Annotated in this window: 51 protein-coding genes and 1 riboswitch (1 of these 52 only partly in view); of the genes, 37 read left to right on the top strand and 14 right to left on the bottom strand. The window is 57.7% G+C overall.

Features of this window, described 5'->3' with window-relative positions; translation table 11 throughout:
* On the top strand, positions 1 to 330 hold the 3' portion of the coding sequence (locus DW899_RS06570) for an iron-containing alcohol dehydrogenase (protein ID WP_158566583.1). It extends 195 nt beyond the left edge of the window; 330 of the gene's 525 nt are visible here — the last part of the coding sequence; the start codon falls outside the window, past its left edge; the stop codon is at positions 328 to 330.
* 201 nt (positions 331 to 531) lie between these two features.
* Entirely contained in the window at positions 532 to 2226 is a 1695-nt protein-coding gene (pgi, locus tag DW899_RS06565; RefSeq protein ID WP_117800389.1) for a glucose-6-phosphate isomerase, read from the top strand.
* Between the two features lie 141 nt (positions 2227 to 2367).
* Here pgi and DW899_RS06560 read toward each other — a convergent pair whose 3' ends face one another.
* The 3 genes from DW899_RS06560 to DW899_RS06550 all read right to left on the bottom strand — a co-directional run bounded on the left by DW899_RS06560 (position 2368) and on the right by DW899_RS06550 (position 5236).
* On the bottom strand, positions 2368 to 3672 hold the full coding sequence (locus DW899_RS06560; RefSeq protein ID WP_117800388.1) for a VirD4-like conjugal transfer protein, CD1115 family: 1305 nt from the start codon (positions 3670 to 3672) through the stop codon (positions 2368 to 2370).
* The gene (locus DW899_RS06555; RefSeq protein ID WP_022094432.1) at positions 3665 to 4282 is read right to left on the bottom strand and encodes an ATP-dependent Clp protease proteolytic subunit; all 618 of its coding nucleotides are present in this window, start codon (positions 4280 to 4282) and stop codon (positions 3665 to 3667) included. The genes DW899_RS06560 and DW899_RS06555 overlap by 8 nt, the downstream gene beginning before the upstream one ends.
* A gap of 63 nt (positions 4283 to 4345) precedes the next feature.
* Positions 4346 to 5236, bottom strand: a complete 891-nt coding sequence (locus DW899_RS06550) for a hypothetical protein (protein ID WP_117800387.1) — start codon at positions 5234 to 5236, stop codon at positions 4346 to 4348.
* A 604-nt stretch (positions 5237 to 5840) separates the two neighbouring features.
* Between DW899_RS06550 and DW899_RS06545 the strand changes: the two genes are divergently transcribed.
* The 13 genes from DW899_RS06545 to DW899_RS06485 all read left to right on the top strand — a co-directional run bounded on the left by DW899_RS06545 (position 5841) and on the right by DW899_RS06485 (position 18946).
* A complete protein-coding gene (locus tag DW899_RS06545) occupies positions 5841 to 6683 on the top strand; it encodes a Cof-type HAD-IIB family hydrolase (protein ID WP_199570287.1) in 843 nt (280 codons plus the stop codon).
* A 64-nt stretch (positions 6684 to 6747) separates the two neighbouring features.
* Positions 6748 to 7407 carry an HAD family hydrolase gene (locus DW899_RS06540; RefSeq protein ID WP_369832246.1) on the top strand — a complete coding sequence of 220 codons (660 nt, stop codon included), beginning with the start codon at positions 6748 to 6750 and terminating at the stop codon, positions 7405 to 7407.
* 150 nt (positions 7408 to 7557) lie between these two features.
* Positions 7558 to 8301 (top strand): GntR family transcriptional regulator, encoded by a 744-nt coding sequence (locus tag DW899_RS06535; RefSeq protein ID WP_117800384.1) that lies wholly within the window; start codon positions 7558 to 7560, stop codon positions 8299 to 8301.
* Between the two features lie 326 nt (positions 8302 to 8627).
* Positions 8628 to 9983 carry a YfcC family protein gene (locus DW899_RS06530; RefSeq protein WP_369832247.1) on the top strand — a complete coding sequence of 452 codons (1356 nt, stop codon included), beginning with the start codon at positions 8628 to 8630 and terminating at the stop codon, positions 9981 to 9983.
* 9 nt (positions 9984 to 9992) lie between these two features.
* The gene (locus DW899_RS06525) at positions 9993 to 11576 is read left to right on the top strand and encodes an amidohydrolase (RefSeq protein WP_117800383.1); all 1584 of its coding nucleotides are present in this window, start codon (positions 9993 to 9995) and stop codon (positions 11574 to 11576) included.
* 1 nt (position 11577) lies between these two features.
* A complete protein-coding gene (locus DW899_RS06520) occupies positions 11578 to 12429 on the top strand; it encodes a sugar phosphate isomerase/epimerase (RefSeq protein WP_117629752.1) in 852 nt (283 codons plus the stop codon).
* A gap of 62 nt (positions 12430 to 12491) precedes the next feature.
* Positions 12492 to 13460 carry an SIS domain-containing protein gene (locus DW899_RS06515; protein WP_117800382.1) on the top strand — a complete coding sequence of 323 codons (969 nt, stop codon included), beginning with the start codon at positions 12492 to 12494 and terminating at the stop codon, positions 13458 to 13460.
* Between the two features lie 14 nt (positions 13461 to 13474).
* Positions 13475 to 14338 (top strand): PfkB family carbohydrate kinase, encoded by an 864-nt coding sequence (locus DW899_RS06510; RefSeq protein ID WP_035138847.1) that lies wholly within the window; start codon positions 13475 to 13477, stop codon positions 14336 to 14338.
* Between the two features lie 121 nt (positions 14339 to 14459).
* The gene (gene frlD / locus DW899_RS06505) at positions 14460 to 15260 is read left to right on the top strand and encodes a fructoselysine 6-kinase (protein ID WP_117800381.1); all 801 of its coding nucleotides are present in this window, start codon (positions 14460 to 14462) and stop codon (positions 15258 to 15260) included.
* A 27-nt stretch (positions 15261 to 15287) separates the two neighbouring features.
* Positions 15288 to 16148: an amidohydrolase family protein gene (locus tag DW899_RS06500; protein WP_233539928.1), complete on the top strand. Its 861-nt coding sequence runs from the start codon at positions 15288 to 15290 to the stop codon at positions 16146 to 16148.
* 2 nt (positions 16149 to 16150) lie between these two features.
* Positions 16151 to 16579 carry a secondary thiamine-phosphate synthase enzyme YjbQ gene (locus tag DW899_RS06495; protein WP_117735290.1) on the top strand — a complete coding sequence of 143 codons (429 nt, stop codon included), beginning with the start codon at positions 16151 to 16153 and terminating at the stop codon, positions 16577 to 16579.
* Positions 16580 to 16612: 33 nt separating this feature from the next.
* Positions 16613 to 17422 carry a BtpA/SgcQ family protein gene (locus DW899_RS06490; protein ID WP_117786628.1) on the top strand — a complete coding sequence of 270 codons (810 nt, stop codon included), beginning with the start codon at positions 16613 to 16615 and terminating at the stop codon, positions 17420 to 17422.
* Positions 17423 to 17428: 6 nt separating this feature from the next.
* Entirely contained in the window at positions 17429 to 18946 is a 1518-nt protein-coding gene (locus DW899_RS06485) for an FGGY-family carbohydrate kinase (RefSeq protein ID WP_117800379.1), read from the top strand.
* An 80-nt stretch (positions 18947 to 19026) separates the two neighbouring features.
* Here the strand turns inward: DW899_RS06485 and DW899_RS06480 are convergent, their stop codons facing one another.
* Both DW899_RS06480 and DW899_RS06475 read right to left on the bottom strand, forming a co-directional pair.
* Complete coding sequence (locus DW899_RS06480; protein WP_117800378.1) at positions 19027 to 19809, bottom strand: TatD family hydrolase; 783 nt, start codon at positions 19807 to 19809, stop codon at positions 19027 to 19029.
* Between the two features lie 14 nt (positions 19810 to 19823).
* Entirely contained in the window at positions 19824 to 20615 is a 792-nt protein-coding gene (locus tag DW899_RS06475) for a ThiF family adenylyltransferase (protein WP_369832245.1), read from the bottom strand.
* A 461-nt stretch (positions 20616 to 21076) separates the two neighbouring features.
* Here DW899_RS06475 and DW899_RS06470 point away from each other — a divergent pair, with 461 nt between their 5' ends.
* From DW899_RS06470 to ettA, 3 genes are all read left to right on the top strand, one after another.
* On the top strand, positions 21077 to 21355 hold the full coding sequence (locus DW899_RS06470) for an autorepressor SdpR family transcription factor (RefSeq protein ID WP_117635429.1): 279 nt from the start codon (positions 21077 to 21079) through the stop codon (positions 21353 to 21355).
* Positions 21348 to 22052: an SdpI family protein gene (locus DW899_RS06465; RefSeq protein ID WP_117800376.1), complete on the top strand. Its 705-nt coding sequence runs from the start codon at positions 21348 to 21350 to the stop codon at positions 22050 to 22052. Before DW899_RS06470 ends, DW899_RS06465 begins: the two co-directional genes overlap by 8 nt.
* A gap of 184 nt (positions 22053 to 22236) precedes the next feature.
* Entirely contained in the window at positions 22237 to 23916 is a 1680-nt protein-coding gene (gene ettA / locus DW899_RS06460; RefSeq protein ID WP_117800375.1) for an energy-dependent translational throttle protein EttA, read from the top strand.
* Between the two features lie 237 nt (positions 23917 to 24153).
* Here ettA and DW899_RS06455 read toward each other — a convergent pair whose 3' ends face one another.
* Both DW899_RS06455 and DW899_RS06450 read right to left on the bottom strand, forming a co-directional pair.
* Positions 24154 to 25449, bottom strand: coding sequence for a hypothetical protein (locus tag DW899_RS06455; RefSeq protein ID WP_147349730.1), 1296 nt, complete (start codon positions 25447 to 25449; stop codon positions 24154 to 24156).
* Between the two features lie 136 nt (positions 25450 to 25585).
* A complete protein-coding gene (locus DW899_RS06450) occupies positions 25586 to 26539 on the bottom strand; it encodes a hypothetical protein (protein ID WP_117735775.1) in 954 nt (317 codons plus the stop codon).
* A 493-nt stretch (positions 26540 to 27032) separates the two neighbouring features.
* Here DW899_RS06450 and DW899_RS06440 point away from each other — a divergent pair, with 493 nt between their 5' ends.
* The 8 genes from DW899_RS06440 (at position 27033) to DW899_RS06405 (ending at position 37961) form a co-directional block, all read left to right on the top strand.
* Positions 27033 to 27314, top strand: coding sequence for a DUF2087 domain-containing protein (locus DW899_RS06440; RefSeq protein WP_055251466.1), 282 nt, complete (start codon positions 27033 to 27035; stop codon positions 27312 to 27314).
* A complete protein-coding gene (locus DW899_RS06435) occupies positions 27292 to 28476 on the top strand; it encodes an MFS transporter (RefSeq protein ID WP_082435530.1) in 1185 nt (394 codons plus the stop codon). The genes DW899_RS06440 and DW899_RS06435 overlap by 23 nt, the downstream gene beginning before the upstream one ends.
* A gap of 7 nt (positions 28477 to 28483) precedes the next feature.
* Positions 28484 to 30805: a radical SAM protein gene (locus DW899_RS06430; RefSeq protein ID WP_117735774.1), complete on the top strand. Its 2322-nt coding sequence runs from the start codon at positions 28484 to 28486 to the stop codon at positions 30803 to 30805.
* A gap of 312 nt (positions 30806 to 31117) precedes the next feature.
* Positions 31118 to 33118: an NAD(+) synthase gene (locus tag DW899_RS06425; protein ID WP_117800373.1), complete on the top strand. Its 2001-nt coding sequence runs from the start codon at positions 31118 to 31120 to the stop codon at positions 33116 to 33118.
* 117 nt (positions 33119 to 33235) lie between these two features.
* Positions 33236 to 34399 (top strand): pyridoxal phosphate-dependent aminotransferase, encoded by a 1164-nt coding sequence (locus tag DW899_RS06420; protein WP_117800372.1) that lies wholly within the window; start codon positions 33236 to 33238, stop codon positions 34397 to 34399.
* Positions 34400 to 34600: 201 nt separating this feature from the next.
* On the top strand, positions 34601 to 35551 hold the full coding sequence (locus DW899_RS06415) for an L-lactate dehydrogenase (protein WP_006234343.1): 951 nt from the start codon (positions 34601 to 34603) through the stop codon (positions 35549 to 35551).
* A gap of 133 nt (positions 35552 to 35684) precedes the next feature.
* The gene (locus tag DW899_RS06410) at positions 35685 to 36845 is read left to right on the top strand and encodes an Mbeg1-like protein (protein WP_117583912.1); all 1161 of its coding nucleotides are present in this window, start codon (positions 35685 to 35687) and stop codon (positions 36843 to 36845) included.
* Positions 36846 to 36956: 111 nt separating this feature from the next.
* Entirely contained in the window at positions 36957 to 37961 is a 1005-nt protein-coding gene (locus tag DW899_RS06405) for a nucleoid-associated protein (protein WP_117583913.1), read from the top strand.
* A 244-nt stretch (positions 37962 to 38205) separates the two neighbouring features.
* Here the strand turns inward: DW899_RS06405 and dapD are convergent, their stop codons facing one another.
* The 3 genes from dapD to dapA are packed head-to-tail and all read right to left on the bottom strand — an operon-like array spanning position 38206 to position 42007.
* Positions 38206 to 38925: a 2,3,4,5-tetrahydropyridine-2,6-dicarboxylate N-acetyltransferase gene (gene dapD / locus DW899_RS06400; RefSeq protein ID WP_117800371.1), complete on the bottom strand. Its 720-nt coding sequence runs from the start codon at positions 38923 to 38925 to the stop codon at positions 38206 to 38208.
* Between the two features lie 39 nt (positions 38926 to 38964).
* Complete coding sequence (dapB, locus tag DW899_RS06395; protein WP_199408777.1) at positions 38965 to 39705, bottom strand: 4-hydroxy-tetrahydrodipicolinate reductase; 741 nt, start codon at positions 39703 to 39705, stop codon at positions 38965 to 38967.
* Positions 39698 to 42007, bottom strand: coding sequence for a 4-hydroxy-tetrahydrodipicolinate synthase (gene dapA, locus DW899_RS10765; RefSeq protein ID WP_117800370.1), 2310 nt, complete (start codon positions 42005 to 42007; stop codon positions 39698 to 39700). The genes dapB and dapA overlap by 8 nt, the downstream gene beginning before the upstream one ends.
* A gap of 65 nt (positions 42008 to 42072) precedes the next feature.
* Positions 42073 to 42241: riboswitch (Lysine riboswitch) on the bottom strand.
* Positions 42242 to 42386: 145 nt separating this feature from the next.
* Between dapA and DW899_RS06385 the strand changes: the two genes are divergently transcribed.
* From DW899_RS06385 to DW899_RS06345, 9 genes are all read left to right on the top strand, one after another.
* A complete protein-coding gene (locus DW899_RS06385; protein ID WP_117800369.1) occupies positions 42387 to 43574 on the top strand; it encodes an amidohydrolase in 1188 nt (395 codons plus the stop codon).
* 101 nt (positions 43575 to 43675) lie between these two features.
* On the top strand, positions 43676 to 43957 hold the full coding sequence (locus DW899_RS06380; RefSeq protein WP_117800368.1) for a type II toxin-antitoxin system RelE/ParE family toxin: 282 nt from the start codon (positions 43676 to 43678) through the stop codon (positions 43955 to 43957).
* Positions 43929 to 44270 (top strand): HigA family addiction module antitoxin, encoded by a 342-nt coding sequence (locus DW899_RS06375; protein ID WP_117800367.1) that lies wholly within the window; start codon positions 43929 to 43931, stop codon positions 44268 to 44270. The genes DW899_RS06380 and DW899_RS06375 overlap by 29 nt, the downstream gene beginning before the upstream one ends.
* 83 nt (positions 44271 to 44353) lie before the next feature.
* The gene (locus tag DW899_RS06370) at positions 44354 to 44623 is read left to right on the top strand and encodes a hypothetical protein (protein ID WP_117800366.1); all 270 of its coding nucleotides are present in this window, start codon (positions 44354 to 44356) and stop codon (positions 44621 to 44623) included.
* 483 nt (positions 44624 to 45106) lie between these two features.
* Complete coding sequence (locus tag DW899_RS06365) at positions 45107 to 46030, top strand: GIY-YIG nuclease family protein (protein ID WP_199570285.1); 924 nt, start codon at positions 45107 to 45109, stop codon at positions 46028 to 46030.
* Between the two features lie 9 nt (positions 46031 to 46039).
* Positions 46040 to 47143 (top strand): ADP-ribosylglycohydrolase family protein, encoded by a 1104-nt coding sequence (locus DW899_RS06360; RefSeq protein ID WP_199570284.1) that lies wholly within the window; start codon positions 46040 to 46042, stop codon positions 47141 to 47143.
* Between the two features lie 418 nt (positions 47144 to 47561).
* Entirely contained in the window at positions 47562 to 48104 is a 543-nt protein-coding gene (locus DW899_RS06355) for a DUF4352 domain-containing protein (RefSeq protein ID WP_233539927.1), read from the top strand.
* Positions 48105 to 48142: 38 nt separating this feature from the next.
* Positions 48143 to 48565: an XRE family transcriptional regulator gene (locus DW899_RS06350; RefSeq protein ID WP_117790638.1), complete on the top strand. Its 423-nt coding sequence runs from the start codon at positions 48143 to 48145 to the stop codon at positions 48563 to 48565.
* Positions 48566 to 48664: 99 nt separating this feature from the next.
* Positions 48665 to 50032: a protein kinase gene (locus tag DW899_RS06345; RefSeq protein WP_158566582.1), complete on the top strand. Its 1368-nt coding sequence runs from the start codon at positions 48665 to 48667 to the stop codon at positions 50030 to 50032.
* Positions 50033 to 50086: 54 nt separating this feature from the next.
* Here DW899_RS06345 and DW899_RS06340 read toward each other — a convergent pair whose 3' ends face one another.
* On the bottom strand, positions 50087 to 51220 hold the full coding sequence (locus DW899_RS06340) for a glucosaminidase domain-containing protein (RefSeq protein WP_117635409.1): 1134 nt from the start codon (positions 51218 to 51220) through the stop codon (positions 50087 to 50089).
* A gap of 394 nt (positions 51221 to 51614) precedes the next feature.
* Here DW899_RS06340 and DW899_RS06335 point away from each other — a divergent pair, with 394 nt between their 5' ends.
* On the top strand, positions 51615 to 52871 hold the full coding sequence (locus DW899_RS06335) for an ATP-grasp domain-containing protein (RefSeq protein WP_117800362.1): 1257 nt from the start codon (positions 51615 to 51617) through the stop codon (positions 52869 to 52871).
* An 84-nt stretch (positions 52872 to 52955) separates the two neighbouring features.
* Entirely contained in the window at positions 52956 to 53702 is a 747-nt protein-coding gene (locus DW899_RS06330) for an aspartate/glutamate racemase family protein (protein WP_233539926.1), read from the top strand.
* 125 nt (positions 53703 to 53827) lie between these two features.
* On the opposite strand, the gene DW899_RS06325 is transcribed toward DW899_RS06330, so the two are convergent.
* The 3 genes from DW899_RS06325 to DW899_RS06315 form a co-directional block, all read right to left on the bottom strand.
* Positions 53828 to 54574: an energy-coupling factor transporter transmembrane protein EcfT gene (locus DW899_RS06325; RefSeq protein WP_117800360.1), complete on the bottom strand. Its 747-nt coding sequence runs from the start codon at positions 54572 to 54574 to the stop codon at positions 53828 to 53830.
* Entirely contained in the window at positions 54567 to 56318 is a 1752-nt protein-coding gene (locus DW899_RS06320; protein ID WP_117800359.1) for an ABC transporter ATP-binding protein, read from the bottom strand. The genes DW899_RS06325 and DW899_RS06320 overlap by 8 nt, the downstream gene beginning before the upstream one ends.
* 212 nt (positions 56319 to 56530) lie before the next feature.
* The gene (locus DW899_RS06315) at positions 56531 to 57100 is read right to left on the bottom strand and encodes a hypothetical protein (protein ID WP_117583924.1); all 570 of its coding nucleotides are present in this window, start codon (positions 57098 to 57100) and stop codon (positions 56531 to 56533) included.
* Positions 57101 to 57671 lie beyond the last annotated feature (571 nt).

Raw genomic sequence — 57671 nt, 5'->3', positions numbered from 1 at the left:
TTCCGCTGCGGCTCGGTTGAGGGCGACGGGGGAGACGAGCTGATCGACGAAGCCGTGGCCCTGGCGACCGACGAAGGGGTGGACTTTGTATTGGCGATTGGCGATGCCGATACTGCTGGCTTTGCGCGCGAACTCGCGCGTCGCATGGCGGCGCTCGATGCCGGTGAGGACGGTTTTGTCCCCTATGGATGCATTGTCTCGGAGGGCAAGGTGCCCGCTACGGTGGGAGCCGGCGAGGCTCCCGTTTTTGCCATCATCGCGCCCGAGCTGCTGGAGGGCATCGGGTCTCCTCTGCGTGAGTTGCTCGGCAGTGTGTGCGCTGCGGCCTAATAATTGCCATAAAGGGATGGGTTATTTTTGATTGGTAAAGCGTTTGACCTGCCAAAATAAACCTGTCCCTTTTTGGTCGGTCGCCGTTTGGGGGCCGATTGGCAACGCTCGCTGATTGCAGTCTTGACCTGCGCTAGAATAGAGATATCTGAATATCCGGGCGTGCATGGAGGTGTGCGCCCGTATGCTGAGGAGGACTTTATGGCAACTGTTGCCGCACCTATCGACGCCACGTCGACTGACGCTTGGAAGGCGCTCGAGGCTCATCAGGAGAAGCTCGAGGCCGAGGGTATCGACCTCAAGGCCTGGTTCGCCGCCGATCCCGAGCGTGTGAACAAGCTGAGCTTTGACGCCGGTGACCTGCACTTCGACCTGTCCAAGAACCTGGTGACCGACGAGACCGTCAAGCTGCTGTGCGATCTTGCCCGCGAGGTGAAGCTCGAGGAGCGCCGTGACGCCATGTTCTCCGGCGAGCACATCAACACCACCGAGGACCGTGCCGTCCTGCACACCGCGCTGCGCCGCCCGGCTAGCGAGAAGGGGCAGCTCGTCGTCGACGGCCAGGACGTTGTCGCCGACGTGCACGAGGTCCTCGACCGCATGTACGCCTTCGCCGAGCGTGTGCGCTCCGGTGAGTGGAAGGGCGTTACCGGCAAGAAGATCGAGCACCTGGTGTCTATCGGCATCGGCGGCTCCGATTTGGGCCCGGTCATGGCTTACGAGGCCCTGCGTCCCTATGCCGACGCCGGTATCGACTGCCGCTATATCTCCAACATCGACCCCAACGATCAGGCAGAGAAGCTCAAGGGCCTCGATCCCGAGACCACGCTCGTGATCATCGTGTCCAAGACCTTCACCACGCTCGAGACCCTCACCAACGCCCGCGAGGTCAAGACCTGGATGCTCGAGCAGCTCAAGGCTCAGGGCGCCATCGACGGTTCCGATGAGCAGAACGCCGACGCCGTTGCCAAGCACTTCGTCGCCGTTTCCACCGCACTCGAGAAGGTCGAGGCCTTCGGTATCGACCCCGCCAACGCCTTCGGCTTCTGGAACTGGGTCGGCGGCCGCTACTCCGTCGACTCCGCCGTGGGCCTGTCGCTGATCGTCGTGCTCGGCCCCGAGCGCTTCCAGCAGTTCCTCGAGGGCTTCCATGCTATCGATGAGTACTTCTGCAATACCCCGCTCGAGAACAATGCCGTCGCGCTGATGGGCCTGCTCAACGTCTGGTACGTCAACTTCTTCGGTTCCAAGAGCCATGCCGTGCTTCCGTACTGCCAGTACCTGCACCGTTTCCCGGCCTACCTGCAGCAGCTCACCATGGAGTCCAACGGCAAGCATGTCCGCTGGGACGGCAGCGCCGTGACCTCCGACACCGGTGAGATCTTCTGGGGCGAGCCCGGCACCAACGGTCAGCACGCCTTCTACCAGCTGCTGCACCAGGGCACCGTGGTGGTCCCGGCCGACTTTATCGCTTTCGCCAACACTGCCAACCCCGCAACCGACAGCGGCCAGGATGTCCACGAGCTGTTCCTGGGCAACTTCCTGGCCCAGACCAAGGCACTCGCCTTTGGCAAGACGGCCGACGAGGTTCGTGCCGAGGGCACGCCCGAGCAGATCGTCCCGGCCCGTTGCTTTGAGGGCAACCGCCCGACGACCTCGATCTTTGGCGACACGCTGACCCCGTTTGCGCTCGGCGAGCTCATCGCCCTGTACGAGCACATCACGTTTGTCGAGGGCACGGTCTGGGGCATCGACTCCTACGACCAGTGGGGCGTCGAGCTGGGCAAGCAGCTTGCCAAGCAGATTACCCCGGCCTTCCACGACGACGCCGCCAAGGCCGAGCAGGACGCTTCGACCCAGGCGCTCATCGAGTTCTACCGCGCGCATCGCAAGTAGTCGCTGCTGTTAACGCATCGCGCCTTATAGTCAGGGGCCCGTATCCTATCGGATGCGGGCCCCTTTGCTTTGCCGTGGTCTCGCGGCGCACGGCCTTTGTGGAACATTGCCGGGGCGCCGCGCGCCGCGAGAACCCTGCGCCTAGATCTCGGCCTCCGCATGGCCTCGCTGCGCCTCGGGCAGCTCCCCGTAGAGCGGATGGTCTTCGAGCCTAAAGCGCTCGACCTGTTCGGGAGTGCGACCGCGTACAAAGAGCCACGAGCGATCAATCGGCGTCGCCATGAGCGTGCTGGGCAGCGCGTCGGCGCGGTCGGAAAACACCCGGGCACTCTCGGGATCCTGGAACGCCAGCACCAGATGCGTGTCGCAGTTGCCCATGATGGAGCGTGCGCGTGCCTCGCCATAGAGCGCATCGAGCTGGTTGGTCGACTGCAGCAGCAGCGTTGCCCAGATGTTGCGGCTTCGGATAATCGAGAGCACGTTGTCGATCTGGGGGATCTGCAGATTTGCGAAGTCATCGAGCATAAAGCGCACGGGCACGGGCAGGCTGCCATCGGGCTGCCTATCGGCCTCACGAATGAGGCCCATAAACGCCTGCGAAATAAAGAGGCCGGTCAGCGGATCGAGATTGCGGTCAATATCGCTCACGGTTACAAACAGGGCGCAGGGGGTGTGTCCCATGGACGCGAAGTCCACCTGATGGCACTCACGATAGAGCTGTGCCGCACCGTCGAATCCCAGACACATGACCTTTTCGGCAAGGATGCCGACGATGCTCGCGTGCATGCGCTCGGCATTTTGCGTAATGGCGTAGCGCCGCCATAGCGAGAGGGCATAGCTTTGGGGATCGGTCGTGATCAGGTCGTCAAACAATCGACCCGTGGCACCGTCCTGCAGGTGCTCGATCAGCTTGATGACCGAGCTGATCGTCTGCTCGTCGGCGGGTAGCTGTTCGGTGACGTAGGCGATAAGACACGACAGCAGGTTTGCCGCCGCATGATCCCAAAAAGGCTGGTTGTTGTCCTCGATGGGGCAGATGGCCTTTGCCACCGAGAGGATGTCCTGCTGGTTGGGCCTGCCGTCCGCCTTGCGGCGAATGTGCCTCAGGGGGTTGTAGCCGCAGCGCTCGATGCCGGGCGCAAGGGCCGGGACGGTGTTGAGGTCGGCGAAGTTGAGACATTGCACGCGGTAACCGTGGGCTGCCAGCACGGGTCCCACTTCGCGACAGAGCGTGCCTTTGGTGTCGAGCACGATGTAGCTTGCGTTCATTTGCAGCAGGTTGGGCTTGAGGACGTTTCGGGTCTTGCCGGCTCCCGAGGGGCCGATCACAAGTGCGTTGTTGTTGAGTCCCGTTTGGCGGGTGTTGCAGGAAAGCGTTCGATCCTTGGCGAGGATGGTGGACGATGCGGACTCAGATGCGGCGAGGCGGCTGGCGAGGTTAGACATGGGCGACCTCCTTGGTGGTCGAGAGGATTTCGTGGGCAAAGCCGAGCTCGACGGCGCGCTCGGCCGAAAGGTAGGTGTCTTTTGCAGTGAGGGACTGGATGCGCTTGGGCGTGAGGCCGCTGCGGTCCGAGAGGATTTGCGTGAGGGTCTTGCGGGTCTGCATGAGACGCCGGCTGGTTTCCTGCAGCGCAAGTGCCGAGCCGCCTGCCCCCTGGGGGATCAGCGGGTCGTGAATCATGAGCTCTGCATGGGGCGCCATACGGCGATCGTCGCCGCCCATAAAGATCACGGCGCCCATGGACGCGGCGAATTCCAGGCAGACGGTGCGGATGGGGCACGATGCGAGGCGCATGGCGTCATAGATCGCAAGACCCGATCGCACGCTTCCGCCGGCGCTGGCGACAAATATGGTGATGGGGCGGCTGGGGTCGGTGGCATCGAGCAGGCGGATCTGCTGGCATAGGTCGTGGGCCATCGGGGTTTCGATGTTTCCCATGACGGAGAGCTCGCGACGGGCGAGCATCTCATCGTAAATGCTGGTGAGCGTGATACCTCGGGCGGATTCACGCATGGTGAGGGGGCTGATGATGGGGGAATGATTGGTGTCCATGAGGACTCCTTTCTGTTGGTTGTGTTGTGGAATAGGATTGTTGCCCGCGGAGGGGCTGGCGGGCTACAGGGTTCGTCTGAGCCTCAGATCGAGCTCGGTTGTGGGGCGGGCTGCCTGTCCGTGCGGCTCGCAAGCGCCAAGGGCTCCAAAGCGATGGAGCGTTGCGGCGGGCGTGGTGTAGGCGAGCCGCAGCTGATGCTCGACGGGGGCACATCCGTCATTTTTGTAATGAGCCGCGTAGTACTGCGCGATGCTGGCATTCATCTCGCTGCCATTGCGATGGCGCTCAAACTGGCGTCTGCAGGTCTCGATGATCTTTGCTACCGACTTGGGTGCCGTCGCGGGAACAAGGGCGAGATAGCCCTCAAATAGCTCGTTGATGCTCAGGAGGCACAGCAGGTCGATCAGCGTCCTTATGGCTGCTCCCTCGGCAGAAAAGTGCGCGGTCATGCGGTTATATCGGTTGCGGTCGACGATGGCCGCATGGGGTCTTGGAGTTTTCTGCCCCGTGGCCCCGGGCTTTTGCCGCGCCTGTGTATTGAGCTCGACGTTGCAGCGCTTGAGGCCGTCCAACGGAAGGAACAGTGCGGTGCGCAGGGTGTTCCGCTTGCTTTCGAGTTCATGACGCTCGTCGGGTTCCCATGCGAGCTTGAGTTTCGTGTCGAGCGCCGTAAGCATATGGGCTAGGCAGCCTACGGTAAGAACGTACGAATCGTTGTCGCGTTTTGGGGCATAGGGGTCTGTCAGCTTGCGAATGTCGGGGTCGCCCATGATCTTTGTGCAGCGCTTCAGCAGTTGAGGGTGGTCGGCCAAGATCGTCGCGAGCGGTAGCGACGCGTAGTTCTTGATGGTCGCGGCGGCAAAGGCGGCGTCATATTCGTTTGCATATGCTCGCTCAATGCGGGCATCCAGAATGCTTTTCTTATCGCCGTCTTCAGCGTGGTGGTTTGTCATAGCTTCTCCAATCGGTTGATGTTCGTGCTGTTTGTTGATGTGTTGGTTGTCGTGAGTGATGTGCTTGCCGTGGGTGATGTGCTGACGTTGGGGTGCTATGCGGTTTTCAATGAGCCCGTGAGGCAGTTGCTGCAGGGGCGGGATGGAACGGCCCATGCAAGGCGGAAGGCATCGTGCTCAAAATCGAGACAGCAATGCCCTGGGCGCCTCACATGTGGCAGTTACCTCATTAAGTTGTCATTGCGTTTGGGGTTGTACTTTGCCGATCTTCTTTCTCTTACACGCTGAAAACTGAAACTGAATATGCTCGATCAAACGATGACCACCGGAGCGGTCATCTTTAAAGTACGTTCGTTTTGCTGATTTGACAAGACTAATTTTGAAATTTTTTTCTACGGGGTGAAACGAGGTTCGTGGGACGGTCGCGCTTGGTGTCGCCAGCTATGTATGTGGTGGCTCAGCGTTTGGCTGGAACGATTGAGCCCCGAGATGGCGTCCCGTTCATGTTCGGGACAATATGACTTTTTACCCGTTGCAGACAGAGCCGCCGTGGGTGTTCTGTATGATGGCTCAGACAAGGTTGTTCAATGACAGGGAGGCATATATGGCAATCAAAGCCATCGCAATGGATATCGACGGTACGCTCACCAACGACCAAAAGGTCATCAGCCCGCGTACGCGCGAGAAGCTGCTCGCGGCGCAGGAATCGGGCATTAAGCTCATCTTGGCTTCGGGTCGTCCCGCATGGGGGCTGCACGCCTTGGCGCAGGAGCTCGACCTTCAAAACCATGACGGTCTGCTGGTGGCCTTTAACGGCGCGCATGTGGTCGACGCTCAGACCGACGAGGTGCTGTTCGATCAGGCTATGCCTGCCGACGAATTGCATCGCCTGATTGATCACCTGCGTAATTTTGACGTGATCCCTATGATTTCGCTCGGTCGTGATTTGCATGTCGAGGACTCGTACCATTGCATGATCACGCTGCCTGACGGCTCGCAGAAGAATATCGTCAAGTATGAGCGCGACGCGTGCGATCTTAAGATTCGCGAGGTGGAGAGCCTGCATGAGGTCGCTGATGCTTATCCCGTGGACAAGCTACTCACTGCGGGCGACCCGGCATACCTGCAGGCGCATTACGAGGAGATGTATGCGCCCTTTAAGCAGACGCTTTCGGGCATGTTTACGGCCGACTGGTACTTTGAGTACACGGCGCCCGGTATCGACAAGGCCCGTGCGCTCGAGGGTGCCCTGCCCAAGCTCGGCATCGATGCCAGCGATGTCGTATCGTTTGGCGACGGCCAGAACGATAAGTCCATGATTGAGTGGGCCGGCACGGGTGTAGCCATGGGCAACGCCGTCGATGAGGTTAAGGCTGTGGCTCAGATGGTGACCGCCAATAACAACGAAGATGGTATTGCGGTGGCGCTGGATAAGCTGCTGGGCTAGAATCGCCGATTAATGCATGATTCGGGCGCCTGCTCGCGGGCGTCCTTTTGTTAGGGAGGGTGCCGTGTCCGCATTTCCGTTCGACGCCGTTATCTTTGACATGGACGGCGTCATTGTCGATACCGAGTATTACTACTTGGGCGAGACTGCCGCGTTTGCCAAGGAGCTGGGGCTTAATCTGACTCAAGAGGAGTTGAATGGGCAGGTCGGTACCTCCCATCAGTTCTTCCTGCATATGCTGGTCGATTGGTTTGAGCGCGCCGGTAGGGGGCATTTCACTGGCGAGGAAGCGTTGGCCCGTTGGGACGAGTGGGCGCATAAACGTCCGCGCGACTATCAGGCTTTGATTAACCCAGGCGCCGTGGATACGATTCGAGAGCTGCCGCGCCGTGGCGTTCGCGTGGCGCTTGCTAGCTCGTCTCCCATGGTTAGCATCGAGGAAGTGCTCAACGCATGCGGGCTGTCGGATGCCTTTGAGTATGTGGTGAGCGGCGAGCAGTTTAAGGAGAGCAAGCCCGAGCCCGACATCTACCTGCATGCGCTGGATCTGCTGGGGCTGCCCGCGAATCGCTGCTGCTGCGTTGAGGACTCGGTGCCTGGCATCACTGCCGGCAAGCGAGCCGGCCTGACGGTCATTGCCAAGCGCGAGGAGCGCTTTGGCTTTAGCCAGGATGCCGCGGACAAGATTATCGACCAGCTGCCGGAGCTGCTCACGCTTTCTTAGGAGCGCGGTAGTTGCGCGTTTTTCGGGTCCGATGAGTAAATACCCGACATTTTGGTGCGACACCTAGCATACTTTAAGCTAATGCGGGCTTAAGGGCTTGTTGAATGCCCTTGGGCCCGCTTTAGACTTAATTGTGCTGGGAGAGGGTATATGCCACCGACTGAAGGGCTAACTGACGGTAAAGCAGCGATACCGCTGTACCAACAGGTTATCGATATCATTAAAAACGAAATTAACTCCGGTGCCTACAAGGCGGGCGCGCGGATACCCAATGAATTCGAATTGGCTGAGAGCTATAAAGTTGGCCGCGTTACCGTGCGACGCGCTATTGAGGAGCTCGTCCAGCAGGGCTATCTAACGAAGCGGCAGGGGAAAGGCACGTTTGTCAATGCCCCCAAGCTTAAGCGCAAGATTCGCCAGAAGGATGACGTCCAGAGTTTTTCGGACGCATGCCGCGTTAACGGAATGGAGCCGGGGGCGTGCGTCATTTCGAGAAAGATACTGCCGGCGGATTCCACCGAAGCGCAGTTCTTTGGTGTTCCCGTTGGAACTGATTTGATTTGCGTTGAGCGTGTGCGTACTGCCGATGGAGTCCCCGTCATGCTCGAGAACAACATATACGTTTACGAGGACAACGCTTATCTATCAACGGTACCTCTATCTAACCAATCCATTTTTGAGTTCGTGTGTAACCGGACGGGCCGTACGCCCGCGTTTACCGACCCGTGCACACTCGAGATCGCGTGCGCGTCGCCCGAGGTCGCTCGGCTGTTGGCAGTTCCCGTTGGCGAACCCTTGTTTTATATGGAAGCCTTCTTTTTCGACGAGCAGCGGCGGCCGTTTATCATCGGTCGTCAGCGGATCGTTGGGTCTCGCTACGTTTTTGACATCTAGGACATTGCGAATTGAGACGCCCGGTGGATCATCTCACCGGGCGTCTCCATACCGTTCACGGCGCAAACGCAACCGTTCAACCGCGTTGCGGCAATCAGTTTGAAATTATCTTGATGACGAGAAAAGCTGCTGGTAATCTATGGGACGTCATAGAACGTTTGCCTTGCGCAAACGTTGAAGCGAGATGCGATGCAGTCTCGAGTTCTTTGGAGGTATCTATGTCAGATACGAAGGCGAAGAAGACAAACAGACGTTTTAAGTTCAAATTACCGCATGTCTATACGATCATGTTCTTGCTGATCGTTGTCTTTGCGGTTCTGACTTAGATCGTTCCCTCTGGTCAGTACCAGCGCAAGACGATTTCGACAGCGGCGGGCGAGCGTGAAGTCGCCGTTGCTGGTACCTATGAACAGGTCGATAAGAATTACACCGATTCCGAGACCGGCGAGACCATCAATCTGGGCCAGGATATCTTTGCGGTCCTGCAAGCGCCCACTAAGGGCATCCAGGAGGCTGCCGACGTCGTTGCGTTCGTCTTATTGATTGGCGGATCGTTCGCAGTCATCACCAAGACCAACGCTTTGAATGCCGGCATGAGCCGTGTGATTAAAAAGCTCAAGAACAAGGACATCCTCATCATTCCCATCACGATGACGTTGCTGTCCATTTGCGGCACTACGTTTGGTATGTCTGAGGAAGCCCTGCCGTTCTATGCCATCTTCATTCCCATCATGATGGGTATCGGGTATGACTCGATGACGGCGTTTATCATCTGCTTCCTTGGTCCTAACCTGGGATATTGTGCTTCGACCATCGACCCGTTCAATGTTTTGATCGCCCAAGGCATCATTGGTATCGAGGGCAATCCTCAGCTGTGGCTGCGCGCCGTTTCTTGGGTCATCTTCACTGCCGTCGGTATCGCATGGGCCATGCGCTATGCCATGCGTGTCAAGAAAAACCCCGAGTCGTCCATTACATACGAGGACGACAAGCTCAAGCGTGTTGAGTTTTCCGTGACCGATGCCTCCATCGAGGAAGAGTTCACTACCCGTCAGAAGCTCGTGCTTATCGATTTTGCCTGCGGTATGGGCATTATCGTCTGGGGTCTTGTTACCCAGGGCTGGTACATGAATGAGATTTCCGCCGTGTTCCTTGGTATGGGCTTGCTTGCCGGTATCCTGGGCGGCCTTGACCAGCAGACGATCGCCGAGGAGTTCGTTAAAGGCATTGCCGACTTTGCGTACGCCGCCATCGTTATCGGTATCGCTCGCGGTATTCTGGTCATCGCCGAGGGCGGCATGATCATCGACACCATCCTCCAGGCGCTCGCTACTGCGCTCGCCGGTGCGCCCGCTGCCGTCTACACCACGTTTATGTATATCGTCCTTGGCCTGCTCTCTTTGCTGGTTCCCTCGAGTTCTGGACTTGCGGCGCTCACCATGCCCGTCATGGGTCCGCTGACCGAGCTTATGGGCCTCAATCCCGAAGCTGCCGTTACCGCGCTCCAGTTTGCTAATCAGACCATCAACACCATCAGTCCCGTGGCGGGCATGACGGTCGCCGGCCTTGCCGTGGCTAAGATTTCGTTTGGCCAATGGTGGAAGACCATTTGGAAGTTCTTCATCTTCATGGTCGTCTTTGGCCTGATCGTAACGGCAATCTCTGGCATGCTTCCGGTGTAGGTGGTTGTGATGTCTGATCGTTTGACGGTCCTGACGTCTAAGAGCGTCTTTACCGGTACGGGGGACCTGCCGTTTGAAGGTTTCGTAGCGGTCCGTGGCAATCGAATTGAGGCGGTTGGCACCAAGTGTGAGCTAGCTTCGTATTTGACCCAGGCGGACGAGGTAGTTGACCTGGGCGACCGCACTGTCATGCCTGGCCTGATCGATGTGCATACCTTCTATACAGGTTGGGCGCTGCGGATGTTGGGGTCTGATCTGTCCGGCATCGCTGATGCCAAAGAGGCTGTGTCGCTCTTGCGTGCATGGAAAGAAGATCATCCGGATTGCGCGGCGGCTTTTGGCCACAACCTACCCGAAACGTTGGCATCGGATGCCGAGAACGCAAATACGGCAGCTGTGTTTGACGATTGTTTTGGCGATATCCCCGTCGTCTGCTTTACACCGGGAGCGGAGACCTGCGTTCTCAATGCTGCTGCCAGCGCGCGATACGGCTTTACACCCCAGGCGTGCTATGCCGAGAAGATCTGGCGCATGATGAGCGATTTCCTCGCGCTGCCCGAGGTGCGTGCCGGGTATTCGGACTACATGAGCATGCTTAACGAGCGCGGCGTTACCGCCATCAAGGAGATGGCGTTTGATGACTACTACGGCTTTGCCGACGAAATGGCTCGCCGTGAGGAATCTGGTGAGCTGACGGTTCGCGTCTCTATGATGTCGCAGCCGGTGGGTGCCGGTGCAAATCTGGCATATGCCCGCGAGGCACGAGAGCGCTTCCGGGGACCGTTCGTTCGTTTTTCTGGCTTCAACCGTATGACCGATCGCGGCGTATGGGCGGGGCTTGCCGAGATGATTGACCCCTATGAGGACACGGCCGATGCGGGCGCTGCCGGCAAGACGGTCGTCGAGGAGCCAGAGTGGGATCTGATTGAGAACGAGCTGCGTGCAATTGATGCTGAGGGCTTCCGATACTCCTTGCATTGCCAGGGCGATGGCGCCGTTCGCCGCACCGTGGCGCTCTATGCCTCGCTGCCTCGAGACGAGCATGGACGGATGCTTCGCCGCCATGCGATTACCGATCTCGAGAACTCTGACCCGACCGATCTTGTCGAGTTTGGCAAGTTAGGCGGAATTTGCGAGGTCTATCCGCAGATTCTGACGCTAGACCGGCGCGAGGATTGCTTGTCGATGATGCGTCGACAAATTGGCGAGACGCGACTTTTGCACAGCTGGAATCGCCGCGGCATGGAAGATTCCGGATGCACAGTGTGCTGTGGCACGGATTTGCCGCTGTTGATTCCGAACTTGGGCGAGTCAATCTACAGTGCGTGCGGCGGATACTTCGACGATGGACTGCCCGTGAATGATGCCAACGCGCTGACGCTTGTCGAGCTCTTGCGCGCTTGGACTGCCGGGGGCGCGTACGATCTGATGCGCGAAGACGAGCTGGGTACGCTTGAGGTTGGCAAGCTTGCCGATATCTGCGTGCTCGATCGGGATGTGTTCGACCTCGATTATCGCGACGCACGCGATCTTGCGGTTGATATGACGATGTCGGACGGACAAATCGTGTTCGATCGAAACAAGGAGGCATAAGATGTCTGAATCCAAGCCGACGCTGCGCCGCGAGCAGATTGCGGGCATGAATATCCACTACATCATGTGGTCGCTCGATTACTTCCTTGATGTGCAGCAGCGCTTGGGCTTTGAGTCCATTGAGCTTTGGTGTGCGGAGCCGCATGTGACGCTCGACCACACGGGCTACTTTGAGGCTGAGGTCCTGGCGAAAAAGGCTGCAGACCGTGGGCTTAGGTATCGTACTCTGTGCCCCGAGAATGTTGTCTATCCTTGGCAGTACTGCGCACGCAAACCGCTGCATGAACAGCGCAGCCTGGCGTACTTTAAGCACGGCATTGAGCTTGCCGAGGTACTTGGGTGTGACCGTATGTCCGTCAATTCGGGCTGGGGCGACTGGGACGAGGACCGCGAGGAAGCCTGGAAGCGCAGCCGCGAGCACTTGTCCATTCTGGCGGAGTATGCCGGCGAGCACGGTCTGGTGCTTACGATGGAAAGCCTGCGTCCCGAGGAGAGCAACCTTGTGACGACGGTTTCCGATGCGAAGCGCATGATTGACGAGGTCGCGAGCCCGTACTTACAGCCCATGGTTGATACAACCGCGATGGGCGTTGCAGGCGAGACGCTCGAGGACTGGTTTGCCGCCTTTGGTGATGGGGCAATTCACGAGATGCACTTTATCGACGGTGACCCGTATGGCCATCTGGTGTGGGGCGATGGCAAGCACGATATGGACGCCTTCGTCGCCACGCTCAACGCCCATGGTTTCGACGGCATGCTGGGCCAGGAAATCACGGACGGTCGTTACTACGATGACCCGGCGGCGGCAGATGCCAAGAACATGGCCGCATTCGAGAAATATCTGATTGACTAAAACAACTATCGGCCACGCAACCAATGTCATTGATTGCGGACCAAACAAGAAAGGAACTGGATATGAACGCACATGATCTGATCAAAGAGGCAATTGCCGAGAAGGGCAAGTTCGACAGCGTCTACTGGATTGCTTGCGGTGGCTCCATGATCGATTTGATCCCGGCTCATGAGCTTCTGCAGCGTGAGGCAACCACCTTCACTTCGTATATCTATACGGCTCGCGAGTTTGATATCATGCGTCCGCGTCGTCTGGGCGAGAAGTCCCTGGTCATCGCTTGTAGCCATAGTGGCAATACCCCCGAGGTCGTCGAGGGCTGCGAGATTGCCCTTGCTGCCGGCGCTACGGTGATCGCCCAGACCGACAACGCTGGATCCAAGATTGACACCGGCAAATGGACCACATGGGTCTATCCGTGGGGCGAGGGCGTGCCGCAGGCCGAGGTCCCCGCTGGTATTTCGCTGTCGCTTGCGGCAGAGCTGCTCGATCAGCAGGAGGGCTACGCCGATCTTGCCGATATGTATGCCGGTATTGCCGAGATGGATAAGATTCTTCCCCCGGCACGCGAGAAGGTAAATGCCGAGCTGGGCGATCGCTTTGCCAAGCTTTGCCAGGAGCACGAGTTCTTCTATATTCTGGGCAGCGGTCCCAACTTTAGCCAGACCTACGGTTTCGCTATCTGCTCTCTTATGGAGATGCAGTGGCAGCACTGCAGCTACATCCACTCTGCCGAGTACTTCCATGGCCCCTTCGAGGCTACTCAGGATGGCGTTTTTTACTTCCTGCAGATGGGCTCCAGCGAGTGCCGCGCTATGGACGAGCGCGCCCTGGCGTTCCTTAAGACGCATACCGATACGCTGATGGTGCTCGATGCCAAGGAGTACGGTATGGAAGCCGTGCCGGCGAGCGTCCGTGCCTATCTGGACCCGGTGCTGTTCTACGCCATGAACTGCGAGCTGCGTGCTGCGCGCGGCAAGGTGTTTGATCACGATCCCGATTTCCGTCGCTATATGGGTGTTGTCGAGTACTAGAAGGGGCAAAGGCCATGGCATTTAACGTTAACGCGCTCGGATTTGGCGACAACGTCGTCGATCGCTACGAGCATATCCATACCATGTATCCTGGCGGCAATGCGGTGAACTTCGCCGTTTATGCCAAGAAATGCGGTGCCGCACGCTCCGCATACATGGGCATTTTTGGCAATGACGCCGCTGCCGAGCATGTCATTGCAAGCCTCGAGGATGAGGGTATCGAGCTTGACAAGTGCGAGCAGATGATTGGCGAGAACGGAGCGGCTCGCGTGACCGTCGTTGACGGTGACCGTGTCTTCCTTGGCTCCAACGAGGGCGGTATCCGTGGCGATGCGCGCTATGTCCTCGATCGCTTTGACCTTTCGTACATGAAGCAGTTCGATGTGGTTCATTCGGGCAACTATTGCTTTACCGAGCGCGAGCTGCCCAAACTGAAGGCTGCGGGCGTCACGGTCTCTTTTGACTTTTCGGACGACTCCACCGACGAGTACTACGAGCAGATTGCGCCCTACGTCGATTTCGCTTTCTTTAGTGCGGCGGATGCCGCAAGTGAGGACGAGATTCGCGAGCGTCTGGCATGGGTGAAAGGCTTGGGTCCGCGTTTTGTGTCGGCTACGGCGGGCGCCGAGGGCTGCATTGCTTACGACGGCGAGCGTTATTACCGCCAGCTGGCTAAACCGGTAACGGACATGAAGGACACCATGGGGGCGGGCGACTCGTTCCTCACCTCGTTTTTGATGTGCTATCTCGATTCCGCCAAGCGTGGTGAGGACGGCGCCGAGGCCATCGAGCGCGCGCTCGACTTTGCTGCCGGGTTTGCCTCGACCGTGTGCGGCATGGAAGGATCTTGGGGCCACGGAGCACCAATCGTCGAATAGCTTAAGAAAGCGTACGGCGGTCTGGCTATGAGGCTTTGGACGGCCGATGCAAAACAATAAGCGAAACGCGAAAAGGGGGCTCGCCATGTGGTGGGTCCCCTTTTGAACATTGGAGAAGACCATGGGTATTAAAGCGTGCGCGGCTGGTTTTTGCTGCGCGGACGTCTATCAAAACATCGGCGTGTTCTATCCGACTGGTAATGGCATTGACTGGGGTATCCATCTTGCACGAATGGGCGTTTCGGTATCCGCCGTGTCGGTTGTCGGCAAGGACGAGTACGGGAACAAGATGAGGGAGGCGCTGGCCGCTGAGGGGTTCGATATCTCACACCTGCGGGTGGAGGATGGCGACACCTCGGTGATGCTCATGGCATTGAAAGACGGCGTCGATCGCGTGCATCTCGAGGCAATCGATGGTGTAATGGAGACATATCGACCGAATGAAGACGACCGGACGTTTATCCTAGAACATGACATCATTCATACCGACCTGTTTGGCAATTGTTTGGACCTCCTGCCCGAGTGGCATGATGCGGGCAAGACGGTGGTTATGGACTTCTCGGTGTTCAGCCAGGATCCCGAATATGCCTGCGAGAATCATTTTCCCTACGTTGACTATGCGTTCATGTCGTTTGAGGAGGACACTCCGGAGCTACGAGACTGGGTACGCCACGTGCAGGGATTGGGACCGCGCGTTGCGGTTGCCACGCTTGGCGAGAAGGGAAGCATTGCCTATGACGGTGAGCGCTTCTATGAGTGCGGGATCGTGCCGGCGGAGAAGGTCGTTAATACCGTGGGTGCCGGCGACTCGTATATCGCCGGGTTTACCAAGGGCGTGATCGATGGCCTTGATATTCCGGCGTGTATGAAGGCGGGCGCTGAGCTGTCGTCCCGAGTGATTGGTTCGTTTGAGCCGTACTAGGGTCAAATGCCTGGAAAGGAGTACGAAATGGTTATCGACATGTTGGTCCATCCTATGCTCTACGGCGAGATCTGTACGCCGGGTGATGAGCCTGATGGATTCGGTTTTTGGTCACGAGAATTTGGTATGGGGCATATGGGCCCCATGGATTGGGATGAGCTTCAAGTCGAGATGGACGTCTGCGATGTGCAGAAGAGCGTGCTCATGCCGCTCGATGTAACCACGGCATGCGGAGGGCACTTTGGCACCAATGACCAGATTGCCATGCTGGTTGCCGCACATCCCGATCGTCTGTGGGGATTTGCGAGCGTAGACCCGCAGGTGAGCGATGCCGCAGGCGAATTGGAGCGCGCCTTTACCGAGTTGGGGGCAAAGGGGCTTTGCCTGCATCCTGCAAAGCAGGGTTTTGCCCCCGATGATGCTGTGGCCGAGCCGCTTTACGAACTGTGCGAGCGCTATAACAAGCCGGTGGTTTTCCATGCCGGTATGTCTTGGGAGCCGGGCGCAGAGCTCTCGCGCAGTAACCCGCTTGCATTTGAGCACACAATCGCAACGCATCCAAATGTGCGTTTTAGTTTGAGCCACTTTGGCTGGCCCTGGGTGCGCGAGACCGTGGCGATGCTGCTCAAGTATCCCAACTGCTACACGGACACCTCTATCACTTATATCGATTCGCCCGAGGAGATGATGCAGCGTCTTTTCACGGTCGATATGGGGCCGCTGTGGTATGAGCGCGCGCTATCGCATCAAGTGATGTTCGCCAGCAATACGCCGCGCTTCCGTGCATTCAAACTCAAGCGGGCGCTCGATACCGTGCCCATGCGCGATGATGCGCGAGAAAGGCTCTACTGGGGTAATGCCCTGCGTTTTCTTGAAGGGGATGAGTGAACATGGTGACGCTCGAGACATTGAGCTATCTATCGACTGCTCCGGACCAGTTCATCGATATTACCGAGGACGTGCACGCTGCCATCGAACGCAGCTCGGTGACCAATGGCTTGGCGGCGATTATTTTGTCGCATACGACCTGCGGAATCGTGGTAAACGAGGGGCTGCCCTGCGTGGAGACGGATCTTATGGAGACGCTTGATCGCATCGCCCCACTCGATGCCCCCTATGCGCATGCACACTTCCTGCCGAGCTATGGAGCCACCGGTAACAACTCCTGTGGGCATATCAAGAGCATGATTTGTGGAAACAGTTGCTTCTTTCCCGTCCAAGATGGCCACATCGTGTGCGGAGGTGCCCAGAACATCTATCTTGCGGAGTTTGACGGTCCGCAGAAGCGAAAAGTGTACGTCGAGGTGCTGGGGGAGTAACGTCCCTGCAATGACCCTAAGAAGGAGCACGTTATGTCGTTTCTAACCTCGATGTTCAAGACCGAAAAGCCGGTTATTGGAATGCTGCACCTGCGTCCTCTGCCGGGCGATCCACTGTATTACCCGGGCGGAAGCGTGTCGCAGGTCGTGGAAGCCGCCAAGCGCGATCTCGAGGCGTTGCAGCAGGGCGGTGTCGATGGTATTTTGATTACCAATGAGCTCTCGATGCCCTATGAGCAGCATGTTTCTCCCTCAACCCTTGCATCGATGGGCTATGTAATCGGGGCTCTATCCCATGATTTGTCGACTCCTTGGGGAGCTGAAGCTATTTACGATGGGGATGCCACAATCGAGCTGTGCGCTGCCGTCGACGCGCAGTTCACGCGTTGCAATTTTTGCGGTGCCTGGGCCGGTGATCTCGGGCTGATTAACCGAGATTTCGCTCACACCATGCGTCGCAAGGCGGCGCTGCGCCTGGACGACCTCAAGCTTTTTCACTTCATCACGAGCGAGGGGGAGGTTTATCTCAACGACCGCACGACTGCGGACATTGCCGATTCACTTCTCTTTAATTGCCTACCGGATGCGATGGTCATCGGCGGTTCGGCTGCCGGTCGTGGCGCTTCGGGCGAGCTTGCCGATGAGGTCCGTGAGCGTGTTGGCGAAGTGCCCGTGGTATGTGGCACCGGTTGTCGCGAAAATACCGTGGCTGACGTATTTGCTCACTACGATGGCGCGTTTGTCGGCACCTGCTTAAAGCGCGACGGAAAGCTGGATGCCCCGGTTGATGTTGAGCGGGTAGCTCGTTTTATGGCTGCCGCTCGTACGGCGCGAGGGGAGTAGGCACCTATGGCGCTCTATCTGGGTATTGATATTGGGACAAGCGCCTCTAAAGGCGTTTTAATCGATGATCGATGCAACATCGTTTGCCAAGCCTCTTGTGGACATGAGACGGACAACCCGTGTGACGGATGGTACCAGCATGATGCCGAGGCCGTTTGGTGGGGCGATTTTTGCCGCTTGTCGCGCGAGCTGGTGGCGCGATCGGGGGTTAACGCGGCACAGATCGGATGCGTGGGCCTTTCCGCATTGGGCTGCGACTGTGTGCCGGTCGATACCGAGTGCAACGCGCTGGCGCCCGCGATTTTGTATGGAGTCGATGCGCGTTCGAAGCCGCAGATTGACGAGCTTCTTTCCGAATATGGGTCAGACCGCGCACGCGAGCTTTTCGGGCACGATCCCTGTTCGTCAGATATTGCTCCCAAGATCTTGTGGTTTAAGGAGAATATGCCCGAGGTGCACGAACGTGCCGCGAAGTTCCTGACGGCGTCATCGTTTCTGTGCGCAAAGTTGACGGGGCGTTTTACGGTGGACCGTTATTTGGCGGAGGATTTTCTTCCCCTATACGACCGCTACACTTGGAAGGTTGATGCCCAGGAATGTGCTCGTTTCTGCCGGCCTGACCAGATGGCGGAGGTAATGTCGGCTACCGATATTGCCGGGGTGATTACGCAGCGTGCGGCTGAGGCGACGGGGCTCGCGGCGGGGACACCTGTCTTAGTGGGAACGGGCGACTCTGGTGCCGAGGCCATTTCGACGGGTGTATTCCGTCCCGGCGATATGATGGTTCAGTTGGGGAGCACGGCGTATTTCATCTACCTAGCTGATCGTATGGTCGATGATGCCCGCCTGTGGCCAGGGACGTTCATCATCCCCGGAACCTACGGGATCTGCGCGGGGACCAATACGGCGGGTGCGCTCACATCGTGGCTGCGCCAAGAGCTGTATCGCGACGTCGTAGAGGCCGAGGGCCACGGTGGCCCCGATGCATATTCGGTTATGGCGAATGATGCCGCCGATGTGGCGCCGGGTGCCGATGGGCTCCTGTGCCTGCCGTACTTTGCGGGGGAGCGTACTCCGCTCAACGATCCCGAGGCGCGTGGCGTCTTCTTTGGCCTGACCGGAAGGCATACACGAGCCCATATGGTTCGCGCCGCCTTGGAAGGCGTCGCGTATACCGTTGCATCCCATGTCGACATTATCGAGCGAGAGCATGGACTGCCAATTGGGCGCATTATGCTTGTCGGAGGTGGAACCAAGAATCCAGTTTGGATGCAAGCTATCGCTGACGTATGCGGGCGCGAGGTCTCGGTTGCCAAGGTTACGGTGGGCGCATGCTTCGGTGATGCCATCATGGCAGCTCTCGCAGGTGGCGCCTATGCATCATGGGATGAACTCGCCCAAGTCCTTGGCGTTGCGCAAACAATCGTGCCCGATATGGCTGCCCACGAGTTATATGCGTCGCGCCGTCATATCTTTGACGAATTGTATGCACGCAACCGTGATCTCATGCACGAATTGGTGTAATGCTGCCGAATTGTACTGTCTTCCAATAGGGACTGCGTTGTGCGATCCGCACGTCCCTTGGCATTTTTTGCCCACAGGGGTTAGCGAAGGTCAAATACAGAGTGCGCATTTGCTAAAACTGTCGACTCGATGCGCTTTGCGTCACAGTTTTTGAGTGAGGCGATGTGTTCTGAGGTCCATGTGAGCGATGTGATGAGCTGTCGCGCGCTTGCATCTGCTTGCGGTTCGGCTGGAGCGTCGGTTTCGAGCAGCAGACGGTCGAGTGGGATCTGTCGGGCGTATTCACGACCGCGCTTGGTAGCGAGCATCCGCTCGTTCACGGAAAAATAGCAGCCTGCGTTTCGCGCACGGTCGAACTCGTTCGAGGTGCCGCTAAACCAGTGGAAGATGATGGCGGGGGAGTTGGGGCTTGGGGTGAGTAATCCATATGACTCAAGGGCGTCCAGTACGGTTCCTGCCGAACGAACAGCGTGAATTGATATCACGCGCCCGGCGAGAGGGTACTGCACGAGTGCATCGCAGAGACGGTCAAGTGCCTGTATTTGAAGCGGTTCGCTTCCGGCAAAGCGCGCGGAAAAGTCGAGTCCTACCTCGCCGATATAGCGCTCTTGGTCAGCAACTTCGCAAAGCAGATTGACTTCGGCAGGACCGCAGCGGCCGTCGGCGAGCCACCAGGGATGGAGGCCGGCGCCCGCGATAATGTTTGGGTATCGGCTGGCCCGCTTTTTTGCTGCCGCGAAGTCGCGTGGGTCGACCCCGCAGTCAAAGAGCCCCAGACCCAACGCCGCCGACTCACTGGCTGCAGCATCGGGGCTGAGCATCAAATCAAGATGACAATGCGTGTCAAAGAATCGCGGTTCCATCGCAGGGCATCCTGCTAGTCCAAGCGCTGGCCGTCGGCGCGCACGCGCTCGCACCCGCGCCCGCTGATCTGGCGGATAACCTCGCCGGCAATCATCTGACCCATGATGGGCGGCATAAAGCTGGCGGTACCCAACTCGGTACGCTCGTGGATGTTGGACGGGTCGCGGGGTTGGGTTTTAACCGATTCCTCACAGCTAAACAGCACGTGCAGGCTCTTGATTCCGCGCTTCTTACATTCTTTGCGCATAATGCGGCTCATGGGGTCGCGCACGGTGTCAAAGATATCGGCAAAACGCAAGCATTCGGGATGCAGCTTGTTGGCCCCGCCCATAGAGCTAACCAAACGAATGTCGTGATCTTGAGCATATTTGGCAATGGTGAGCTTGGCCGAGATGGTGTCGATGGCGTCGACGACGTAGTCGAGCTTGCCGCCCGTCTGCTCAAAAACGCTCGTAAAGAACTCGTCGATATTGTCGCTCAGCAGATATTCAGTTCGCTTGATGACGGTGGTGGCGGGATTGATATCGTGGATCATGGCTTCCATAACATCGACCTTGCGCTTGCCGACGGTGCTGTGAAAGGCGATGGACTGGCGATTGATATTGCTGGGCGCGATGATGTCCTTGTCCAGAATCACAAAATGCCCGATGCCGCCGCGGGCAAGTGCCTCGCAGCAGTTAGAGCCCACGCCTCCGCAGCCGAGTATCAGCACCGTGGTGTTGGCGAGCTTGTCGAGTGCCTCGCGGCCCATGATGATCTCGAGCTTGGTGTCGCGTGTCTCGACGAGTGCAGCAGTTTCGGTCATAGACATCCTCCGATGGGGAAGCGAATCGTGTTTTAGCTATCGCCATTATAGGTATTATCGCGATTCCATTTGAGCCCTAGGGGCTTGTTGAAATGAGGCAGGGATTCGCATAAGATGAAGCAGATGGCACCCGTTGCAGCGGGTTAGCCAACTCCCAAACACGTTTGTAGCGTGAGAAGTGGCCGTCTTCGCATTACGCGAGGGCGGCTATTTCATTCGACCTCCAATGTGGATGCCGAGCTCCACAGCCGCGATTACAAGCAACAACAACGTCAGGACATCGTTAATACTCATAGTCCATCTCCTTCTTGGGAAGAGGGAGCTGGCCCATCTGCTTCTGGACCCATTGTATCTAAAAACGAACGAATGTTCTATACATAACATTGCTATTAGATAATTAGACAAACATCTAAATATCAAGTATAGTGTGCACGTCTCGAGAGATAGCGAGAGGAGGTTCTATGCCGGGAGAAGGTTTTAAGGCGCTGGCTGATCCAACGCGGCGGCGCATTTTGGAACTGCTGCGCGAGGGCAATTGCACGGCGGGGGAGCTTGCCAAGCATTTCGATATCAGTAAGCCGTCGCTGAGCCATCACTTGGCGACGCTTAAAAACGCCGGGTTGGTGACCGACGAGCGCCATGGCCAAAACATCGTATACAGCTTAAACACCACCGTCATGCAGGATTTAATTGGCTGGTTTATGGGTTTTACAAACAATGAAGGTGATAAGGATGAATAACGAAAACAAGGGCATTCACCCCACAGGGGTATCGTCGCGCGTGTGGATTGCGCTGGTCGCTCTGTGCGTCGCCAATGTCGTAGCGCACCTCATGGTGATGCCGAGCTTGCCTGCGCAGATTCCCACGCACTGGGGCGCGAACGGCGCTGTCGACGGTTGGGGTCCTAGCTGGATGGCCTCCGCGCTCGGCGTGCTGCCTCTGGCGCTTCTCGCAATGTTCTGCGTGGTGCCGCGCATCGATCCCAAAGGTGAGGCATATCGAACCTCGGGTAAGTTCTATCAGGGCTTCGTAATTGCCTTCACCTTGTTCATGTGTGCCATAAGCTGGTTGGGTGAGCTTACGGTCTGGGGCGTGGTGCCGGCGGTCGGTTCGGTCAACGTGCTGATTTCCGGTGCTATCGGTTTGCTGTTCATCGGCGTAGGCAACTACTTGCCGCGTGTGAAGCAGAACTATACGCTCGGTATCAAGACGCCTTGGGCGCTTGCCGATCCCGAGAACTGGCGCCGCACACAGCGCTTTGGCGGTGCTTGCTTTATGGTGCTGGGCGTTGGCCTGATTGTGATGGGCGTGGCGGGTAGCGTGCTTTCGAGTGAAGTCGTCGCCGCGGTGATTGCGGTTCTGGCGTTTGGTTCAGCTGGAGCTGCCTACGCCTATTCGTATCTGCTGTGGCGTAAATCGCAGCGAGCCGTTCGCTAAGGTTGCGGAAAACTAGCGTACGCAGTTCATAGTATGTTCCGGGGGACTTTTCCCAGGTAGTATTAGGGGGTGTGGGCAACCATGCCCCTTTTTCGTTAAGTTTCAGAGCTGGTTTTCTCATTTCGTTTCCACTAAAGCGAATCAAGAATAGGGAAACAGCAGGTAGAAAGGATAGGACAGACATATGGCGGAGTTTATCTACCAGATGTATCAGGCTCGTAAGGCCCATGGCGACAAGGTGATTCTTGACGACGTGACCCTGAGCTTCTACCCCGGTGCCAAGATCGGCGTCGTGGGCCCCAACGGTATGGGCAAGTCGACCCTGCTCAAGATCATGGCCGGTATCGAGGAGGTCTCAAACGGCGATGCCAGACTCACCCCCGGCTACACCGTGGGTATCCTGCAGCAGGAACCGCCGCTCGATGACGACAAGACCGTTATCGAGAACGTGCGCATGGCGTTTGGCGATATGATCGCCAAGGTCGATCGCTTCAATAAGATCGGCGAGGAGATGTGCGACCCGGATTGCGACATGGACGCCCTCATGGCCGAGATGGGAAAGCTCCAGGACGAGATCGACGCCGCCGACGGCTGGGATATCGATTCCAAGCTCGGCCAGGCCATGGACGCCCTGCAGCTGCCCGATTCCGACATGCCGGTTAACGTGCTCTCCGGCGGCGAGCGTCGTCGCGTGGCGCTGTGCAAACTGCTGCTCGAGGCTCCCGACCTGCTGCTGCTCGACGAGCCCACCAACCACTTGGACGCCGAGTCGATCCTGTGGCTCGAGCACTTCCTGCACAACTACCAGGGCGCGGTGCTTGCCGTCACGCACGATCGCTACTTCCTGGATAACGTTGCCGAGTGGATCTGCGAGGTCGACCGCGGTCACCTTTATCCCTACAAGGGCAACTACTCCACGTATCTGGAGACCAAGGCCGCGCGTATCGAGGCGCAGGGTAACCGCGACGCCAAGCTCGCCAAGCGCATGGAGGCCGAGCTCGAGTGGGTACGCAGCTCGCCCAAGGCTCGTCAGGCCAAGAACAAGGCCCGTCTGGCTCGCTACGAGGAGATGGAGGCCGAGGCCCGCGCCAGCCAGAAGCTCGACTGGACCGACATCCGCATTCCCGTGGGCCCGCGTCTGGGCAACAAGGTGCTCGAAGCTCATCACCTGCACAAGGAGTTCGATGGCCGTGTGCTCATCAATGACCTTTCGTTTACCCTGCCGCGTAACGGCATCGTGGGCGTGATCGGCCCCAACGGCGTGGGTAAGACTACGCTCTTCAAGACCATCGTGGGTCTGGAGCCGCTGACTTCGGGCGAGCTCGAGGTGGGCGAGACCGTCAAGATCTCCTATGTCGATCAGAACCGTTCCGGCATCGACCCCGACAAGAACCTGTGGGAGGTCGTCTCGGACGGCCTGGATCACATGATGGTCGGCGAGACCGAGGTTCCGAGTCGCGCTTATGTGGCGAGCTTTGGCTTTAAGGGCCAGGACCAGCAGAAGCGCGCTGGCGTACTCTCCGGTGGCGAGCGCAACCGTCTGAACCTGGCGCTCACGCTCAAGCAGGGCGGCAACCTGCTGCTCCTCGACGAGCCCACGAACGATCTCGACGTCGAGACGCTGTCCTCACTCGAGGCGGCGCTGCTCGAGTTCCCGGGCTGCTCGGTGGTTATTAGCCACGACCGTATGTTCCTGGACCGCGTCGCCACGCACATTCTGGCGTGGGAGGGCACCGACGAGAATCCGGGCAACTGGTATTGGTTCGAGGGCAACTTCGAGGCCTATCAGGCCAACCGCATCGAGCGCCTGGGCGAGGACGCAGCCCAGCCGCATCGTATTCACCGCAAGCTGACGCGTGACTAGGTTTGTTACGCGGTTTTACCAAACCGCGTAACGAGATGATGCTGCGCGAGCCGCAAGCACCCCATCTTGTCGTTCAAACCGTCGCTCGCGTACCAAAGTACGCGTCGCTCCTCTTTCACGGCAACCTGGGGCACTTGCGGCTCGCTCGCTGTTGGTTACGATGCATCGACAAATGAGCAATTTAAACGAATGAGCAAAAACGGCTCAAATCCTGATTTGGATTTGAGCCGTTTGTCGTTACTGCTCGGGTTCTTCGACTTTATCGATGGTCCAGGCGGCTCCGAGACCGCCGGCGGTGTTGCGGCGGATGCGCACGGCAACCTCGCGGCGCTCGCCGGCCTGCGTGTAGTGCAGGGGGGAGCTTGCGCGGTTTCGCGCGGCCTCGATGGTACCGCGCTCGCGGGCGATCCAGTAGTACTCGCCGACGATGCCGAGCGTGTCGGCGCCGTAGGGGAGATAGGTCGACAGCTGGTGCAAAAGCGGGCCGGGGCAGAAGACCTCGGTTGTGAAATCGACGGGGAAGTCCTCGGGGATGGCGGGCGCTGCGGGTGCGGGGGCCGGTGCTGCAGCGGGGACCGGAGCCGGTGCGGGAATCTGGTCATAGACAGGTTCGGATGCGGACTCGATGACGGGTGCAGACTCAGGCACCGGTTCCGGCTTAACTGCGGAATCTGTCGGTTCCACGGAGACGGATGTGTCTTCAGTCTCGGTTTTGGCATCGGCTTGCGGGGCGTCCTCTGCCTCGACAGGCAGCTTTGCTTCGACCGGCGTGGATGCCATGGTGGTGATGCCGGCGTTTGCGTTCTCGGGGTCATAGACGACCGTAAGCGAGATGGCGGGCTGCGGTGTCTCGGGCTCCGGCGCCGACTCGGTAGCGTCTTGATCGGCGGGTTCGTCGGACTGATCGTCCTCGGCCTCGTTGCCAAAGACATTGCTGTTTTGGAACGCAGACGTCTCGGGTTGGTTAGCGGCTTCTTCGGTTGTCGACTTGGGAGCTTCGTTGAGCTCAGCAGTGGCTTCCTGCTCGGATATGACTTCAGGATCGGTCGTGGCGGCGATTTCGGTTTCTACTGCTACCTCAATAGCGACTTCGATCTCTGTCTCGGGCTCGGGCTCCGGCACAGCTTCAACCGCGGCTTCTGGTTCGGGACGCTTAACGTGCTTGGGGCGCACAGCCTTGAGGTCCTTCTCACTGCGCTTTTTCTTTTTGTAGGACTGCTTAGCGCCCTTGGCGGTCTTGGGCTTGTCCTCGCCCTTGGCAAGTGCGGCATCCCAGGCCTCGTTGGCGATGACGGTGGCATACAGGCGACCGCCCTTAAAGACGGTCAGCTTAATGCAGTCGTCAAGCTCTTCGAGCAGCTCGCGCGTGGATTCGAAGCCCAGGTCATAAGCAGTCATGTCGTCAACGGCGAGAGCCTCTTCGACCTGCGTCATAAACGTTTGCTTGCCGCATCCAATCGCATCGCGCAGCAGGCGATACAGATAGATGTGGTTGCCCAGCGAAAGCATGGGCCTAACTATTGTCTTGCTCATGGCAAATCTCCTCTTTACACATGTAAAGCATCTTACCATCGCATGGCGCTCGCCATGACGGCGCCCAAGGCAAACGGGCGCGAACCGCTGTCGATTCGCGCCCGTTGTACAGGTTGCCTATCTGGGGATGCAGTGCCTAGTTGCCCGATGTCGTGCCTTGGCTTGAACTGTCAGATGCCGTGCCGGACGCGGTTCCGCTCGAGCTGTTGGTGTTGCTGTTGTCGGTAGATCCCGTGCTCGGTGTATTGCCATTCGCCTGGTCGCCCGTGCTCGGTTGAGAGCCGTCAGTCGTTTGGCTTGAGTCAGTCGTGCTGGATTGCGTGCCGCTGTTGTTCACGGAAGAATCGACGCCCTGCGATTGGTTTTGGGTGTTCGAGGACGAATTGGCAGAGGTAGAACTGCCTTGCGTATCGTCCGTCTGTGCCTGCTGATCCTGCGACTGGGTGTTGCCATTTGCATCGCTCTCGCTCGTGCGCGACGACAGGATTGGCTCGGGACGCTCGCCCAGACCCTCACCGGCAGTGGTGATAAGGATGGCGCCGGCGCAGGCGATGACCGCGACGATGGCGATAGCGATCGAGAAGACGATGACCTTCTTTTGCGTCTGGCTGCGCTCAGCCGCCGCCTTGGCGCGCAGGCTGTTGGGAGCGACGCGCGCCGTGGTCGCGCGTCCCGCAACCTGGCGCATCTCCTGCGTGGTTGCGGCGCCACCTAGGTGCTCCTCGACATTGGGCTCAACGGGCTCGTAGGCGCCGGTAGGGTAGTCGACAGCGGCATGCGTGCCCTTGATTGCTTCGGCGCTGGCGGAGATAAAGTGGCGATAGACCTGCGAGGACACAACAGTGATGACTGAGCTCACAGCGGCACCAATCACCGAGCCGGCAATGCCAATCTTTGAAGCGAGCGCGACACTCGTGGCGGCTGCCGCGGCACCGGCGATGATTTGGGGAATGGAAATGTCATCAAAGAGTTTTTTCTTGGGCGCAATGGCCATGGTCTGGCCGATGGAATGGTTCTCGTGAACGCCGTTGTTGAGTGCGGCCGGCGTCATGACACGCGTGCGCGGCGCGTCGGTGTACTTGGTTGTCATACGGGGTCCTCCCGATGTAAATCTGCTTCGTTTCGTGTAGCCATCAGGGTACCCACCAGATGTGAATCGTACGTGACATTTAACAGATACCATCAACTCATCAAGGGGGCCTGCTGTCTTTGGTGCAATAGCTTGATGCTAAACTGGATTTACTATTGCGAGGTGGTTTACGTGATGTACCCGTATATGACATTCGAAGATGGTACCGAGGTCATTCATTCTGACCTGATTACAGATGGCGATATCGAAAAGGTTATCGTGCATTTTGAGCGACCGACGGCAGAGGGCTTCGACTCCGCTCGTTGTGAGTTGCCTTCCTGTTCGTGGACTGACTGGGAAGGGCATTTTACTCAGAGTGAAAAACGAGCTTTCGAAGAGTGTCTGAGCAAATAATTTAGATTAGTTCGAGTTTAGTTCGAATAAAGAAGCTGAATGCGATGACCTAAAGCGTATGCATTTTTAGTATTAGATGCGTATGAAATGGAGGATGTGAATGGATGAGCTAATAGACTTTAAAAAACGATTTCTCAAGAATGGCGAGCTGGTTTCAATTCCAAAAAAGGAAAGCTATAAAAGAATCATGCTGCTATGGGCCGTCTCTTTCTTTGAATTAAATACAAGTTATACGGAGCTTCAGGTTAATCGTGTGCTGTCACAGCTCTATCCTGATTATGCCGTGTTGAGGCGGTACTTGGTTGATTATGGATTCCTATTAAGGGATGAACGAGGCCTGAAATACGAGGTTAATCGTGATGTTCACGGTATTGAGAGCTAGCCGTCCGGTTCGGGTCCTATATATTGCTAGAGGGATAAGCGAAATAGGCAATTGGTGTGCGAATATTGCTTTGCCAATGCTGATTTACGAGGTAACTCACGATGTTTCTGCAACTGCTTTGATGGTCTGCTGCAGATTTGCCCCCTCTCTGTTTTCAGTTGCGCTCGCGCAGCTGCCTCAGAAGATGGGTATCGGGACACTGCAGGCCATGAGATTGGCAGACTTAATTCGCGCGGGATTATTCGTTTGCTATATTTTTGTTGATAGTAAATGGAGTATGTTTGCTATTACGTGCGCGGTATCGCTTTGCCGAACGGTAGAAATGCCCTGCTTTTACTCGTTGTTAAGAGCCAATACGAATAGTATCAATCGCGACGTAATTAATAATTCGTTTGGGTTCCTGCAGAATTTGATGATGGTCCTGGGGCCAGTTGCCGGCGGTTTTGTTGTCGCTCAATTTGGGGCGGAGGCTGTTCTTGCATTAGACGCGCTTTCTTTTGCCGCGTCGTTCTGGTTGCTGCGAGATGTTCCGTCGGTTATCGAGGTTAATGATAAAGAGGGAATAAGCAAAAATGAAAAAAACAGGACTGCATTTAGTGATCTTAGCGCGAAGCACTTGGCAATTGGTTTCCTATTAATCGATATTTCTAGTGGCGTGGCATTCGGCTCTCTGAATTCTCTTTTGCCAGCTATAGCGCAATTGCAATTTGACTCGTCATCGATACAATATGGATTCCTTCAGAGTAGTCTTACAATCGGACTGTTGTTCGGAAATACAATATACGGTCGTTTAATCAGTGGTTCCGATTGCGTTAAATCATATTGTTTTGTGACGTATCTTGCGCTCGGTGCGTATCTGGCGTTTGGCTATCGCTATGCGTCTGGGATATCGTTTATTTTCCTTTTTATCGTCGGTGCCGGAAACGCCATTCAAGATGTGCTTCTCATAACATCGCTGCAGGATTTGGCGAGAGACGGATCTGAATCGATAAGCCTGTTTTCAATTAGGGAGTCTTTGCAATCGGTTGCTGTTGTTATTTCAACACTTCTTGTTTCCCTGTTCACGAGCATCGCGATGTTCTCAATTCTCGTTACAGGACTTGGTGTATTTTCAATTATGATGGTAGTTGTGTTTCAATTGAATTATTTGCGAAAGATGTGACGTTGATATGCCTAAAACGCTTTTAGTATTTCCCCCAGGATGGAGTCCAGTGGGGCCGTATCTTGCCTTGCCTGTTTTGAAGTCATATCTTCAAGAGGTTGAACAATACAAAGTTGACATTGTTGACTTAAACGTGGAATTTTACGATGACCTCCTATCTTTTAGACATGTCGAAGAGTGCTGTAAAAGGTATCGGGAATCAAAGGATTCGTTTAGTTCGAATGTTCAATTAACAATCGAGTTGATACAAAAGTCGGCACTTAATGTTGACGAGGCAAAAGATATTTTCAGATCGAAGAGATACTTTAATCTAAAAGAAAGACAATATGCTGAAAACATTTTTAGAAATGCACTCTATATCATAAATCACGTCTCATATGGAGTTAAATACACGTTCAACTCCATAGATCTGCCCTATGATTATTATTCGACACCAGAAATAATGAAATCGCTTGCGGATACCTTGCATAATCCGTTTATTTCCTTCTATGAAACTGCCTTTCTTAAGCGTATTCAGAGGGAAAAAATCGAGTTTATTGGGATTTCGGTGAGCGGCTGTTTCCAATTGATTTCTGCAGTTACGTTAGCGAAACTGATTAAAGAAGAATGTCCATCTGTTAAACACGTCTCATTGGGCGGCAATTACATTACTCGTTTAGCAGATGACTGCATGAAAGAATGGCATCCCTTTTTTGAATACATTGATTCGATAATGATGTATGACGGCGAAGAGCCGCTTGCACGTCTTCTTGAGGCTCTTGACTCTGGTGATGACAATCTCGACTGTGTTCCAAACCTTTGCCATGCTAAAGGTGGAAAGATATATAAAAACCATCGGATTGAGCAAACATTTATCAACGATACAGTTCCCGATTTCGATGGCTTCGCCCTTTCTAAATACTTCATGCCTGAGCTAATATTGCCGGTTTATTCCTCTAGGCAGTGTTTTAATCATTGCGCCTTCTGCACCATTCCCGGTGCTACCGGTGGTTGTTACCGAAAGATGCCTATATCGAGAGTATTTGAAATAATGTGTCGGTTAAATGAAAAATACGGCACGAGAGTTTTCTCTTTTGTGGATGAAACATTCGAAGGCAAAAGAATGGAGCAACTCGCGGATGAAATAAACGCATCGGGAAAAACGTTTTTCTGGCATGGAGAAACGAGGTTCTCTCCAACCCTAAGTACAGACGTTTTTAACAAGATATACCAAAGTGGATGTAGGCAGATTCAGTTTGGCCTCGAGTCATACAACCAAAGAGTTCTTGATCTAATGAAGAAGAACACGAGAGTTGATTGGATTGATCGCAATATCCATGATTGTCTCAATGCGGGTATTCCTGTTCATCTATTTTTTATGATTGGCTTTCCGACCGAAACTAAAGAAGAGGCTCTGAACACCTTAGCTTATACAGAGAATGTTTTGAATTATTCAAAACAGGTATGTGGTGTTCCATATTCCACGAGAGGATTTACGAATTTTGGTCTCGTTATGGGGTCGGATGTTTGGAATCATCCCGATAAGTATGGTGTCTCTGTAATGCCGAAGTCCCAATATGAGGATTTGCGCCTCGAAGTGGATTATGTTTCAGGCACTGGTTTAACTTTAAATGAAGCAAAATCCTTATCTGATGAGCATCATATTGATTTTTATATGCAAGAGGTCATAAACGGTAGTGACACAATTGACTTGCCCCAGCGGCTTCATATTTCAGAGGTGACCTGGATCCTAGATTCTATTCACGCTGTCAGGTATAAGGGACATTTGACCAAAGTAAAGCGACGGCTAACTAGTCTAAATCCAGCTGATCGAATCTGGCTGGATTCCAAGACCTCTGTCGTGCTCGTTGAGCCATTTGCCTACTTCTATAATTCTGAATACCATCATGTCTATGCTGTTTCCCAGTTGGTATACCTTAAGTTGGCCCGTTTATTGGAGGCCGATTGTAGCATTTCTCTTATTCTTGATCAGGGCGACCTCGAGCTGACAAGGGCGATAGAAGAACTGTTGCATTATGGATTGCTGAATACAAATATCGATGCCGATTATGTAATGCACGATAATGGTTTTCAATTGGTTAAAAGTTCGTTTGTTAAAGAAGTCGGACGCTCAAAAGAGGGGTTAAGAGTACTGCTGAGTTGTGCCACCCATAGAATGTGTGCGGTTAATGATTATTCGTTCGCTTTGCTTTCGTTGTTTGAAAAGCCGATTACTAAGAACGAGCTGCGCGACATTTTGAAAAAAGAGGGACTATCGGCAAACGAGGAGCAATTAAACAAGTTGGTTGATAATTGCATGAAAGCAGATATACTACAATTGATTAGATAGAGGAGGTTTCTGCATGGACGTTATTAACAAAGATCTCTTGGAGCAACTGAAAGAGTCTCAGGAAGAGGGCGTCGTGGTAGAAGTGTTCGACTTTGAGGACTACATGGATAAATTCTGCCATTAGTTTCGGAATTTACTTGCCTCGCTTAAAGGAGAAGTCGATTATCGATTTCTCCTTTTTTAATTAAAGATATTTTTGGAATACATGCTCTTAGCACAGGTTGGCGTCTCAGTAAACTGGGAGGTTGCTTTGGCTAGTTAGAGATATGTGAACGTCCGTTAGACTGAATCTCAGGGTAGAAGGGGCCTCCAGTGTCCAGATCAACAAGGCAATGCTGCGTTTCGGCTAATAAGAACGACGGCTTTTTGCGTGTGGCGGCGGCGTCGCCGCGGATTCGCGTGGCCGATGTCGAGGGCAATGCCGAGGTGGCGTTGGCTGCCGTGCGTGAGGCTGCCGAGCGTGGCGTTCGCGCGCTGGTGCTGCCCGAGCTTAACCTGACCGGCTATACCGCGGCCGATCTGTTCCATAACCGCACACTGCTGCATGCCTGCGAGGCTGCTCTGGTGCATATCCTCGACGAGACTCGTGAGCTGCCGATTGTCTTTACCATTGGTCTTCCCGTTGCGGTTGCCGAGAATATCTACAACTGCGTCGCTGTGTGCTGCGCGGGCGAGCTTTTGGGCCTCACGGCCAAGAAGTATTTGCCCAACTATGGCGAGTTCTATGAGCGCCGTTGGTTTGCTCCGGCACCTACCGATCCCGTTTGGCTTGAATTTGCCGGTCAGGGTCCGGTCCCGTTGGGCTCGGGGCTTGTCTACCGTTGCTGTGATGAGGGCGCCGAGGACCTGGTGCTGGGCGTTGAGGTCTGCGAGGACCTGTGGGTGCCGGCGCCTCCTTCGACCGAGATGGCGCTTGCCGGTGCGACGGTGATTCTCAACCCGTCGGCCTCGGACGAGATCATCGGCAAAGCGGATTACCGCCGCAGCCTTATCTCTAACCAAAGTGCACGCCTGTACTGCGCCTATGCCTACGCGGACGCGAGCGAGGGTGAGTCCACGACCGATATGGTCTTTGCGGGCGAGAACCTCGTCTACGAAAACGGCTCCAAGCTCGCCGCGACCAAACTGCTTACCTGCGATATGGCCATCGCCGATGTCGATCTTGACCGCCTGGTTGCCGAGCGCCGTCGCTCGACGACGTGGGCGCGCGCGGACGATGCGCCGGAGGCCACGACCGTTGAGTTTTCTTTTGAGGGCGTGCTGGCCAAAGAGCCTGTCCTGCGCGATGCCTGCGATATCGACCGCGTTTTCCCTCGCGCGCCTTTTGTGCCGGCCGACCACGGTGATCTGGCCGAGCGTTGCGAGACTATTCTCAATCTGCAGACTGCGGGCCTCAAGACCCGCCTTGCCCATACGGGTACCAAGGCTGCCGTCATCGGCCTTTCCGGCGGCCTCGATTCCACACTGGCGCTACTCGTGACCGTGCGTGCCTTCGATGCGCTGGGGCTGCCGCGCACGGGCATCACTGCCGTGTCCATGCCCGGCTTTGGCACGACGCATCGCACTAAGTCCAACGCCGAGTCGCTCGCGCGCGACCTGGGCGTGAGCTTCCGCGAGGTTTCGATCCACGCGGCTGTGGAGCAGCACTTCAAGGACATTGAGCACGATCCGACCGTGCAGGACGTGACCTACGAGAACAGCCAGGCCCGCGAGCGTACGCAGATTCTGATGGATCTGGCCAACCAGGCTGGCGGTTTTGTCATCGGCACGGGTGACCTGTCGGAGTTGGCACTCGGCTGGGCTACCTATAACGGCGACCACATGAGCATGTACGCCGTCAACGCGAGCGTGCCCAAGACACTCGTGCGTCACTTGGTGCGTTATGCGGCTGATGTCTTTGGCGGGCGTATTGCCGAGGTTTTGCTCGATATCCTCGACACGCCGGTGTCCCCCGAGCTTCTGCCGCCCACGGGCGACGGCGAGATTGCGCAGAAGACTGAGGATTTGGTGGGCCCGTACGAGTTGCACGACTACTTCCTCTACTACTTGCTGCGTTTTGGCTTTGAGCCGGGCAAGATCTACCGCATGGCGCTCAAGAGTTTCGAGGGTGTCTACGACGCCAAGACCGTCCACGCGTGGCTGCGTACGTTCTATCGTCGCTTCTTTGCCCAGCAGTTTAAGCGCAGCTGCCTGCCCGATGGCCCCAAGGTTGGTTCGGTGACGCTCAGCCCGCGCGGCGATTGGCGTATGCCGAGTGACGCCAGCTCGCGTCTGTGGCTTGCGCAGATCGACGCGCTCAATCCAGTTGACTAAGGTTGGCTAAATTGAACCAATACGGGGGTTGCAAGCGTTACACTTTTGCAATCTGATGGCCCGTATCGCGCGGCGCTCTTGTCGGAGCGCCGCTTTTTTATATCGGAAGGTGGCACCATGCAGGCATCGCAGCGTCTCGACCGCTTTGGCGCGGAGGTCTTCGCCTCGCTCAACAACAAACTGCTTGCGCTGAAGGCTCAGGGCAAGACCATTTACAACATGAGCGTGGGCACGCCCGACTTTAAGCCGTACGACCACGTGGTCGAGGCGCTCACGCAAGCGGCCCAGGACCCCGAGATGTGGAAGTATGCCCTGCGCGACCTGCCCGAACTCAAGCAAGCCGTGTGCGATTACTATGAGCGCCGCTTTGGCGTTTCGGGCATTACGCCGTCTATGGTGCAGTCGTGCAACGGCACGCAGGAGGGCGTGGGCCATTTGGGCCTGGCCCTGCTCGATCCGGGTGACACCATTCTGGTTCCCGATCCGTGCTATCCGGTCTTTGAGGCGGGTGCCAAGATCGCCGATGCCAAGCTCGAGTACTATCCGTTGGTCGCCGAGCATAATTACCTGCCCTATGTGGCGGGCATCGATCCCGAGGTGGCCGATCGTGCCAAGTACATGATCGTGTCGCTGCCCGCCAACCCGGTGGGCTCGGTGGGCGCGCCCGAGGTCTACGAGGAGATTATCGCTTTCGCCCGTGAGCACGACCTGCTCATCGTCCATGACAACGCGTATTCCGATATCGTGTTTGACGGCGAGCCGGGCGGAAGCTTTTTGCAGTATCCCGGCGCGCTCGAGGTGGGCGTGGAGTTCTTCTCGCTCTCCAAGTCGTTTAACGTCACCGGCGCGCGTATCGGCTTTTTGGTCGGTCGCGAGGACGTGGTCTCTGCCTTTGCCAAGCTGCGCGGCCAGATCGACTTTGGTATGTTCTTCCCGATCCAGAAGGCTGCTATCGCCTGCCTGAACGGCCCGCGCGATGAGGTCGAGGCGCAGCGTCTGAAGTACCAGGAGCGTCGCGATGCCCTGTGCGACGGTCTTGAGGGACTGGGCTGGGAGCGTCCCAACGCGCATGGCTCTATGTTTGTGTGGGCCAAGCTTCCCGGCGGCCGTACCGATTCCATGGCGTTTTGCGAGGAGCTCATGGAGAAGGCCGGCGTTGTGGTGACGCCGGGCGCGAGCTTTGGGCCTTCGGGCGAGGGGCACGTGCGCATGGCGCTGGTCTTGCCGCCCGACCAGATTGCTTTGGCTGTCGAGGCCATTCGCGAGGCGGGCCTGTATTAGAAAGGTGTTTCGACTCGTCAATAGCTCGAAACCGATTTCGTGCAGTTATTTTACGATTTCTGCAAACAATTTCGGTAAACGGTCGATTTTTGGCTGCGAATAGGAGCATAATCAAAGTCCCGATTGGATGTATTGGGATTACGGCAAGCCGCTCGGGTCGTTCCCGGGCGGCTTGCTTGTGGAGAGAGATGGGAGTTTCTAATGGTTAACGAGAAGAAGGTCGCTATTGTCGGCTGCGGTTTCGTTGGTTCGTCTTCGGCGTTCGCGCTGATGCAGAGTGGTCTGTTCTCCGAGATGGTCCTCATCGACGTGGACAAGAACCGCGCCGAGGGTGAGGCCCTGGATATCGCGCACGGCATGACGTTTGCCGAGCCGATGAAGATCTACGCCGGCGATTATTCCGATGTCGCCGACGCCGCCATGATCGTCGTCACCGCTGGCGCTGCCCAGAAGCCCGGTGAGACTCGCCTGGACCTGGTCAACAAGAACGTCAACATCTTTAAGTCCATCATTCCCGAAATTAAGAAGTCTGGCTTCGACGGCATTCTGCTCATTGTCTCCAACCCGGTCGATGTTCTGACCTATGCCGCCATCAAGATGTCCGGCCTGCCCGAGGGCCATGTCATCGGCTCCGGCACCGTGCTCGACACTGGCCGTCTGCAGCAGATGCTTGGTGCCCACGTCGAGGTTGACCCGCGCGATGTCCAGGCCTATGTCATGGGTGAGCACGGCGACTCTGAGTTTGTCGCTTGGTCCAGCGCCCAGGTTGCCGGCGTGCCGCTGAACACTTTCTGCGAGCTTCACGGTCATCTGGAGCATGAGGCTGCCGAGAAGCGCATCGCCGAGGACGTCAAGAACTCCGCCTACACCATCATCGAGAAGAAGCACGCCACCTACTATGGCGTCGCCATGGCCGTCAAGCGCATCTGCACCGCCGTCATGCGCGATGAGCAGACCGTTCTGCCCGTCTCCTCGCTCATGGTGGGCGAGTATGGCCTGTCCGATCTTGCCATCTCCATGCCGACGGTCGTTGGCCGCGACGGCGTCGTCTGTCGCGTCCCCGTGCCGCTGAACGATGACGAGCAGCATGAGCTCACCGCCTCCGCCAAGGCCCTCAAGGACATCATCGACAGCGTCGACTTCTCCTGCTAAATCAAGCTCGCTAGAGCGAAAAGCTACAATGAAGGCGTCCGGGTCCACACGGCCCGGGCGCCTTTTTGGTGCAAAGTAACCTGACCCCAATGCACCATAGTTGCCCCAATGCACCATAGTTGATGGGAGGGCCATGTCGGATTCGCCTAATTTTTTAACCTATGCCCAGACGGCGTTTGATCCGTTTGAGGAGAGGCCGTTCTGCGCGGTGGATAGCCTCGTCTTTGCGTGGTTGTCCTATTTGCGTTTGCCGGGTGATATGGCGGAGCTGACGAACTGGCAGGGCCTAGACGTACGCGAGCTGCTGCGTGCCGAGTGCTACCGGGACATGATTGACGACTTGTGGGACCCGGAGGGGAGCAAGGCCTTGCTGGAGGCCGTGGCAGCAAGTCCTCGCTACCGTGGCGTGCACGTTTGCGGCTATCGTGCCGTGAGCGATGTGGTGGCGACAGAGCAGTTTGCAGCCATGGCGTTCCGGTTTCCGGCGGGGTTTAGCTATCTTTCCTTCCGGGGGACCGACAGCACGATTGTGGGCTGGAAAGAGGACTTTAACATGGCGTTCCGGTATCCTGTGCCGGCCCAGGAATCCGCGGCGCGTTATGTGGACGAGGCGGCGGATGCGATTGACGGGCCGCTTTTGTGCGGAGGTCATTCCAAGGGTGGAAACCTTGCGGTGTACGGTGCGGCGATGTGCTCCGATGTCGCCCGTGCGCGAATCGAACAGGCGTATTCCCATGATGGTCCGGGTTTCGTCGAGGAGTTTCTGAACGGCAACGCCTTTGCCGATCTTTCCGGTCGAATCGACAAGACGCTACCTCGGTCGTCGATCTTTGGCATGATGTTCGAGACGCAGGAGGACTATGCCATCGTTGAGAGCACCGAGTTCAGCCTGCTGCAGCACAATCCCTTTAGCTGGGTGGTTGATGGTCGCGACTTCGTGTACTGTGAGCGCCTGTCCGCCGGTGCTCGATACGTTGATGGCTCCATTCGCGAGATGCTGCTTGCAGTTTCGCCTAGCGAGCGCGAGCGTTTTGTAGATGCGTTGTTCTCCGTGTTTGAGGCTACGGGTGCTGAGCGGTTTGCGGATATCGCTGGGAATCTGCGCGAGAGCCTGCCCGTGATGCTCCAGGCTGCGCAAGGGTTTGACAAGGATACGCGACGCTTTGTCTCGCAGACCATCGTGGCAATTCTTAAGTGTGCGCTGCTGCCCAAACGTCCCGAGTTCAGCGTGCCTTCTAGTGGTAAGAGCCTGGCAGAACAGCTCGAGGTATGGCAGTCCGAGCTCCTGCGCTAGCCATTGGTGCAAAGCAACCTGTCCCCGATGCACCAATCTTCGATGCGCCTGGGGCGGGCTCGACCGCTATACTGGTTCGTGCTCAATTCAATCTAGAACGGAATGCCGTATATGAAAATCAATCATGCGATTCTGCATATCCTGGACTTTGACTCTGCCGTCAACGTTATGAGCCAGCGCGAGCTCGATATCGAGAGCCGTACCGTGCGCAACTTCGTGACCACGCATCTGCGCCGCGCACGTACCTCGGCCGACAATAAACGCGCCGCGTTTGCCGAGAACTCTGCGTTTGGCGGCGAGCTCAAGGGCTATTTCTTTGGCGAGCGCGAGTTCGTAGACCTGTCGCAGCAGATTGCGGAGTTCATTTCCTCCGAGCTTACCAAGGCCGAAAAAGCCGAGTCCACCGATGTGCTCGTGGCCGACTTTGACGACGATGAGGATGCCCGCTGGTTTGCCGTGATGCTGCTGGGCTCCAAGCAGGCCTTTATGCACGAGGTGGGCCGCGAGGAGGGCGAGGTACGCAACGACATCGCGCGCCACTATGCTATCCTGCCGAATCCTTCCCAAAAGGTGCCAAGCTATGCCATCGTGCGTGCGAGCACCATGGAGATCGGCTATGTGGACAAGAAGCGCAAGATTGCCGGCGAAGACCGCATGCTCATTCCCGACGGTCTGCTGCAGTGCGATACGGGCGTGTCGGGCAAGGAGGTCATCGACACCGTGACGCGCGTGGTCGAGGAAGTCGCCGAGGAGCACGGTGCCAATACGGCCGTAGCGCTCGCTAAGGTTAAGGCTGCCGTTGCCGAGAAGGTTGAGGATGACGAGGAGCTGCCGCCCTGGGATATCGTCGATGAGGTCTTTGAGGACGAGCCGGTCATCAAGGAGAGCGTACGCGCGGCGCTGACCGAAGAGAAGGTGCCCGAGCGTGTGCCCGTGGAGCGCAAGCAGGTCGAGCGTGCGGCCGTGCGCAACCACAAGATTCGTACCGATACGGGCATCGAGATCAGCTTTCCGGCCGAGATGGGCTCGAACTCCGAGTACATCGAGTTCGTCAACGAGCCCAACGGCCTCATTTCCATCGAGCTCAAAAACATCGGCAGCATCGAGAATAGATAAACTGCGCTTGGACGCTGCAGAAAAACAAAGGTCGAAACCCTTCGGGACTTCGGCCTTTTTGCTTGGAGCTGAATTGAGTTGCAGACTGAGCATACGTCAGCGAAAACGCCCCTAGGCGAGCAAGGTGACGTGAAAGAGGAGGGAAGCGTACTTCGGTACGCGACCGACGATTGAACGTCAGATTGCCGCTTAGGGGCGTTTGCAGCGTCGAGCCGTTACGCGGTTTGGTAAAACCGCGTAACTTCTACAGCCGGCGTAAGCCTTCCTCGAGTCCGGTCTTGCTGTCGGTCTTCTCGTCGCGCATCTTGATGACGCGGGCGGGGACGCCGGCCACGACGGCACCAGCGGGGACGTCCTCGACGCACACGGCGCCGGCGGCAACGACAGCGCCCTTGCCTACGTGCACGCCTTCCAGGACCACGGCGTTGGCGCCGATCGTGACATCGTCCTCGATGATGACGGGCGTGGCGCTTGCGGGTTCAACGACGCCTGCCAACACGGTTCCAGCGCCGATGTGGCAGTTCTTGCCCACTGTGGCGCGGCCGCCCAGCACGGCGCCCATGTCGATCATGGAGCCCTCACCGATGACGGAGCCGATATTGATGATGGCACCCATCATGATGACGGCGCGGTCGCCGATCTCGACGCGGTCGCGGATGATTGCGCCCGGCTCGATGCGGGCATTGATGCCCTTAAGGTCGAGCATGGGCACGGCAGAGTTGCGGCAGTCGTTCTCCACATCGTAGTAGTCGATGGAGTCGGCATTGGCATCGAGGATGGCCTTGAGCTCTTCCCAGTCGCCAAAGACGGTCTTGCCACGACGGCCGCCGTAGACGTGCGCATTGCCCCACTGGACCTTCATGCCGGGCTTCTCGCGCACATACAGCTTGACGGGCGTCTTTTTGGGCGCGGTGGCGATGTAATTGATAATCTCCTGGGCATCCATCTCGGCTGCGTTACTCATATGCTGTTTCTCCTTTGCGTGGGTACGGTAGGTAACTGGTTAGGCGAACATGACCTGGTCGAAGGTGTAGAAGCCGGGGTCGCGGACGACGAGCTTTTGAGCGGCGGCCAGAGCGCCGTTGACAAAAATCTGGCGGCTTGTGGCGCGATGGCTAAGCGTGACTTCCTCGTCCTGGCCAAAGAAGCTTACCTCGTGCACGCCGGCGACGGTGCCGCCGCGCAGCGAGTGCATACCGATCTCCTTGGGGTCACGCGCGCCGCACATGCCCTCGCGACCGTAGACAGGATGATAGCCAGCCTCAGGCTCGGCCTCGACCACGGCGTCGAGCAGCAGCTTTGCAGTGCCGCTGGGGGCGTCGACCTTTTGGTTATGGTGCGTCTCGACGATTTCGCAGTCAAAGCCGGGCAGCTCGCGTGTGGCCTGTGCTACCAGATGACGCAGAGCTGCGATACCGATGGAGTAATTTCCGGAGTGCATGACGCGGGCGTTTTGACCCAGCTCGCGCAGGCGATCCATCTGCTCGGGTGTGTAGCCCGTGGTGCCCGAGACCAATGCGGCGCCTGTACGCTCGACATAGGCGACGACGGCGTCGAAGGTCACGACGTTCGAGAAGTCGATGATTACATCGGCCGTCGGTGCGCTCTCGAGCTCGGACAAGTCGAAGCCGATCTGGGCGACGATGTCAAAAACGGGCTCTCCAGCGGCGTTGACAATGCCCTCGGCGGTAGTGCGGATCAGCGAGCCCATGCGGCCCGTTCCCATAATGACGGTCTTAATCAAGCAGACCAGCTCCCTTCAGAGCATCGGTAAGTGCGGCTCGCGTGTCGTTGGCCATGGGGCACAGCGGCATGCGGTAGTTTGCCTCGATCATACCCATCTGGGCGAGCGCTTCCTTAACGGGGATGGGGTTGACCTCGCTAAAGAGGGCATTGATGAGCGGCTGGCCGGCAATCTGGATATCGCGGGCGCGCGCTACGTCGCCGTCCAGATAGGCGCGGCACATGTCGTGCACGAGCTGCGGCTGAACATCGGCCCACACACTGATGGTGCCCGAGGCGCCCAGGCTCATGAGCGACACGGTGAGGGCGTCCTCGCCCGAGTACATGCGGAAGTCATCGGACAGCAGGTGGGCGATCTTGGCCGCGTAGGCGACGTTGCCCGAGGCTTCTTTAATACCCATGATGTTGGGGTGCGCGGCCAAGCGCTCTACGTTGCGCTCGCTGATGCCGCAGCCGCAGCGGCCGGGGATGTTGTACAGGATGCAGGGGATATCTACGGCATCGGCAACGGTCTTAAAGTGCTGGTAGATGCCCTCCTCGTTGGACTTGTTGTAGTAGGGGGTAATGAGCAGCAGGCCGTCAGCGCCCAGGCCCTGATAGGTGAGCGACTTGGTGAGCATGGTCTGCGTGGAGTTGGAGCCCGAGCCGGCGATGACGGGGACACGGCCTGCAACCTGCTTGACCACCGCGGCGACAACGGAGTTGTCCTCATCATCAGTCATCGTGGCGCTCTCGCCGGTGGTGCCCAGGGTGAGGATGGCGTCGGTACCGTTTTGCAGGTGGAAATCGATAAGGCGCTCGAGCGCGTCAAAGTCGACGCTTCCGTCCTTTTTAAACGGCGTGACGAGGGCGACGATCGAACCCTCGAGGTTGCGGATATCCATGTTCTTCTCCTTCGCTTCCGCGATCTGGATGCGTTTGTTCCACTGAGCGGCGACGGCCAGACGCTCGTCCTGGGCGCGACGGCGGGCACTTTCGGCGCGCGACTTGGCCAGCAGCTCTCGGCCGCTCGGCAGCACGTCGAGCGTGGCAAAGTAATCGCCCGGGCGCTCAGCACGGCGGATGAGGTCGGCCGAGCCATCGGGGCGCAGCAGCACCTCGGCGGAGCGCAGACGGCCGTTGTAGTTGTAGCCCATGGAGTAGCCGTGCGCGCCGGTATCGTGGATCACGAGCATATCGCCCATGTCGATATGCGGCAGCTCGCGATCGATGGCGAACTTGTCGTTGTTCTCGCACAGATTACCCGTGATGTCGTAGGTGTCCGTAACGGGCGCTGTGGTCTTGTCGGCGCCACCCGGCTGGCCCATCACCGTGATGTGGTGGTAGGCACCATACATGGCAGGGCGGATCAGGTCGACGGCGCTTGCGTCGACACCGATATAGTCCTTGTAGATCTGCTTCTCGTGGATGGCCTTGGTGACCAGGCAGCCGTAGGGCCCCATCATAAAGCGGCCCATCTCGGTGCAGATGGCCACATCGCCCATGCCGGCAGGAACCAGGATCTCGTCGTATGCCGCGTGTACGCCTTCGCCGATGGCGTGAATGTCGTTGGCCTGCTGCTCGGGCAGATAGGGGATACCGACGCCGCCGGACAGATTGATGAAGGCGACATGTGCGCCGGTCTCGCGCTCCAGGCGCACGGCAAGCTCAAAGAGGATGCGCGCGAGCTTGGGGTAGTAGTCGTTGGTGACGGTGTTGCTGGCAAGGAATGCGTGGATGCCAAAGTTTTCGGCGCCCTTGGCCTTGAGCATGCGGAAGGCCTCGAAGAGCTGCTCGGTGGTCATGCCGTATTTGGAGTCGCCGGGGTTATCCATGATGCCGTTGGAGAGCTGGAACAAGCCGCCCGGATTAAAGCGGCAGCTGACCGTCTTGGGGATGGGGCCTGCAACGCGCTCAAAGAACTCAATGTGGCTGATGTCATCAAAGTTGACGATGGCGCCCAGCTTGTCGGCGAGCTCAAAGTCCGCTGCCGGCGTGTCGTTGGACGAGAACATGATGTCGTGTCCCGTGATGCCCAGCGAGCGGGCGATCATGAGCTCGGTATAGCTCGAGCAATCGCAGCCGCAGCCGTATTCGTTGAGAATGGAGATGAGCGCCGGGTTGGGATTGGCCTTGACGGCAAAGTATTCCTTAAAGCCCGGGTTCCATGCAAAGGCGTCGCGCACTTCTTGCATGTTGCGGCGGATGCCCGCCTCGTCGTATAGATGAAACGGCGTAGGGAACTGCTCGACGATATGCTCGAGCGTCTCCTTGTCCACAAACGGCCGCTTGGCCGCATATGCCTCGTTGGGGGTCAATGCCATGTCCCGTAAACCTCGCTATCCAGACGGCGCCATCGGCGCATCGAATCCGCATAGCGTGGACCCCATGTCCGGATAGCGCTCCCGCATTGCTGCAGACAGTCCTGCGGGTGTTTCCCACAGGCCCACCAGGCTTTTCGTGCCTGAAAAACCCAGTTCGGCGGGTTTCGCCTCCCCACGGGGTCAAAGCCTGCCGGCTCGCCCGCGGCTCTTCGTGCCCGCGCCTCTATCAAGTGGTAAAGACCCTACCACGTTGCACTTTACCAAACAAGAGTATTCGTATATAACGTTTAAAAAATGCAGGGATATGCTGGATATAAGGGTGCGGCAATCTTGCGGCACAATAGATGGCAACCGTTGCGCACCCATGGAAGGAATCAATATGACCGAGCTCCAAGAACTCCGTCGCTATCGGCGCGACTTGCACAGGATTCCGGAGCTCGACTTCGATCTTCCGCAGACTATCGCCTATATCGAGGGCGTGTTGGCGCCGCTCGACTGCGAGCTGACCCATCCGTGCCCCAGCTGTGTCTGTGCGTTCTTTGACGCTGGCGTTGGCGCCGCGCATGCCACGGCGATTCGCGCCGACATGGATGCGCTTCCCATTGCCGAGGCGACGGGCGCGGCCTTCGCCTCGTCTCATCCCGGCAAGATGCACGCTTGCGGGCACGACGGACACATGGCCATGGCGCTCGCCGCCGCGACGTATGTCGACCGCACGATTCGCGAGCAGCCGGGTTCACTTAAACGCAACGTGCTTTTTGTGTTCCAGCCGGCCGAGGAAACGACCGGTGGTGCCAAGACGGTATGCGAGAGTGGTGTGTTCGAGCGCTATGGGGCCGACCGCATTTTTGGCTTCCATGTGTGGCCCGATCTGTCTGCCGGCACGCTGGCGAGTTGTTCTGGTCCGCTGCTGGCGCGCTCAAGTGAGACGCACATTCATATCCATGGCGCGAGCATCCATATCGCCAAGACCTACGGCGTTCCAGTCGAGGAATCGCATGATGCCGCGCTGGCAGCGGCCAAGTTCTTGGTTTCCGAGCGCGAGCTCATGGACGAGTTAGGTGCCGACGAGCCCTGCATTGGTAAGTTCGGCCTGCTGCAGGCTGGCACCGTCTGCAATGCGGTGGCGGGGGAGGCCCATGTGGCTGGCAGCCTCCGCGTATTTACGGACGGTATGTTCGACCGTGCGCGCGAGGGCGTGCGCCGCGTGTTGGACGAGGCCTGCGCCGCAACAGGCTGTACGTACGACCTCGACTTTGCTGAAGGGTATCCGCCGGTCGATAACGACCCCGAGCTGTTCGCCCACATTGCGCCTGCCTTGTCCGAGCTGCAACTTGTGGACGAGCCACTGCTAATCGCCGAGGACTTTGCCTTCTATCAGCGCCATCTGCCGGGTGTGTTCTTCCTGCTGGGTATGGGCATGCCGGAGGGACAAGAAAACCCGATCGATTCGGATGGCTGCCCTGCCTATGCCACGAGCGCCCTGCATACTGGTACCATGCTCTTTGACGAGGAAATCCTGCTCAAAGGCCTCGATGTCTACAAACGATTGCTTTTGCTTGCTTAAGTGTCGAAGGATGCCTGTTCTAGAAAACACGAACAGATGTACGGTATAATAGAGATGTAAGTCTATAGAAACGTTTGACGTTATTAACGTAAGGCGATACTATGATTGCATCGTATAAAGATGAGGATACCGAGCGTTTTGCCATGGGCGTGCGGGTCAGGAGGTTCATACCCTTTGAGCGGGTCGCATTGAGGAAGATTCGCCAGCTGCAGGTCTGTGCTTCGCTTGATGATCTTCGCGTTCCGCCAGGTAACCGTCTTGAAGCGTTGAAGGGCGATCGCGCCGGCCAATATAGCATCCGTGTTAACGAGCGCTATCGGGTCTGTTTTGAGTGGAGGCAGGGGATGGCTTGGAATGTCGAAATCGTTGATTATCACAAGTGATGAGACTGCGGCTGATTTGCTGCCGCCGGTGACTCCTGGCGAGCTTCTCAAAGAGGAATTCCTTGTACCTATGGGCATTTCTCAATATCGCCTTGCTAAGGAGACCGGGATTCCGGCTCAGCGTATCGGGCAGATTATCTTGGGAAGGCGTCGTGTGACGGCTGACACCGACCTGCGTCTTTGTCGTTACTTTGGCCTGACGGATGGTTATTGGCTGCGCGCCCAGATGGCATTTGATCTCGAGGCGGAGAAGAGGCGGATCGCGCCGGAACTCGACAAGATCGTTCCTGTCCAGCAAGCCATCGCATTGTAGTGCTCAAAGATGTTGAGGTTGGAGTGACGATGGAACGACGCGGACAATCTGTCGTGTACAGTCCTGGTGGGTGCGGGTGCGGCTTGCTGCTGCTCCCGGTTATTGCTGTGGGCATTGGCGTGATGTTTGCGCTTGCCGGGCTAGCCGCAGCGGCGCTCGTGCTGCTGATTGCCGCTATTGGCGTGACGATCTGGCTGTGTCGTTCTCGCGAACAGCGCCGTGCCGAAGGCAAGAGCAATGTTGGATGGACCATCTTTTTGGTTAGCGCCTATCTGCTGAGCATCAGTTACCTGGCGTTCTTTATCCTGCTGCTCATTAGCACCTTTACCGGGGAATCCGTCACGGTGGGCTAGGCTTCGACGAGCTTCTTGAGGGCGAAACGAAAAGCGGCCGGATGGGACATGTTGTTCAAGACGGAGTGCGACGCACGGGCGGCAAGAAGATCGCGATTCCCATCGGCAAGCAGGACGCGACCGTCTTCCGTAAGGTGATGAGCGCAAAAGACGCCATCTAAGAGTTCGCGCCGGCGCTAGGGACGGCCGATCAGGAGCGGGCACTGCGTATTGCCCGAGTGCGGGCGAGACGGATGGTGGCGTGGATGATTCGCTCTTATCTTCCTTTCTTTCGGAATATTCACCAAAAATAGCTGTGCGGGTACAACACGAACAATCGCTAAACAAGGCATAAACACGGGCGCAGGGCTTATCGGCTCCGTGCTCTTCTTTGCCATAAGAAACGACAACAGCAGAGCGGTTAGCCGAGCGCTAATTTTCGTCTGGAAAGCGAGTGGTATGATTCGACCTACAGGCTTTTCAAACTGAAACGGCGGAATTAACATGGGAAATGCTGTTATAACGCTCAGGGATTTGATGCCGGTGGCGCACCCAGAGAAGACAAAGATCAAATTCAACATGAACGCTGGCGACGTGAACGTGCGCGCGTACGACATGCTGCTGAAGGACACCTCGACCCCCGAGAAGACCGATAGCGGCTCGCGATGGTACGAGATGAACGCGTGGAGGAGCGCGACGGGACAAGCGAATAACAACCTCAACCATGCGGATTACCTGCTCTCGTTCGCACAGTACTACACCTACGGGCCCGAGTACTTCATCTTCGGCGGCATGCACAAAGTGGAGAAGGCCGTACCCGAGGTACTGGGCGGCGTGGGCTACAAGTTGACGCTTCTTCCCGACTACGAGGCCTACATCAAGCGCCTCATCATCAAGTTGAAGAAGCCTATCGGGCGCGACATCTACAACAAGTTCTACGAGAACACGATGCACGACTTCGAGCCCGTAGTGTACGAGTACTCGATGAGCCTGGGCAACGTTGCCCCTTTCCCTGGCTACAAGTACGTGTGCATCGACCACAAGACCTTGCGGGCCGTTATCGCCAGCGTGGGCTCCGACTGGTACTGGGCGTTGGACAACGTGAAGGGCGTCTACTGCATCACCGACACCGCGACGGGGAAACTCTACGTGGGCTCGGCCTCAGGCGACAGCAAGAAGGACGCGGGCGCGGACTTGGGTATCTGGCAGCGCTGGAGCGCCTATGCCAACCCCATGGACCCGACGGGCGGCAACAAGGAGTTCAAGGCCATCGTGGCCGAGCACGGAACTGGGTACATCATGGAAAACTTCACCTACTCCATCCTAGAGGTGTGCGACACCAAGATGACCACCGCCGAGGTGTGCGAGCGCGAGAGTCACTGGAAAGACGTGCTTTGCTCGCGCAAGTTCGGCATGAACTGGAACTAGGTGCGCGCCATGGGCTTGTTACGGACGGTGAGGGATTGCGTGTACGGCATGGCCGTGGGCGATGCGCTCGGCGTGCCCTACGAGTTCAGGCTGCGCGGCAGCTTTACCTGCACGGACATGGTGGGCCGCGGCACGCACAACCAGCCTGCGGGCACATGGAGCGACGACACGTCCATGGCGCTCGCGCTGTGCGACAGCTACCGCGAGCTAGGCGATATCAATTGCGACGATATCCTCGTCAAGTTCCGCAAATGGATAAACGAAGGCGCATACACCGCCGACGGGAACGTCTTCGACTACGGCAACGCCACCAGGCAGGCGCTCGATACGGGTTGCGGGCTCACAAGCGAATACAGCAAGGGCAACGGCTCGCTCATGCGCTGCCTGCCTATGGTGTTCATGGAATGCTCCGACTGCGACATAAGGGAGGTCAGCGCGATCACCCGCGCCACCGACGACTGCTGCCAGGCCTGCGTGGACATGATCGCCTATGCCCGCGAGGTGCTTTACAGCGGGCACGCCGGCTGCGAGAGCGAGGGCAGGGCTGGTGCCAGCGGCGGCTACGTGTGGGATACTTACCACGCCGCCATCTGGTGCCTAGAACATACCGCTAACTACCACGACTGCGTACTGACCGCCGTGAACCTGGGCAACGATACCGACACCACGGCTTGCGTGGCCGGTGGATTGGCCGGCATCCTGTACGGATACGAGGGCATTCCGACCGAGTGGTTAGAGGCCTTGCGCGGCAAGGACGTGATTGAGCCTTGTTTGTTCGGCGGGGCTTACGGTGATGACCTGCGAAGGTTTGTTAAGCGCTTCGAGGATTCGCTGGACGGTCCCACCCGCGACTTCCACGCGTTGGCCCATGACATGTTCGGCCTGGGTTGGCACATGGACTGCGGTGAGGCCTTTGCCGGGGCATATCCACGCTCCGGTACGGACGAAGGACTGCGAGAGGACATAGACACCATAGACGACGTTGGGCTTCTGGGCAGCGGCGTCTTCTCTCGGTGGCGCTACATAACGCACTGGAAGTACGATGGCGTGCCTGATGAGGACGATCTGGAGTGGTTCAGGCTGGCGCTCGGGAGGCTTCGCGAGCTGGCATAGGGGTGCCGTGATTTGAATCGCTTGCCTGAGGTGGCTGATGCCGACTTAAAGCACGGGGAGATATACAGCAGCGCTATTGCTTTATTGCCTGAGTGATCTTAGGACCATATCTTTTATTCGATAGCGGGGCGACGGAATCGTCGAACACCATGCGCGCGCTATCTTCGACGGGCAGCCCCCTCATGGGCATCTTGCAGGTGAGAGGGGTGCGGCTAACGTCGGCCAGAGACGCGGCAAGGGCGCTTTGGCATTAGAGCCGAAGCCTCAATCACCGCTTCATCAGAACAGGCATCTTCTCAATCCAGTACCAATCTAGCTAACAAGCCCCCATTAGCTCCCAGCTAATGAATTCGTTTCCTTCTCTCCCTACGATGTGCTGTGTGCCGGCGCGGTAGCCGGATCGTAGGAAGGATGCATGATGAAAAAGCTCGAAAACGAAGTGCTGCTGAGCCGTCGCGCTGCGCTTGGCGCGTTCGCCACCGTTGCCTTGGGGACTGCCGGCCTGCTTGCGGGCTGTGGCAGCGATAAGGCGACCGTTATCGAGGACGCCGGCGACGCGGATAAGAAGGAGGAGTCGAAAAAGGAGGAACAGCCAACGACCGACCTGGCCGTCGGCACGACCGTGACCACGGCTGCCGGTCTTTCCGTTACTGTCGATTCCGTGCAGACCGGGCTTACCAATTTTGACGGTTCGACCATGACGGGCATTCACGTCACGTACGTCAACAATGGCGATGAGGGCGCGGATTACAATGTCTACGACTGGAAGGGCGAGGACGCCAACGGCGCCCAGCAGAACCAGGGCTATTACAGCGAAGGCTCTGACGAGCTGCAGTCTGGCACCCTTGCCGCCGGCGGCTCCGTTGCGGGCAATATTTACTTTGACGGCGACATCAAGAAGGCCCTATATTTTGCCAACATGCTCGAAAAGACCGCGACTGCTAGCTGGGTGCTTGCTTAGCGTGTTGATGCCGTTGGGTCGTTTGGAGGTGAAGCCGCATGCCCGATAAAAAGCTGACGGACGAGTTGCTCAACGAGCTCCTTGATGCGCCGAGTATCGATGGCTATATCAAGGAACACGACTTTGCCGCCCCGTCGCTTTCGGATTACTTAAAGCAGTTGCTGCAAGAGAAGGGGCTCGAGCGTTCACGCGTGGTGCGTATGGCCGACCTCAACGAGACCTTTGGCTATCAGATCTTTACCGGTTCGCGCAATCCGAGCCGCAATAAGGTGCTGCAGATTGCCTTTGCAATGGCGCTGTCGATGAAAGAGACCAACCGCGCCCTGACGGCTGCCGGAGTGAGCGTCCTCAACTGCAAGGACCGTCGCGATGCAATCATTATCTTTTGCATCGACCGTGGCTGTAGCCTCCAAAAGGTCAATGAAGAGCTGTATCGCTTTGGCGAGGAAACGGTGAGTTAGTGGCCGATGGCTGAGCCGGCGGTGTCACCAGAACAACCATGCAAACGAACGGGGTGCGGACAGCATGGGGTGTCCGCGCCCTGCGTTATGATGGACGCTATGGATACTCAGAGCCCAACATATTCCGATGATGAGCTGACTGCTTCGCTTGTCGAGCATTTGGCGTCGCTCGACCGCGATGACAGCTATCGTGTGGAGCGCGTGCTCAAGCTCTCGGATGTCGAGACGACCGAACTCGTCTATTTTGAGGGCTCTGGTGGCGGGTCTCTTGGCCCCTTTGTCCGCAAGCGCATCGATGCTTCGGTGCAGATTGGCGGAGCTTATGAGCGCCTGTTTGCGGCCCAGCGCGCCGGTCGTCGTTTTGAGCACTTACCGCGAATCGTCGATTGCCGCCGTGTGGGCGACGAGCTCGACGTGGTGATGGAGTATGTCGAAGGCGAGACACTCGAGGCGTTGGTGGGACGCTTGGGGGCGACGCCCGATTATGCCCGCGGGCTGTATCCCGTTTTGTGTGAAGCGGTAGGCGAGCTACATGCTGGTTTTGCGGCTGCGGGGGAGCCGGGGGTACCGGTAATCCACCGCGACCTTAAGCCCTCGAACATCATCGTATCGGGCGTGAGGTATGCAGCCGATGCCGGCATGACCTTCTCATCGCTGGTGATTATCGACCTGGGAATCGCGCGGGTGTGGCGTGACGGGGCCGATGCCGACACGGTTAAGTTTGGAACGCGACCCTATGCGCCACCCGAGCAATATGGTTTTGGGCAGACGAGCGTGCGCAGCGATGTCTATGCGCTCGGCGCGCTTCTGTTCTTTTGTCTGACGGGGGCTGACCCTAAGCCGGGTCAGAATATGCGCGAGCAATGCGAGGCGTGCGACGTCCCCGTGGCGCTGGCTGATGTCATTTGCATGGCCATGGCGCTCGATCCGGCCAAGCGCTTTGGAAGTGCCGAGGCGCTCGGACACGCTGCGCGCGCGGCATACGGGCTGTGTCTGCCTGAGCCTGGCTCGAATAGCACGACGGCGCCTTCAATGGCGCAGGCTGCTCCGCAAATGGCGCCGTCTTTCGGGCGGCGGCCCAAGGAAGTCTCTTCGGTGGCTCCTCGCCGCAAGAGCCTGCTTTCACGGATCCCGGAACCCATTGGGCGTATATGGAACGGCATGATCTATGCGGCAACCTTGCTGCTACTGGTCGGAAGCCATTTTGCCGTATTCCAGCCCACGGGAGCCAACCGCAGCTATCCAACGTGGTTTTTGGCCCTTGAGTATTTTCTTATGGTCGATGGCATGGTGGTGCTCATCTCGTTTGGCGTGCTCGACCGCCGCAGGCTTCGGCGCCGCTTTCCCGTGCTTGATCGTTATCGGGGCCGTGAGTTTGTCACGCTGTGGCTTAAGGCGCTGGGAATTATGTGCGTCATCATGATCGTGATTATTGCCGTCGGCAACGCAACCGGCATAGTCGCTTAATGCAATGTACCGCTATAAGAAAAGGGTCCCGATTGGGGCCCTTTGCAGTAGCGCTTAAATGCGGTTCATCTGAGCGGCGACTTTGTTGTACCAGTCCTGCCACGTGGGCGGGCAGTACTTTTTGGCCGCTGCCGGGGTAAGGGTGGAGCCGTAGTTGGCGCCCAGATAGGCAACGTGAGCGGAGATGCCCTCGCTCCAGCTGCCAAAGCTGCGCCAACCGCCGCCACGGGCACTCCAGCCCCAGGCGTTGTAAGAATTGGCGCAATAAGCACCCTTGGTGCTCTCGATGCAGGCGATGGCGGGGGACCAACGGGGGTCGACACCGGTATTCCAAGCGGCGACGGCAAAGTTATAGCCCTGGCCTGCCATGGGGGAGCCGGCGAGATAATTGTCGATGCGGCTCGTCCACTCATTAATGAACGAATCGTAATCGGAACTACCGGTATTGGAGTTGTTCACCGTGGTGTCTATGGTGGTGTTGGTGTTGGTGGCCTGGCTGCTGGAATTGCCGCCGCTTACGCCCTCGCCCGAGAGCTTCTCGGCGGCAGCGGCCTTATCGGCCTCAAGCTTGGCAAGCTCGGCGGCATTTTCCTGCTCGGCTTTTGCCTGTGCCTCGCTGCGGAGCTGCTGGGCCTGCGCCAGCGCATCCTCGGCGTTTTTCTGCTCTGCCTCAAGCTGAGACTTGGCCTGCTGGAGCTCGGCCTTGTTCTGCTCGAGTTCGGTTTGCATATTATTGAGCTCTTCGATCTCGTCGACGCTCGAGCTCGTGATCTGGTTGGTGTATTTACAGGTCGTGATGAACTCACCCAGGCTCTGCGCATTGACCAGGAAGCTCACGATGGGATTGGTGCCTTTCTGATACTTGTACAGATCGCGCATGGCGGAGCTTGCCTTGGCCTGCTGCTCGGGAAGTTTAGCTTCGATTTCCTCGATGCTTGCCTCATTGGAGTCAATCTGCTTTTGCAGGTCATCGAGTTTGGTGCGGGCGTCGTTGTAGGCGCTCGTGGCGGCTTCGATCTTCTGCTGGGCTGCGGAAAGCTGGTCCTGCGTTGCCTGCGAGGCGGCATACGCCGCAACGGGGGAGAGCATCGGCGTGGCCGTCAGCGCAACGGCGAGCGCGGCGCTCGTGATGATACGAGCCGGCTTCGACGCAATGAGCGCTGCGGTGCGATGATTCGAATGCTGCATCCAGTCCCTCTGCAATCAATCGTAGGTTATGGTTCGAACGGTATTCTACTACTGCTTTCGACCTCAACTTGAACCTTAAAGGTTCCAAAGGGTCAAGTTGAACTTGAGGCTTTGGCTTTGACCTGCAGTTATGATGAATTGTTGAGAAACCATAGAGTTCAACTTTAACGTTACGGAACCCTGTCGAGAGGGTTTTTGTTTATCAAAAGTCGCCTCATGTGGGGTTTTGCAACTACAGGGTCCCATCACGGCGAGGGCGGATTTCATGCTGGACGATTACGTCGATTGCCATAGATACGATGGAGCTTTGGGCGCCGGCGGCTTGGCACGCTAGAATAAATCAGTTGCGCAAAGACCGCCCCGTTGTGTGGGCAGTTCATGATAGGAAGTTTCCATGGCATTGCAGTTTACAGAGCGCGAGTTCATTCCCGTGCTGCTCGGTGGCGACATCAACGCCTATTCGGTGGCGCGCGCCTTCTATGAGGAGTACCAGGTCAAGAGTCTGGTCTTTGGCAAGTATCAGACGGGTCCCGCGTACCGCAGCCAGATTATCGACTACACGCCCAACGTGGATATCGATACCATGCCCGTGATGCTCAGGACCGTCAACGGCATTGCCCAAGCGCATGCCGATAAGACGATTGTCCTTGTGGGCTGTGGCGATAACTATGTTGCCCTCGTGGCTCAGGCCAAGGATGCCCATGAGTTGGCGGATAACATCGTCGCGCCTTACGCTCCCTATAGCATGCTTGAGCAGTGTCAGAAGAAGGAGATCTTCTACGAGCTGTGCGAGAAGCATGGCGTGCCCTATCCGCATACCTTTACCTTCACCATGGCGATGCTGAACGCCCAAGGCGAGGCGCCTGCCGAAGTGCTCGACCAGATCGATTTTCCCTACCCGATGATTCTGAAGCCTTCTGACGGCATCATGTGGTGGCAGCACGAGTTCGAGGGCCAGAAAAAGGCCTATGAGATTGCCGACCGTGCCGAGCTGGAACAGGTCATTCGCGACTCGTATGCCAGCGGCTACACCGACGACCTGATCTTGCAGGATCGCGTGCCCGGCAACGACGAGTACATGCGCGTGCTCACCAGTTATTCCGACCGTAACGGCAAGGTGCGTATGATGTGCCTGGGTCACGTGCTGCTCGAGGAGCATCAGCCTCACGGTGTCGGCAACCACGCCTGCATCATCACCGAGCCCAATGACGAGCTCATGGGCGGCGTGCGCAAGTTGCTCGAGGACCTTCACTTTGTGGGCTATTCCAACTTTGACGTTAAGTACGACGAGCGCGACGGCTCGTTTAAGTTCTTCGATTTCAACACGCGCCAAGGTCGCAGCAACTACTACGTTACCAACAGCGGCTTTAACGTCGCCAAGTATGTGGTGGACGAGTATGTGTTCAACCGTCCGTTTGAGCCGGAGTTTGTGACGGCACAGGACGAGGCACTGTGGATGGTCGTTCCCATGGGCGTCGTCGACAAGTACGTCAAGGATCCCGAGTTGCGCGCGGAGGTGCATCGCCTGGACAAGGAAGGCAAGGGCGCCGACCCTTCGTTTATGAAGGGCGACTTTGTCTTTAACCGCTGGCTGCGCATGTGGCACACCAAGCTGCGCCACTTTAAGCTGTTCAAGACGTATTACAAGTAGATGAGTGCGGCGCCCGTCCGGTTTACATCGGGCGGGCGCGGGTATGATACGCGCAATTGCGCAAGCGTCACCAAGGAGGCGGCGATGGAAAAGCTGGGAGTTATCGGCGGCATGGGCGCCGAGGCCACGTCGTATTACTACGACCAAGTGGTGCGCCACACGGCTGCTGCCTGCGATCAGGAACATATCGACATGGTGGTGCTCTCCAAGTCGACCATGCCTGACCGCACGCTGGCCATTAAGACCGGCGAGCATGCCAAGCTGCTGGCGACCATGAAAGAGTGTGCCCAGGCACTCGAGTCGCTGGGCTGTGCGCACATTGCCGTTCCCTGCAACACGTCACACTACTTTTACGACCAGATCCAGTCGTTTACGAAGGTGCCGATTATCCACATGCCGCGTGAGTCGGTTCGCTATGCCCTTGCGGGTGCGGTGATGGGGGAGTGTGAGTTCGACCCCAACCTGAGTATGCCGGCCGAGCCGGTGCACAAGATTGGCATCATGGGAACCGACGGCACCGTGGGCGCGGGCGTCTACGGCCGCGAATGCGAGGCTGCGGGTGTCGAGGTTGTCTATCCCAGCGAGAAGCGTCAGAACGATGTGATGTCGCTTATCTACGATGATGTGAAGGCCGGACGTGAGCCCGATATGGATAAGTTCGACCGCGTGATGTGGGAGTTCGCCCGTAGCGGCTGCGACCGCGTCATTCTGGCCTGCACCGAGCTATCGGTGCTGCAGAAGTACCGAGAGATGCCCGAGATTACCCTTGACGCCATGGACGTCCTGGTGCGCGAATCCATCATCCGCAGCGGCGCCCCCTACCGCCTCTAGCTTCCGACCTGCCAAAAAGGGACAGGTTTATTTTGGTAGGTTTTATCTGGTGAAACAGTAAAGGCCTCGGCTCGTTTGGTGCGAGCCGAGGCCTTTTGCGTTGGGCGGTTGCTGTCGGTGGTGAACTAGAAAAGGAAGCCGATGGAGATAAGGGCGATACTGACGATAAGTACGGCGATATCCAGGCCTTTGATGGGGTAGCGCTTATACGAACTCGCACGCGTGCGCAGGTAGAAGCCGCGCTGCTCGGCGGCAAGCGCGGTGGCATCGGTCTTGCCCACGCTCGAAATAAGCAGTGGCACGCACAGCGGCAGCATGAGCTTGAGTTTCTTGACGGGATTCTTAGTGTCGTATTCTACGCCGCGTGCAGTCTGCGCCTCCATGATGGCGTTCATTTCCTGGCCAAATACCGGCACAAAGCGCAGCGCCGTGGTAAAGGTGAAGGCATAGCGATATGGCACGTGCAGCACCTCGACGCAGGCGTTGGCGAGGTCGTTGAGCTTGGTCACCATAAGCATGAGGATGAGCGGCAGCGCCACGCCCAACAGACGCAGGCAGGCCTTTGTTCCGGTGATGAGGCCCTCGTCGGTGACAAAGCCCCACACCACGTTGCCATCGCGCATAAAGGCCAGCTGGAGCACCAGCATGATAAGCGCGAGCGGAATCAGCAACTTGAGTAGCGAGAACAGACGGTTGACGACGCCGGCATAGGCACCCAGTACAAGGGTGAGTGCCAAAAAGCCCAGCAGCGCCACGTAGGTGTCGGACAAGAAGATGCCGATGATGATGGCGGCGGCGAGGCCCAGTTTGATAACGGGGTTCAGGCGATGCAGCAGCGTATCGCCCGGCATGTAGTCGATGACGTTAACCACGGCGGTCCATCTCCTCGGTAATACGAACGATATCGGTGACCTCACTCACCTGCGCAAAGGCAGGCGAGACGGAGGATGCCAGGCGGCGTGAGAGTTCAATGACCTGGGGCGGCTCGACGTAGGCACGCTGCATGAGTTCGATGTTCGAAAACAGCTCGTGCGTGCGGCCGCGGTCGAGGATGCGGCCGTTTGCCATTACCACAATGCGCTCGGCAAAATCCGAAACGACTTCCATATCGTGGCAGACCATGATAACGGCGCAACCGCGCTCGGCCATGGTGCGCACCGTTTCCATGACGGTCATGCACTCGCGGTAATCAAGGCCGCTCGTGGGCTCGTCGAGCACGACGATCTTGGGCTCTACGACCACGACAGAGGCGAGTGCCACCATCTGGCGCTGACCGCGCGAAAGCGAGAAAGGTGCCTCATCGGCAGGCAGGCCAAAGCGGTCGATGACGAGCTGGGCGCGACGCAGAGCCTCGGCGCGGTCCATGCCGCCAAGCTCCAAGCCAAAGGCGACCTCGTCGAGCACGGTGTCCTTGCAGATCTGACGGTCAGGGTTTTGGAAGAGGGTTGCGACTTCGCGGGCGATACGGCTCGTGGGAACGGCTGCGGTATCCAGTCCCGTGACGCGCACGCTGCCTGAGGCGGGCTTAAGCAGGCCTGTGAGCAGCTTGGTGAGCGTGGTCTTGCCGGCACCGTTCTGGCCGACGATGCCCACGAGCTCGCCGGGATAGAGGGTTAGGTTGAGGTCGTGGACGGCGGCGCCGCCATTGGGATAGGCAAACTCAACATGGTCGAAGGTGAGCACGGGCTCGGCGTCCTTGGCGTGCGGGCGCAACGACGGTGCGTGCGGTGAGCCGGCGGGTGCCTGAATGTCGCTGCTTGCGTGTGCGGGGTCGACGATGCCCGAAATCAGGCGCTCGGCCTCATCGACATCCAAGCAAGGGGTACCGCTTACCAGGCCATCGGCCTGGAGGCTATTGAAGATACGCGTGACGCGAGGGCAGTCGACGCCGATGGCACGGAGCTCGTCGGTATGCGCGAAGACCTCGTGTGGCTCGCCCTGCAGCGCGATTTCGCCCTGGTTGAGCACGAGCACGCGGTTGCAGTACTCCGAGAGCAGGGCGACCTTTTGCTCAACGACGACGATGGTGATTCCAAGTGCGCGGTTTGCCTCACGTAGCGTCTCGAAGACCAACGTGGAGCTGGCGGGGTCGAGTGCCGCGGTGGGCTCGTCGAGAACCAAGACGCGCGGACGCATAGCGAGGATGGCAGCGATGGCTACCTTTTGCTTCTGTCCGCCCGAGAGGGTGGCGATCTCGCGGTCGCGCAGGTCGCTGATGCCGACGGTCTCGAGGGTTTCGGTGACGCGCTGCTCAATCTGGTCGTGCGGCACGCCAAAGTTCTCGAGGCCAAAGAGCATCTCATCCTCAACCACGGAGGCGACCATCTGCGTGTCGATGTCTTGCAGCACGCTGCCGACGATTTGCGACACGTCGGTCAACGAGACCTCGCAGGTGTCGTGGCCGTCAACCATGACGGACCCAAAGAACGTGCCGGTGTAGTGGTGGGGCACGGCGCCCGACAGGCAGGCGGAAAGCGTGGACTTGCCGGCGCCCGAGGGCCCGATGATGCCGATGAAATCTCCCTTGTTCACGCTGAGCGAGATGTGGCTAAGCGCCTGCTCGGTCTGCGTGCCATAGGAGAACGAGACATCGTCGACGTTGATGATCGTTTCCATGGATACCTTTCATAGTCATTGGGGACGTTCTTACATGACTAGTCGTTTAAGAACGTCCCCAAAAGCTAGTCGTTTGGGATGGTCTTTGTTGGTGGAGTGCGGAGACGGCTTTACGAGGGGCTCCAGGTTGGCGCGAAAGAGGAGCGAAGCGTACTTGGGTACGCGAGCGACGAATGAACGCCAAGATGGGGTGGCTCATAAAGCCGAACGGGTTAGTTGAGCTTCAGGGTCTTCTGGATGGGCAAGTAGAGGGCGCCGACCAGAATGGCGTTAAAGACGGCGGTCATGGCGACGACGGGCAGCATGGCGGCGGCGAGCTCGCCCACCACGCCGAGCATGGCCATCTTGATGACCATGAAGATGACGCCCGAGACAAAGGTGGTCACGAACGTCGCGACAATGGCGATGGCGGGCTTGACCTGACCGTTCTTGCCGGCGGCATTGACGATGACGGCCATGAGCATGGCGGCGATGCCCTCGGCGGCAAAATCGACGAACGGCGAGGTGGTGGTGATCTGGATCACGGCAGCCGAGATGAGGCCAATGACGAGCGCCTGACCGATGTTGGGGCGAACGACCAGGATGGTGAGGCAGAAGGCCGAGATGATGAACTCGGGGCTGATCATGCCGCCCGAGATGCCCGAGATTGCCTTGCCGACGGTAAAGTTGAGGATGAAGCCGGCGGCGAGCAGGATGGCGAGCAGGACGAGGGCGCGGACATCGAGTTTGCCGCGGTCGGCGGTCTGGACGGTGCGGGGCTGGGCGGCGGTGTTCTGAGACATGGTGAAAATCCTTTCGGAATGGGAGTGCAAGAGAAAAGCGGAGGCGCGTGATGCGAATGCGATCGGGCTCGAGATAGAAAAAAGCCCCCGGTCGAAACCGGAGGCCTTCCAATCACCTAGAGCGCAAAAACAGGCGTGAGGGACTCACTGTCGACCGATCGTATTCGCATCACGCCACCACCAGTTGTTGAGAGACGTCATCGTGTTCTTCATGTTGGTGGCTCCTTTCGTGATGCCGTGGCGCGGTCGCACCTAGTTGCTGTTGCGCTGCACTATAGCACAGCGAAGTGTATGCGAGGAAATCTTTTTTGAAAAGATTTCAGGCGGGTTTCCCGTCGGTCAAAAGAGCGGGCTAAGCGGGCGAGGCTGCCATTGCTGCCTCGCCCGCTCAGCTAAGACGTTACTCCTTATTGCGACGGTAGAGGAAGTAACCGCCTGCGGAGATGACGACGACGCCGGCAGCGGCGAACGCAGCCACCATGCGGCCATCAAAACGGTCACCGGTGGTGGGCAGGTTGCCCTTGGTGTTCGTCTTGTTGGTGGTCACCGTGGTCGTGGTGCTCGGCTTGGT

The sequence above is a fragment of the Collinsella sp. AM41-2BH genome, assembly GCF_003468085.1.
Taxonomy (GTDB): domain Bacteria; phylum Actinomycetota; class Coriobacteriia; order Coriobacteriales; family Coriobacteriaceae; genus Collinsella.
This window is presented reverse-complemented; position numbering and strand designations above follow the sequence as displayed.

Bases quoted from the DNA above. Each gene is read 5' to 3' on its own strand.
- pgi (WP_117800389.1), top strand. From the start codon at position 532: ATGGCAACTGTTGCCGCACCTATCGACGCCACGTCGACTGACGCTTGG.
- DW899_RS06560 (WP_117800388.1), bottom strand. From the start codon at position 3,672: ATGTCTAACCTCGCCAGCCGCCTCGCCGCATCTGAGTCCGCATCGTCC.
- DW899_RS06555 (WP_022094432.1), bottom strand. From the start codon at position 4,282: ATGGACACCAATCATTCCCCCATCATCAGCCCCCTCACCATGCGTGAA.
- DW899_RS06550 (WP_117800387.1), bottom strand. From the start codon at position 5,236: ATGACAAACCACCACGCTGAAGACGGCGATAAGAAAAGCATTCTGGAT.
- DW899_RS06545 (WP_199570287.1), top strand. From the start codon at position 5,841: ATGGCAATCAAAGCCATCGCAATGGATATCGACGGTACGCTCACCAAC.
- DW899_RS06535 (WP_117800384.1), top strand. From the start codon at position 7,558: ATGCCACCGACTGAAGGGCTAACTGACGGTAAAGCAGCGATACCGCTG.
- DW899_RS06525 (WP_117800383.1), top strand. From the start codon at position 9,993: ATGTCTGATCGTTTGACGGTCCTGACGTCTAAGAGCGTCTTTACCGGT.
- DW899_RS06520 (WP_117629752.1), top strand. From the start codon at position 11,578: ATGTCTGAATCCAAGCCGACGCTGCGCCGCGAGCAGATTGCGGGCATG.
- DW899_RS06515 (WP_117800382.1), top strand. From the start codon at position 12,492: ATGAACGCACATGATCTGATCAAAGAGGCAATTGCCGAGAAGGGCAAG.
- DW899_RS06510 (WP_035138847.1), top strand. From the start codon at position 13,475: ATGGCATTTAACGTTAACGCGCTCGGATTTGGCGACAACGTCGTCGAT.
- frlD (WP_117800381.1), top strand. From the start codon at position 14,460: ATGGGTATTAAAGCGTGCGCGGCTGGTTTTTGCTGCGCGGACGTCTAT.
- DW899_RS06500 (WP_233539928.1), top strand. From the start codon at position 15,288: ATGGTTATCGACATGTTGGTCCATCCTATGCTCTACGGCGAGATCTGT.
- DW899_RS06495 (WP_117735290.1), top strand. From the start codon at position 16,151: ATGGTGACGCTCGAGACATTGAGCTATCTATCGACTGCTCCGGACCAG.
- DW899_RS06490 (WP_117786628.1), top strand. From the start codon at position 16,613: ATGTCGTTTCTAACCTCGATGTTCAAGACCGAAAAGCCGGTTATTGGA.
- DW899_RS06485 (WP_117800379.1), top strand. From the start codon at position 17,429: ATGGCGCTCTATCTGGGTATTGATATTGGGACAAGCGCCTCTAAAGGC.
- DW899_RS06480 (WP_117800378.1), bottom strand. From the start codon at position 19,809: ATGGAACCGCGATTCTTTGACACGCATTGTCATCTTGATTTGATGCTC.
- DW899_RS06475 (WP_369832245.1), bottom strand. From the start codon at position 20,615: ATGACCGAAACTGCTGCACTCGTCGAGACACGCGACACCAAGCTCGAG.
- DW899_RS06470 (WP_117635429.1), top strand. From the start codon at position 21,077: ATGCCGGGAGAAGGTTTTAAGGCGCTGGCTGATCCAACGCGGCGGCGC.
- DW899_RS06465 (WP_117800376.1), top strand. From the start codon at position 21,348: ATGAATAACGAAAACAAGGGCATTCACCCCACAGGGGTATCGTCGCGC.
- ettA (WP_117800375.1), top strand. From the start codon at position 22,237: ATGGCGGAGTTTATCTACCAGATGTATCAGGCTCGTAAGGCCCATGGC.
- DW899_RS06455 (WP_147349730.1), bottom strand. From the start codon at position 25,449: ATGAGCAAGACAATAGTTAGGCCCATGCTTTCGCTGGGCAACCACATC.
- DW899_RS06450 (WP_117735775.1), bottom strand. From the start codon at position 26,539: ATGACAACCAAGTACACCGACGCGCCGCGCACGCGTGTCATGACGCCG.
- DW899_RS06440 (WP_055251466.1), top strand. From the start codon at position 27,033: ATGGATGAGCTAATAGACTTTAAAAAACGATTTCTCAAGAATGGCGAG.
- DW899_RS06435 (WP_082435530.1), top strand. From the start codon at position 27,292: ATGTTCACGGTATTGAGAGCTAGCCGTCCGGTTCGGGTCCTATATATT.
- DW899_RS06430 (WP_117735774.1), top strand. From the start codon at position 28,484: ATGCCTAAAACGCTTTTAGTATTTCCCCCAGGATGGAGTCCAGTGGGG.
- DW899_RS06420 (WP_117800372.1), top strand. From the start codon at position 33,236: ATGCAGGCATCGCAGCGTCTCGACCGCTTTGGCGCGGAGGTCTTCGCC.
- DW899_RS06415 (WP_006234343.1), top strand. From the start codon at position 34,601: ATGGTTAACGAGAAGAAGGTCGCTATTGTCGGCTGCGGTTTCGTTGGT.
- DW899_RS06410 (WP_117583912.1), top strand. From the start codon at position 35,685: ATGTCGGATTCGCCTAATTTTTTAACCTATGCCCAGACGGCGTTTGAT.
- DW899_RS06405 (WP_117583913.1), top strand. From the start codon at position 36,957: ATGAAAATCAATCATGCGATTCTGCATATCCTGGACTTTGACTCTGCC.
- dapD (WP_117800371.1), bottom strand. From the start codon at position 38,925: ATGAGTAACGCAGCCGAGATGGATGCCCAGGAGATTATCAATTACATC.
- dapA (WP_117800370.1), bottom strand. From the start codon at position 42,007: ATGGCATTGACCCCCAACGAGGCATATGCGGCCAAGCGGCCGTTTGTG.
- DW899_RS06385 (WP_117800369.1), top strand. From the start codon at position 42,387: ATGACCGAGCTCCAAGAACTCCGTCGCTATCGGCGCGACTTGCACAGG.
- DW899_RS06380 (WP_117800368.1), top strand. From the start codon at position 43,676: ATGATTGCATCGTATAAAGATGAGGATACCGAGCGTTTTGCCATGGGC.
- DW899_RS06375 (WP_117800367.1), top strand. From the start codon at position 43,929: ATGTCGAAATCGTTGATTATCACAAGTGATGAGACTGCGGCTGATTTG.
- DW899_RS06365 (WP_199570285.1), top strand. From the start codon at position 45,107: ATGGGAAATGCTGTTATAACGCTCAGGGATTTGATGCCGGTGGCGCAC.
- DW899_RS06360 (WP_199570284.1), top strand. From the start codon at position 46,040: ATGGGCTTGTTACGGACGGTGAGGGATTGCGTGTACGGCATGGCCGTG.
- DW899_RS06355 (WP_233539927.1), top strand. From the start codon at position 47,562: ATGAAAAAGCTCGAAAACGAAGTGCTGCTGAGCCGTCGCGCTGCGCTT.
- DW899_RS06350 (WP_117790638.1), top strand. From the start codon at position 48,143: ATGCCCGATAAAAAGCTGACGGACGAGTTGCTCAACGAGCTCCTTGAT.
- DW899_RS06345 (WP_158566582.1), top strand. From the start codon at position 48,665: ATGGATACTCAGAGCCCAACATATTCCGATGATGAGCTGACTGCTTCG.
- DW899_RS06340 (WP_117635409.1), bottom strand. From the start codon at position 51,220: ATGCAGCATTCGAATCATCGCACCGCAGCGCTCATTGCGTCGAAGCCG.
- DW899_RS06335 (WP_117800362.1), top strand. From the start codon at position 51,615: ATGGCATTGCAGTTTACAGAGCGCGAGTTCATTCCCGTGCTGCTCGGT.
- DW899_RS06330 (WP_233539926.1), top strand. From the start codon at position 52,956: ATGGAAAAGCTGGGAGTTATCGGCGGCATGGGCGCCGAGGCCACGTCG.
- DW899_RS06320 (WP_117800359.1), bottom strand. From the start codon at position 56,318: ATGGAAACGATCATCAACGTCGACGATGTCTCGTTCTCCTATGGCACG.
- DW899_RS06315 (WP_117583924.1), bottom strand. From the start codon at position 57,100: ATGTCTCAGAACACCGCCGCCCAGCCCCGCACCGTCCAGACCGCCGAC.